Source organism: Achromobacter xylosoxidans A8 (genome assembly GCF_000165835.1).
Taxonomy (GTDB): domain Bacteria; phylum Pseudomonadota; class Gammaproteobacteria; order Burkholderiales; family Burkholderiaceae_B; genus Achromobacter; species Achromobacter xylosoxidans_B.
Window position 1 is genome coordinate 3429682 of sequence record NC_014640.1, and the last position, 56331, is coordinate 3486012.

A 56331-nucleotide genomic window follows, 5' to 3' on the forward strand; every position below is an offset into this window, starting at 1 on the left:
TAGGACTGCACATAGGTGAATTCGGCGTAGAAGTGATTTTCGTCCGTGTCGTCCAGCGTCAGCAGGCCAGCCAGCACCGCCTCGCCGCGGATGTCCACGTAGACATACAGCTCGCTTTCCACCGACTTGTGTTTTCGGGTCTGCACCATAGGCCGGCGCTACAGCTGGGTGGGATCGGCGCGGTGCGCGTTCGGCGCCTTGCCGCTGCCGCGGCTGGGCCGGCGCACCGCGTCCAGGCGCTTGCCCACGCCGTCGAGTTCGGGGTCGCCCAGGGCGTAGACCTGGTCGGCGTAGCCGTACTGCAGCAAGGCTTCGATGGCCAGCGCCAGGGACACGCCGCCGTCGCCGCGCTCCAGGCGCGTGATGGTGGCGCGCGACACGCCCATGCGGCTGGCCAGCGTGGACTCGGTTTCGGCGCGGCGCAATCTGGCGGTGCGGATGTTGGCGCCGATCCGGGCAAGCGCTTGGGCGCCATCGAAGCTGGGTTCGATCTTCTTTTTCATGACTCAATAATAGTGCTTGATTGAAGGAATTGCACTATTAATGAGTCATGGCAAAACCTGCTAAAGATCTATTAATGAGTCATATCTTAAATTTATGACTTATTAATAGTGCAAATTTTGCCTAAACGACTACCGCCTGCTCCAGGCGCAACCCGCCGCGCCGCGTGTCCAAAGTCACCTGCGCGCCCAGCGGCAAGGTCAGGTTCGGATCGCCGTGGCCGCTGGGCCATCCCGCCAGCACGGGAATGCCGCGGGAGCGGAATTGGTCCAGTATCAGCGGGTACAGCAGCCCCTGGGCCTGGGCATCGTCGCCCGACACGCCCAGGATCCGGGTGAAGTTGCCGACCAGCACGCCTTTGAGCTCGTCGAACTTGCCGGCGGCCGCCAGTTGGTTCAATAGCCGGTCGATGCGGGGCAAGGCTTCATTGACGTCCTCGATGAAGAGGATGGCGCCTCGAGTGTCGATTTCGCTGTCGGAGCCCATCAATGCGCCGATCAGCGCCAGGTTGCCGCCGATCAGCCGTCCGGTCGCCGTACCCGATATCAGTTCCGTGGCGGTCGCATACGGGGGCGGCATAATCCATGCCCCCTGCCCCAACTGGCCGGTGATCATCGACAGCAAATGCGATTCGGTGGGCTCGCGTTTGCCAGCCAGCAGGTCCTGCGCCAGCATCGGCCCATGGAATGTGACGAAGCCTGCGTGTCGCTGCATGGCCAGGTGCAATGCCGTGATATCGCTGTAACCGATGAACGGCTTGGGATGGCGGCGCAGCAGATCGAAATCCAGCTGGTCCAGCAGGCGCCAGGAGCCGAAGCCGCCCTGCAGGCACCAGACGGCACCGATCTCGGGCGAGGCGAAGGCGGCGTGCAGATCGGCCAGCCTGTCGGCGTCCGCGCCGGCCAGATAGTCATAGGGCGCGTCCAGCCGCGAGCGTGACGCCGGCATGACCTGCGGGTCGTAGCCGCGCGCCAGCAGCCATTCGGCGGCATCGTCCGCGGCATTCAGCGCGGCGGACGCCGGCGCCACGATGGCGATGCGCGCGCCGGGCTTGAGCGCGGGCACTGGCGCCACGCTGCCGTTGACTAGCAGGGGCGCCGCCGATCCGGGCTTGGCCGATTGCGGCATACGGCGCGGCGGCTTGGGCGCAGCGCAGCCGGCCAGGGCGGCGGACAGGCACAGCCCCCCTGCGTTGATCAGAAAACTCCTGCGTCCGGGACTAGGCTCCGGTCGCCAGCCTTGCGGCGCTTGTTCCATGGTCATTCCTGCTGCCGTCAGAAGCGTTCGTATTCCAGGCGGTAGCGCCACTGTCCGGGAACCAGCCCTGCCATGGGCAGACGGCCGATGCGGATGCGCCGCAGGGCCTGCAGGCGCAATCCGGCCGCGTCGCATACGTATTCGATGAATCCGGGCGCAGGCGTCTTCAAGGCGAAGCGCAGGTGGGTCTCGTTCTGCCAACTGACCTTCATGGGCGTGGCGGCGCGGCCGTCATAAGCCATCCCGCGCTGCAAGCGCGCCAGATCGGCAGCGCTGAGCTGGCCGGATACCTGCGCCACGTACTCCTGCTCGACGTAGCGCCCTTCCTCCACCAGCTTGCGCGCCACCGGATATTCCTGCGTGTAGACAACCAGGCCGCTGGCCGCGCGCTCCAGCGGCGTGACGAGCTTCAGGCCGTTGAACATGCGCTTCAGATAGCGTTGCCCGGATCGGTCGCCGGGCATCAGGTTCTCGGGCAGGATCAGGTCTCGCGCCGAGCCGGGCTCGTCGTTGGCGTAAATGCCCGCGGGCTTGTGCAGCAGGATGGTCACGGGCCGCACATCTTCCAGGCGCGCGCCGGGCAGGAGGCCGACGGACTGGCCGGGCTCGACGCGAAAGCCTGGTTCCTCGACCGGCTTGCCGTCCACCGCGGCCCATCCGCCTTCTATGTATCGTTCGGCGTCGCCGCGCGAGCACGACAGTTCCTCGGCCAGGCGCTTGGCCAGGCGTACGCTTGCGCTCATTGCGTCACCGCCTTGTGGGAGGAGGCTGCGGAATCGGTCCAGGTAGCGGACCAGAAAGGAAAGCCGTCTTGGAGCGGCGCCAGAGGGTGCATCGTCATGAAGTATTGCCGGGGTGTTGCCAGAAAAGCGGGCCATGGGCCCGCGACGTGAGGCAGATGTTACGCCCTTCCCTGGCCTGCTGCCCGGCGCGCCCGATTGATCTTGGAGGGCGCCTGCCGTTCTAGACCGGCGGGAATCCGGCCCGCTCCGCGGGCGTCTCGGCCGGCTGCGCTTCGGTGGCTAGCGCGCTAGGCGGCGGCACTTCGTCGATCCAGGCCTTGAGCAGCGTATGAGTGACCGCCAGGATCACCGGACCGATGAACAGGCCCACGATGCCGAACGCGAACAGCCCGCCCAGCACGCCCACCAGGATCAGCAGCAGCGACAGGTTGACCCCGCGCTTGATGAGCAACGGCCGCAGCAAGTTGTCCAGCATCGCCACCAGCACCGCCCAGACCAGCAGCACCGCGGCCGCCAGCTTCATGTCGTTCTGGAATAGCCAGACCACGCCGCCCAGCATGGGCAGAAAAGGCCCAAGCTGCGCCAGGCACAGCATCACCATCAGCGCGGTGAGGATGCCTGCCGCCGGCACGCCCGCGATCCACAGGCCGATGCCGCCCAGGCCGGACTGCACCACGGCGGTGACGACGATGCCCAGCGCCACGGCGCGTATCGCCTGCCCGGCCAGCTTGACCGCCGCCAGGCCGCGCTGGCCCGCCAGCCGGTTGAAGAAGCGCCGCACGAAGTCGACCGCCACCTCGCCCTTGGTATAGAGGATGCCGGCCACGACCACCGTGATCAGCATGTGCATCATGAAGGCGCCGACGATGGCGGCGTGCCCCAGCAGCCATGTCACGGCGCTGGTCAGGTAGGGTTCCAGCTTGGCCAGCAGGCCGCCGGCGCCGGCGTCGGAAAGCGTCTGCCATTCGTGCGCGATCTTGGGGCCGACCAAGGGAATCCCCTGGACCCAGGCGGGCGGCGCCAGCAGCGCGTAGTCGGGCAGGCTCTTGACCGCCGCCATGATCGTGCCGCTATGCAGCGCCAGCGTCGAGATCACCTCGTACAGCGGCAGCACGATGACGAACAGAAGGATGACCAGCATCGTCAGCGTGCCGATCCAGCGCCGCCCGCCGCAATAGCGCTGTATCGCCAGCATGACCGGCCAGGTGGCCACGACGATGGTGGTGGCCCAGACCAGCCCGGGCAGGAAGGGGCGCAGGATGTAGAGGCTGCCCGCCATGAGGCCGGCCAGGATCACGATGACGAGGATGATGCGGGCGAGATCGACCGTCTGGCGTGGAAGAGGATTCAACCGCTGCTCCTGACAGGGCCCGTGGCCCTGATCTGTGGCGCATCGATGCCGGCGGGGCGTCTGCCGGATGGGTGCATGCGGATGCGCCTGTGGCGAATTTATCCGAAATTCCCGCGGACATATACCGCGGACGCCCGCAAGCCGTGGGAACGCCCCGCCCTAGCCCGGCGCCGCGCCCGCGCCCTGGGCGCGGATCAACGTATAGGCGATGTAGTACTTGTAGATGTTGCTCACGTATTGCACCGTTTCGCGCCCGATGCGTTCGGCCGCCACACGCTCGACGTTGTCGAACCAGACATTCGGGTCCAGTCCCTTGGCGGCGGCTTCCTTGCGCAGCTGGCTGATCCGGCCCGGTCCGGCGTTATAGGCCGCGAAGGCGAACAAGCCCTTGTTCAGATCGGTCATGGGTTCCTTGGCGTAGTACTGGTCGATCATGAAGCGGATGTATTTGACGCCGCCATGGATGTTGTATTCCTCGCGCCGGATATCGCCGACTTTCAGTTCCTTGCCGGTGGCCGGCATGATCTGCATGACGCCGATCGCCCCGACCGAGCTCTTGGCGTCCTGGTCCAGCCTGGACTCCTGGTAGCCCTGCGCCATCATGAGCAGCCAGTCGATGTTGTATTGGTCGCCGTACTTGCGGAAGAAGTCCGCCAGGCGGTGGAATTTCTCGATTTCCTCGGGGTCGGTGGCGGCCTTTACCCACTTTACGGATTTCAGGTACTTGGTCAGCTGCTGATTGCCGAACGACGTGCCGATGCGGTTCTTCTCCATGAAGGGGTTCAGCACCGCCGCGAGCTTGGGGGAGTTCTTGCGGAAGGCGAAAGCGATATCGTTGCCGCTGTCGACCTCCAGGTTTTCATAGACCCGGATCTGCGGGAATATCTGCTTCCAGAAATTGGCCAGATAGCGGTCGGCGACGGTGTACTTCACCAGGTCCGCGCTGGCCATCTCCAGGATGTCATCGGTCTCGAAGGTGCCAGGCGCGTCGCGGATGATGGCAGGCTTGAGCCCGCGGGACTGGAGGTCCGCGTTCAATTGCTTGACGCTGCCGTAGTAGCTGCTGACCGGGCTGATGAAGATCTCCTGCCCGGCCAGATCGTCCAGCGACTTCAGCTCGGGCGCCCCGGGCGAGGCGACTATGAGTTCCCGCACGCCACTCGCCAGGGGCGTGGAGAAGTCCACCAGCTTCTGGCGCTCATCGGTGATCGTCAAATTGGCCGCAATGATGTCGCCCTTGCCCGCCAGCAGGTCGGGAATGAGGCGTTCGCGCGAGGTCGGCAGAAACACCACGTACACGCGGATGTTCTTGGTCTTGAGCTGCTTGTTCAGGTCGTTCTCGAACGCAGTCATCATGTCCGCGATGATGCCGCGCTGGGTGCCGCCCTTGTCCAGGAAGTACAGCGTCTTGTTGTAGGGCACCAGCACCCGGACCTGGCGCCGCTTGACCATGCCGTCGAAATCGCCGGTCCAGGGTTTGACGTTGTAGGCCAGCGCCAGCGGGTCGCCCTTGCCCTTCGCTGGCTGGGCATACCCGGCCGTTGGAGGCAACCATTGCAACAGCGCGCAAAGCATCAAGGCAATCACGCGAAATGACATAGTTCCTCCGGCAGGCCCGGTCGTGCTGCTACGCTTTTCGTACGCCGCGCGGCGAGGCGCTTTGCGCGGCCCGCCGTCTACAACAATAATCCGAATCGAGGCGCTAGGGATGGGAATTATCGGGCGGGGCAAGCGCCGCATCCTGCCGCTGGACTTGCGCCATCAGATGCCGGGTCAATTCGCCCAACTGCGCGTCCTTTCCTTTCAGTTGCGCCAGGTACTCGGACGAGCGCTGCTCGGCGGCCGCGAGCCTGGCTTCGAGCGATTGTTCGCGTTCGCGGGCCGCTGCCAGGGCTGCGTTTGCCGCTGTCTGTTCAGTCTGCTGGCGCATTTGCAGGGCCTGGACGTCGGCGCGCAAGCCCTGCGCGTCCTGCTCTGCCTGCCGGCGCTGGTCTTGCTCCTGCTCCAATCCCTTGCGGGCCTGGGCCGCCTGTTGTTGGCTGGCCGCTTGCGCTTCGTCCAGCCGCGCCTGCAGCCGCTTGACGGCGCCGCGCTCGCCGTCCAGCTCGTTCAGCCAGCGGCGCTCATGGGCGGCGTGACGGGTTTCGGTTGCTGCTAGCGCCTGGGCATGTTGCGCACGGATATTCTCGTTTTCCGCCAGCGCAGCCTGGGTGGCGCTGCGGGCGTCTTCCAATTGCAGCTGGTTCCGCTTGAGCAATTCGTCACGCTGCCGCAGCTGCTGTTCGGCTGCTTGCAGCCGGTCTTCGGCGGCGGCCAATTGGGCAGTGGCTACCCTGAGCGCTTCCTGCAAATCCTGTTCGCGATGCGCAAGCTGGGTTTCGCGTTGTTGTAGCTGTTCGGCGTTGGACGCCAACTGCTCCCCTTCCCGCGCCAGTTCTTCCCAGCGTCCGCGATAAGCCTGTTCCTGTTGTGCGCGGGCCTCGGCCAAGGCGGCTTCCCAGAAGTGGGCCGCCGCCTGGGCCACTGGGTCCGGCACCGCTGCGGGCGCCGCGAACGCGCCCGGGTCCTTGATGCGCGCGCCTAACGAGCGAAACCAGGTTTCCAGGTAAGGACTGACGGTATTGGGCGATCCGCGGCCTATCTTTTGCCGCACTCGCTCGATGGTGGGTCGCGCGCCCTCCAGCAGCAAGGCGTCGGCGGCGGTCCAGACGTCAGTTTCGGTAATTCCGGTGGCCATGCGCTTGCTCCGTGCCCGGTTCAGCATCTGTAGGATATTTACTCACGATAATGGAAACTTATCGCGAGTAATCTCATATTTATGTTAGATATCATACAGCATACATAATAAAATGTATGAAATATGATTTCCTACAGATTTCCGACCCGGGCGGCCCTGCTGTCACGCACTTCGCGCCGCCCATCCAATGAACACGCGCGGTAGGGAGTCCAGCCCTCGCCGAGCGCGGCCGCACCCTATTCGTCCGGGAACGCGAGCTACTGGGGGCGGCGGTGGCGCGTTTTGGCGCCCTACCGCTGCGTGCCGGAGCCGGCGACGAGCGGCGGGACGGAGGCATGGCGCAATGCGATTCCCTGTTGCCGCTTGTGCTTTTTGTCAGACGGATGCGGGCGACTGCAGATGCGCTTCTTTGCCAGCGTCCTGATCCAGCGCTTTGCGTGTTTTCTCGGGATCCAGCACCATCAAGGCGAGGATGCTCACCCCTACCGCCACCGCCCCGCACACCGTGAAGAACTGTCCGAAGCCGGCGAGGACGTCTCCGCCGGTGGCGGAGATCATGTAGCCGATCAAGGCGGGGGCCAGGATCCCGCCAGTGGTAATAATGCCGTTGTAGATCGCCAGCATGGAGGCTCGTTGCGAATCCGGCGACAGGTACGCAACGATTGCGAACCCGAACGCGGGCATGATGTTTATGGCGATCGAGCCGGCGAAGAACAACGCCAAGGTCGCCGGCATGCTTCCGCCTACGTACTGCAGTCCAAGGTATATCGCGCCCCCCACCATGCAGGCAAAGAGTGCAGGCCGGACCATTGCCTTCCTGAACGAGGCGCCTCTCTGCAATGCCCTCTTGCTGCGCGCCGACGCAATCAGATTGGTGAGAATGACCGCCAGGGTCGTCGATATGAGGTAGGCAGACATCTGCGCAGGGCTTAGCCCCACTCCTTTCTGCAGAAAGACGGGCAGCCAACTGACGGCCAGGACGTTCGGTATGTATCCGATGAAACCCATCACCGCAATCATCAGGAACGACCTGCTCAGCAACATCCGGCGGTACGACACCCTTGAGTGTGCTTCGCCCGCCGCCTGCTCGCCAATCGAGCCTTCCCGGCCAAATGGCAGCCAGAGCGCGACCCAAACCACGCTGACCACGCCTAGCAACAGATAGGAGAGCCGCCAGCCTAGGTGCTGGATGGACAACGGCATGACTGCGCTGGCAAGCAATCCGCCCAACAGCATGCTGACCTGTATCAGCGTCGAGACGCCGATACGCTCATTGGCTGGATACCACTTGAAGCCGGCATGCTGAGTGGTGGCGGTTGCAGGCCCCGTTGCGGCTCCCAGCAACACTCGGCTGGCGACGAGCGCGGCGAAGCTGCTGACGAAACTGACGATGAACTGCGCAGCGGCCCACAGCAGCGACATGGCCAGCAAGATCCATTTGGTCTTGACTCTATTGGCGAGGAAGCCAACCGCCACGCCGGCAAAGGAGTAAACGAAGTAGAACGCACTGCCTGCGAATCCAAACTCCACGGGCGTCAAGCCCAAGTCGTGGATGATGGACGGACCGGCAAAGGCAAAAATCAGCTTATCCAGGGTGCAGATGACCGCAACGGCCATCACCATGGTCAGGGTGACGCGTCGATAAGGAGGGTTTTTCATGGCAGTCTCGATCCTTGCCCAGCACTGTTATATCGATTTCCATATTCGAAAAACATTACGAATATGGATAAATTGATTGATGGATTCTTGAAATCGCCATCGCTGAGAAAATTCTCGGTAAAAATCGGCAGCGATTGCCGATCGATCATGTCACCTTTGTTGGGCAGGTCTCGCGACTTTTTTTTGATCAAAAAACTTTTGGTTGTGGCCCAAGTCAGGTGCAAGGGAAAATTCCTCACAAGGGTGCGGTAGCCAGAAGTAGAATCCTCCCGCTTAGGAGCGCCACAGAATGAAGAAATCGGGGATTACGTATCGTTGGATCAGAGAGGCCAGCAGCCGCGCGAAACCCGGATCGACGCAACCCGTGCCCCAGGTTTCATGAAACTAAACCAATTGCGGGCCTTTCTGGCTGTTGTGGAGACACGCAACATCAACCGCGCAGCCGATCGATTACATCTCACTCAATCGGCCGTAAGTAAATCGCTGAGAGAACTGGAAGCAGATCTGGAAGTGCCGCTCCTGGTGCGGACCGCGCAAGGGATGCGGCTGACAGAGGCCGGCGCCGCGATTGCAGACCGGGCGCGCTTGATAAATGCGGAGGTCGCGCGCGCTCGCCAGGATATTGCGGCGCTAAAGGGACGCCTCACTGGCGCATTGACCATCGGCGTCGCGCCAGTGGCTGGCACTGCCGGTGTGGCGAAGGCGATTCTGGAATTCAGGAAACGGAACGCCGATGTCCAGATCACGATTGTCGAAGAGAGGCCAGGCAAACTGCTCACTTTGTTGCGGGATGGGACGCTTGATTTCGCCATATCGACCGAGATGCCTGCGGAGTCTGCCGCCTGCTCGGCGATTCCACTGTCGACGGTAAAGACGATGATTGGGGTCAGGCCCGGCCATCCCGCCCTGAACGCCACCACTCTTGAGGAAATCCTGCGCTATGAGTGGATTACACTCGACCCGATAAGCGACGAGACCTCGCCCTTGGTCAGATGTTTTCAGATGCTGGGCTGCGCATTGCCCGAACGGATTATTCATTGCGCGTCGATCGGACTGTATATAGAGCTGGCAAGGAATTCGGACGCAATCAGCATATGGTCGGCTACGCCATTCAACATGGCCGCATTTCGTCAGGTCCTCTCCCCGCTTGCTCTCACTGATAATCTCCCGGACCGAAACATCTGTTTATTGAGCAGGGATTTTCACCTCCTGAGCCAAGCCGCCAAGGGTCTTATGAAGGAAATAAAGGCTGCTTTTTTCCAGGCCTGACGGCAACGTCATAATGCTTTCCGGGGCAATCTATAATGCATCCGAAAGATCATGCCAAGTACACAATAATAGGCATGAAGGAAGATTGCCCCTACTCATCCGCCCATGACACAGCTGAAATCGCAGGCGCCGCTGCCCGCCTTGGACCCGCTCACCCTGGACGCCCAGGCCGATGCCGCGGCAAGCGTCCTGCTGCGCGAAGGCAGCTCGGCCAACACGCTCGCCAGCTACCGCGCCGCCATCCGCTATTGGAGCGCGTGGTTCGAGCTGCGCTATTCCCGTCCCTTCGCCCTGCCCGTCCCGGAAGCCGCGGTGATTCAGTTCGTGGTCGACCATGCCCAGCGCTCGACCGAGCAAGGGCTCAAATGGGAGTTGCCTTTGGCGCTGGACCAGGAGCTGGTCCGGCTCAAGGCCAAAGGCAGGCTGGGCGCGCCTAGCCTCAACACGCTGTTGCAGCGCATATCGGTGCTGTCGAAGGCGCATGAACTGCACGGCCACCCCAACCCCTGCCGCGCCGCGGCGGTGCGCGAATTGCTTTCCAGGACGCGCCGCGCCTACGCCCGGCGCGGCGTGGCGCCGGCCAAGAAGGTGGCGCTGACGCGCGAGCCGCTGGAAGCCATGCTGGCGACCTGCGACGATTCCCTGCGCGGGGTGCGCGACCGCGCCCTGCTGCTGTTCGCCTGGGCCAGCGGCGGCCGCAGGCGCTCCGAGGTGGTGCGCGCGACGATGGAAAACACGCGGCGCACGGCCGAGGGCTTTCTGTTTGCGCTGGCGCATTCCAAGACCAATCAATCGGGCGCCGCCCACGCCAACGACCAGAAGCCCATCGCCGGCGTGGCGGCCCAGGCGCTCGATGCATGGCTGCGCGCCAGCGGCATCACGCAAGGCCCGCTGTTCCGGCGGGTGCGGCGCGGCGACGTGCTGGGCGAGCCGCTGGCCGCGGCCGCGGTGCGGGACATCGTGCTGGAACGCTGCAAGCTGGCCGGGCTGGAGGGCGACTATTCGGCGCACAGCCTGCGTTCCGGATTCGTGACCGAGGCGGGCCGCCGGAACGTGCCGCTGGGCGACACCATGGCCATGACCGGCCACGCCAGCGTGGCCACCGTGATGGGTTACTTCCGCGCCGGGGCGGCGGCCGAATCACCCGCGGCCCGCTTGCTGGACGAACCGGACGCTCCGCGCGGGTAAAATCGCGCGCACTCGCCGCAATCCGAATTCAGCCTGACACGATCCACATGCGAATCAACCTACGCGGGCTGGTGCTTGCGCTTACCGTATTCAGCGCCCTTGCCGCCACCGCCAACGCCCTGTACGCCAGCTATCGGGTGCAGCGCGAACAACTCATCGCCAACACGCTGGAAGCCAACCGGGTCTACGCCGCCAAGCTGGCCGCAAGCGCCGGCACCTTTCTGGATTCGGCCCTGCGGCAGCTGGAATACAGCGCCCGCTACGTGGCGGCGCGCTTCGATTCGCGGGAATTGCTGGCCGTGGAAGTTGAGCGCCTGCGCGAGCAGACCGACAGCTTCAACTCCGTGGGCATCGTGCGCGCTGACGGCATCATGCTGGCCGCCAGCCAGGGCATCCGCAACTTCGAGGGTTCGCGGGTCGACAATGCCAGCAGCCGCATGGCGCTGCAAACGCGCAAGCCGCTGATCAGCAAGCCCTATGTGTCCATCGCCGGCAATCTGCTGATCAACGTTTCCCATCCGATTCATTCGGAGAGCGGCGCCTACCTGGGTTATGTCTCAGGCACGATCTACCTGCGCGACGAGGGAGCCCTGCACAATCTGTTGGGCAAGCATCCCTACCAGGATGGCTCATATCTGTATGTGGTGGACAGCGATGGGCGGCTGATCTATCACCTCGACAGCAAACGCGTGGGCGAGGATGTGAGCAGCAACCCGGTGGTGGCAGCGGTGATGCGCGGCGAGGACGGCGCGCAGCGCCTGGTCAATACGCACGGCGTGGACATGCTGGCGGGATATGCCCACGTGTCGCGCAGCGGCTGGGGCGTGGTCGCGCAGCGTCCCGCGCAGGCCACGCTGGAACCCTTGAACGACCTCATCTGGGCGCTGATCCGCTACGCGGCGCCCTTCGCCCTGCTGTTCCTGCTGGCGATCTGGTGGTGCGCGCGCAAGATCTCGCAGCCCTTGTCGCAGTTGGCGACCAATGTGGAGCATCACGACATGGCGGTGGCGATGCAACGGGTGCGCTCGGTGCAAGCCTGGTATTTCGAGGCCGAACGCCTGAAGCGCGCAGTGATCAGGAGCTACACCAACCTGCAGGACAAGATCGGCAAGCTCAATCAAGCCAGCATCACCGATCCCCTGACCGGGCTGCGCAACCGCCGCGGTACGCTGCAGGCGGTGGAGACGTTGCAGGCAGCCGAAACGCCCTTTGCCGTGATCGCGCTGGACATCGACCACTTCAAGCGGGTCAACGATACCTACGGCCACACGGCTGGCGACGAAGTGATTCAGGGCATGGCGCAGCTGATGCGCGACTGTTCGCGCCCGACCGACATACTCTGTCGTAGCGGGGGCGAGGAATTCCTGATCCTGCTGCCCGGCGCGGGGGCCAAGGAGGCGGCGGGCATGGCCGAGCGCCTGCGCAGAAGGACGGAGACGCACCGCCTGAAGGGCGCGCTGGAGATCACGGTGTCGGCCGGCGTGGCGCAATGGCCGGCGGGCAGCGCGGATGTCGACACGGTGTTTCAAGCCGCCGATGCCGCGCTGTATGCGGCCAAACAGCAGGGGCGCAACCGCGTGGTGACACACGCGGCCTGACGCCCCTGCCCGCCGGGCGGCAAACTCAGGGGCTGATTTGGCGCCGGGTCAGGCGTCCTTGTCTTCGGCGGAGTCCGCGTCCACGGCAGCGACCTTGATGTCCGCTTCCTTGTTGGTCTCGGGCGCCTTCCAGTCCAGGGGCGGAATCTCGAATTGCCACTTCTTGCCGACGAGTTGATGAGACATGAACGTTCTCCTGTTCAGGGCGCATGGCTTTCCCCCGCACTAAGCGCAATGCATGAGATTCGTGCGTGCCATGGATGCTGTTCCAATGGATGCCATTGGGGCGCGGGGGGCATGCGCGCAGGCAACGCAAACGAAAATGGCGGCCGCAGCCGCCAGCGACTTTTTCGGCGCTTGGTTTTGTTGTGATTTTGCCGAAAGTTGTCGTATTTTAGCATCGTATTGCCTGAAAAAGCAATGCTGCCGCTGGCGGCCGCCCTGCCTAGGCGGCTGCCGGACGTTCGCTTTCGGACGGAAGGCCAGGCCCCGGACGCGTGCGCATGGGCCTCGGCCGCCGCGATATTGACGCAAATCCCCCGGCATCGTGACGCGATTGCCACTGCCCGCCCGCCTGCCGCCTCAATACACTGGCTGCACCCCTTCAAAGGAGACTCATCGTGACCCAAGCTCCCATCGAAGGCGGCTGCGATTGCGGCGCTGTGCGTTACCGCCTCGCCAGTCCGCCCATGTTCGTGCATTGCTGCCATTGCACCTTGTGCCAGCGCCATTCCGGCACCGCCTTCGCCATGAACGCGGTGATCGAATCCAACCGCGTGCGCAGCTTGCAGGGCGAGGTGTGCCGCCATCCCGCGGACCGGACCGCCGATGACGGCGAGACTGTCGTGATCGTGCGTTGCGCAGCCTGCGCAGGATTGTTGTGGAGCCATCATCCGGGCTATGGCGAAACGGTGGCGCTGATATACGCCGGCACGCTGGACCGCGCCGCCGATTTTCCGCCTGGCGCGCATTGCTTTGTGCGTTCCAAGCATCCGTGGGTGGGCATCCCGGACAATGTGCCGGCGGCCGACGAGTTCTATGACATGGACGCCTGCTGGCCCGAGGCAGCCAAGCAGCGCCTGGACGCCGCCTTGGCCGGCAGCCAGCGCAAGCCCTGGGTGCCCAAGGGCTGAACACGCGCCGCGACTCAATTCCTTCTTCTCATCGTTGTAGCCGTCTGCGCATTGCGCAAGGCATTGCCCTGCCCGCGGTTCCCACGCGGCCTAGGGATTTCCCCCGTTTTGGCCGGAAAAAGGCCTGTTTTGCACATTGCCCGTCCACCTGAAAGGTGAACGGAAGTTTGGATTCCTAGACTTCCGCGTTCAATCAAAAGTCAGCTTTTGTTCAGAACGTAGTCAGGCAAAAGCACAACAACGGGAGGACTACAGATGCAATCCAAACGCAGCGCCGCGCGGCGCGAGGCCTGGGCGGCCGGCACGATGATCGTGCTGGGCCTGGGCGCCATCGCGCAGGCATCCACCTACAACATCGGCAGCCTTGCGCGCATGGGGCCGGGCATGTTCCCCGCCATCCTGGGCGTGCTGCTGGTGCTGCTGGGCTTGATGATCGCGCGCATGGCCGCGGCTCCCGCGGCCGTGGAGGAAGAGGCCGAAGACGAGCCGCCGCCAGACTGGCGCGGCTGGGGCTGCATCATCGGCGGACTCATGACCTTCATCCTGTTGGGCAAGTACGGCGGTCTGGTGCCCGCGACCTTTGCGCTGGTCTTCATTTCCGCAATGGGCGACCGTCAGCACACGCCGCGCAGCGCGGCCTTGCTGGCCACGGGCGTGACCGTGCTGGGCGTGGCCGTGTTCTCCTGGGCGCTGCAGTTGCAGTTCCCGCTGTTCCGCTGGGGCTGATCGATGGAAATCCTCAACAACCTGATGCACGGGTTCTCCGTCGCCTTCGCGCTGGACAACCTGATGTGGGCCGCCTTCGGCGTGTTCATGGGCAACCTGATCGGCGTGCTGCCGGGCATGGGCGTGCTGGCCGCGATCTCCATCCTGCTGCCGCTTACCTACACCATGACGCCGACGGCGGCGCTGGTGATGCTGTCGGGCATCTACTACGGTTCGCAGTATGGCGGCGGCATTACCTCCATCATGCTGAACCTGCCCGGCACCGCCTCGCACGCGGTGGCCTGCCTGGACGGCAATCCGCTGGCGCGCAACGGCAAGGCAGGCTCGGCGCTGTTCATGCTGATGTTCTCGTCGTTCTGCGGCGCGTCGGTGGGCATTCTGGCGATGATCCTGTTTTCGCCGATGCTGGTGGACGTGGCCTTCAAGTTCGGTCCCGCCGAGTACTTCTCCATGATGATGCTGGGCCTGCTGGCTGGCGCGACCCTGGCCAAGGGGTCGGCGATCAAGGGCGTGGCGATGGTGGTGGTGGGACTGCTGCTGGGCGTGGTGGGCACCGACGTCAACACGGGCACGATGCGCTTTCACTTCGGCATTCTTGAACTGTCCGATGGCCTGCAGATCGTGGCGCTGGCCATGGGCCTGTTCGGCGTGGCGGACTTCCTGAAGAACATCAACCGCATCGGCGGCGACGCCAAGGTGACCACCGCCAAGATCAGCATGAAGTCGATGCGGCCCGAAGCCGGCGACATCAAGCAATCGCGCGGCGCGCTGGTGCGCGGCACGGCCATCGGCGCGGCTTTCGGCATCCTGCCTGGCACCGGCCCCACCATCGCCTCGTTCATTTCGTATGCGACGGAAAAGAAGGTGGCGCGCGAGCCGCGCCGCTTCGGGCGCGGCGCCATCGAGGGCATCGCGGGGCCGGAAGCGGCGACCAGCGCATCGACGCAGACCAGCTTCATTCCCACCATGAGCCTGGGCATCCCGGGCGACCCGGTGATGGCGCTGATGCTGGGCGCGCTGATCATCCACGGCATCCAGCCGGGACCGCAGATGATGGTGGAGCACGCCGACATGTTCTGGGGGCTGATCGCCAGTTTCTGGGTCGGCAACGTGCTGTTGCTGCTCTTGAACCTGCCATTGATCGGCATGTGGGTGCGGTTGTTGACGGTGCCATTCCGCTATCTGTTCCCGGCGGCGCTGTTCTTCGTCTGCGTCGGTGTCTACAGCACCAACAACAATCTGTTCGACGTGGCCATGGTGACCTTGTTCGGCGCGGCAGGCTATGCGCTGATCCGCCTGCGCTTCGAGCCCGCGCCGCTGTTGCTGGGTTTCGTGCTCGGCCCCATGGTGGAAGAGAACTTCCGCCGCGCCCTGCTGCTGTCGCGCGGCGATCTGGCGATCTTCGTGACGCGGCCCATCAGCCTGGGTTTCGTGGCGGCCTGCGTGGGATTGATCGCTTTGCTGGTGATGTCGGCGGTGCGCCAACGCAAGGGCCGCGAGGCTTTGAAGCAGGCGCAGTCTTCGGTGTAGCCGCGCGAGCCCGCACCTTACGTCGGCCGGCCTCGCGGGGCCGGCCGTTCACGGGCGCTGGAGCCTGTGTAAGGCTCCGCTGGATCAGAACAGGCTAGGCGTCAGGCGTGGCCAGCGGCCCGGCAGTGTGGCCGTCGATATGGCCCAGTGTGCGTCCAGGATCAAGACGGTCGCGCACGCGCTGCTTCAGCTCTTTGGCCGAGGGAAATCCGCCATCGCTCTTGCGGTCCCAGATCAGGTCGCCGTTGTAGGTGACCTGGAAAATCCCGCCGGTGCCGGGCTGCAGCACGACCTCGCCCAGGTCGGTGGAGAACGTCGACAGGAGTTCCTGAGCCATCCAGCCGGCGCGCAGCAGCCACTGGCACTGCGTGCAGTAATGGATGACGATGCGGGGTCGGAGGGCGGGTGCATTCATAGGAAGAAGATTCTACGCCGGTTCATGGATAATATCGGGTTTTCCCGGGTTCGCTACGGACCCCGAGCCTGCCATGAAGTCTGCATTATCCCCTCGCGGCCAACGCTGGCTGATCGGTCTCTTGATGGGACTGGTCACGCTCACGCCGATGGGCATCGATATCTATCTGCCCTCCCTGCCCACCATGGCGCAGGACTATGGCCAGCCCGTCACCGCGCTGCAAGCCAGCATCACTTTGTTCATCTTCGCCGTGGGCGTGGGCCAGATCCTGATCGGCCCGCTGGCCGACCGATATGGCCGCCGGCCCGTGGCGCTGGGCGGTGCGCTGGCCTATCTGCTGGGCTCGGCGCTGGGCGCCTCGGCCAGTTCGCTGGAGGTGTTCTACGTCGCGCGCGTGATCCAGGGGCTGGGCGCCTGCTCGGCCTCGCTGGTGGCCTTCGCGGCGGTGCGCGACTGCTTCAGCCCCGCGGTGGGCGCACGCGTCTACAGCTATCTCAATGGCGCGCTGTGCACCGTGCCCGCGCTGGCGCCCATGGTGGGCGGCGCATTGGCCGTCCACGCGGGTTGGCGCAGCACCTTTGTCTTCATGGTGCTGTTCGCGTTGACGCTGGCGGGTTTTCTGGCGATCCGTTTCGAGGAGACGCGGGCCAAGCCCGCCAAGCCGCAAGGCGCGCTCTACAGCCTGCGCCGCTATGCGCCGATCGCGGCCAGCGGCCGTTTTCTGTATTTCGCGGCGTTCGGCATGGCCGGCATGGCGATGATCCTGGTGTTCGTCTCCGCTGCGCCGGTGGTGCTGGTGCAGCAGCTGGGTTATTCCGAGCTGGGTTTTTCCGCCTGGTTCGGCGGCAACGCGGCGATCAACATTGGGGCCTTCTTCCTCGCGCCCGCCTTCATCTCGCGTTTTGGCCGCCATACCATGGTGCGCGTGGGTATGGCCGCTCTGCTTGCGGCGGCGGCCATGCATCTGGCCGCGTGGCTGTGGCTGCCCTTGTCGGCCTGGGTCTTCATGCTGCCGGTGGCCGTGCTGACCGTGGGCTTTTCATTGGCGCTGGGTTCGGGCCTTAGCCTGGCGCTGGAGCCGTTCGCCGAGCGCGCCGGCACCGCGGCCGCGGTGTATGGCCTTTTCCAGATGAGCGGATCGGCCGTCATCGCCACCGTCCTGCTGGATAGCGGCATGTCGCCGCAATTGGCCATGGCGCTGATCGGCGCCGTCATCGTCGGGCCGCTGTTGTGCCTGTCGCCCGGCATGGCGCGGCGCTTGGCCGCGGGCTGAGGGCCCAGCCCCGCTCCGCCAGGCGCCATATCCCTCTACTATCCAGGAATAGCCCATCCTGGAGACGACATGAATATCGAAGAAGCGGCGCAAGAGCCGGTCCTGGCGCGCCATGCCGAAGGCGGCGTGGTGACGCTGCGGCTGAACCGCCCCGGCCAGTTCAATGCGCTGTCCGAAAGCCTGCTGGCTGCGCTGCAGGCCGAACTTGACGCCCTGTCGCGCGATGCGAGCGTGCGCTGCGTGGTGCTGGAATCCAGCGGCCGCGCGTTCTGTGCAGGCCATGACCTGCGCGAAATGCGTAGCCAGCCCTCGCTGGATTACTACCGCGACCTCTTCAGGAAATGCAGCGCCGTGATGCAAGGCCTGCAGGCCCTGCCCGTGCCGGTGATCGCCAAGGTGCATGGCATTGCCACGGCCGCCGGCTGCCAATTGGTGGCCAGCTGCGACCTGGCCGTGGCTGCGGACACGGCGAAGTTCGCGGTATCCGGCATCAACGTCGGCCTGTTCTGCTCCACGCCCGCGGTCGCCTTGAGCCGCAACGTGTCCGCCAAGCGCGCCTTCGAAATGCTGGTGACGGCGCGCTTCATCGACGCCGGCCAGGCCAGGGACTGGGGCCTGGTCAATGACGCGGTGCCCGAGGCGCAGCTGGACCAGCGCGTGCGCGCGCTGGTGGACGACATCCTTGCCAAGAGCCCCGCCGCAATCCGCTACGGCAAGCGCATGTTCTACCAACAGCGGCAGATGGCGCTGGCGGACGCCTATGACTACGCCGGCGACGTGATGGCGCGCAACATGATGGAAGCCGACGCCTGCGAAGGCATAGACGCCTTCCTGCAGAAGCGCCAGCCGCGCTGGCAGTCCTAGCGCTGTCGGGCGGGGCCGTGCGCGCGGCCCCGCTACGCCAGCGCCCAGCCGCCGGCAGCGGCCGCCAGCACCACCCACACGGGCGACCAACGCGCGTAGACCAGCAGGCCGAACAGCAGCAAGGCCAGGCCAAAGTCGGCGCGGTCGCGGATGGCGCTGGTCCAGACCGGGTCGTAGAGGGCCGACAGCAATATGCCGACGACGCTGGCGTTCACGCCCGCGATCAGATTGCGCACGCCTGGACGCCGCCGCAGGCTTTCCCAGAACGGCAGCGCGGCGGCCACCAGCAAGGCGCCCGGCAGGAAGATGGCGACCAGCAGCATCAGGCCGCCAGCCCAGCCCGACAAGGGGCCGGACGACATTGCGCCCAGAAAGGCGGCGAAGGCGAACAGCGGCCCCGGCATGGCCTGCGCCGCGCCATAGCCCGCCAGGAAATCGGCGTTGGACACCATGCCGCCCGCCACCGCCGCGGAATCCAGCAAGGGCAGCACCACGTGGCCGCCGCCGAACACCAGGGCGCCCGCGCGGTAGAAACCGGATAGCTGCTGCGCCAGCGGCATACCGCTGATCGCGGCCCAGGCTGGCAAGCCCGCCAGCAGCAGCACGAACAGCGCCAAGGCCGTGTACCCGGCACGGCGCGACACCTTCAGCGGCTGCACCGCCAACGCCGGACGCGGCGGCACCTGCAGCGCGGCCATGCCGGCGATGGCGCCCAGCAAAATCGCGCTCAATTGCCCCAGCGTGGTCGGCATCAGGATGGTGATCAGCGCCGCCGCCACCGCCAGTCCGGCCCGCTCGCGGTCAGGACAGAGCGAGCGCCCCATGCCCCAGACCGCCTGCGCGATGATAGCCACCGCCGCGACCTTCAGGCCATGGATGGCGCCCGAGGCGGACAGCCAGCCGAACTGCGCCAGCCCCAGCGCGAAGAGGATCAGGGCGACGGCGGTGGGCAGTGTGAACGCCAGCCAGGCGGCCGCCATGCCGGCCCAGCCGGCGCGTTTCAAGCCTATCGCCATGCCGACCTGGCTGCTGGCCGGCCCCGGCAGGAACTGGCACAGGGCCACCAGGTCGGAATACGCGTAATCGTCCAGCCAGCGCCGGCGCTCCACGAATTCGCTGCGGAAATACGCCAGGTGCGCGACCGGCCCGCCGAAGGACGTCAGCCCCAGGCGCAGGAAAACCAGGAAGACTTCCAGACAGGAGCCCTGGCCAGACTGTTCGCGCGTGGGGGTGGCGGGCTTGCTGGCGACGTGTTCGTCTTGGTGGGGTGGCAGCGGCGGCATGGGATTCGGGCTTCATCGGCAGGCGGGGCATGAGGGTCCGGCCCCCGCCCCATGCTTATAGCCGGGCGGCGTGACGGATTCAACCGCCTGAACGGCCCGGGCCATATGGCCGGTTTACCTCGCCGCCCGGCCGCGCTTCAAACAACTTTACAAATACCGTACAAATATCGGCGGACTGCCCCTGGCGCGGCCCTATAGCATCCCAGGTCGCCATTTCCGGTTCAAATCCCCAATGCTCAAGTTCGCGATTCGCATCTTCGTGGTCGCCGCTATCGGTTACATCGCGGGATCGCAGCTGGTGCAGCGCAGCCTCGAGTATCTGCTGGACCCGCTGAGCGCGGACCTCTCATACCAATCGGTCCGGGGGCAGATACACGCCTTGCGCAAGGAACTGGATGGCCTGGCGCAAGGCGCGCGGGCGGATTACCTGCGCGACGAGATACAGCCGCACTACGGCCTGGGACTGAAGCTGCTCACGGACGCGCAAGCCCAGCCCACGCCAGCGGAACGGCAGCAGCTCGCCAGCGCCGGCTTCATCATGCGCGACGAGTACAACGTCTACGTCGCTCCCCTGCCGGGCGAACCCCGTCAGTGGCTGGAGTTGAGCCTGCCACGCGCGCCGCAAGCCGTTGAAAGATGGATCACGATAGCCGCCTGGGCCGCGCTCAGCCTGATCGTGGGCATCATCCTGCTGCTGCTCTGGGCCCTGCCTTTGTGGCGCGACCTGGACCGGCTGCGCAACGCCACGCTGCGCATGGGCCAGGGTGAACTCGGCGCGCGGGTGCGGCTGTCGCGCCTGGCGGGCATGCGGCACGTGGGCGAAAGCTTCAACCAAATGGCCGAACGCATTTCGGCGCTGATCGAAAACCAGCGCAGCCTGACCAATGCCGTCTCGCACGAATTGCGCACGCCGCTGGCGCGCCTGTCCTTCGAGGTCGCGCTGCTGGGCCACGACCAGCACCTGCCCCGGCGGCACCAGATATTGCGCGACATGCAGGCCGACATCTGCGAACTGGAAACGCTGGTGGCCGAACTGCTGGTCTACGCGCGCCTGGAGCGCCCCGCCGACGACACCGTCAGGCTGGAAACGGTGGACACCTGCGACTGGCTGGGCGAAGCCCTGGCCCAGGTCGCGCACCAGGCCGAGGCGCGCGCCATCCAGTGCCATGTGCACCGCGACTACCCGCCGCGCGTGCGGCTGCATCCGCGCTACATGAGCCGGGCCTTGCTGAATCTGGTGCAGAACGCGGTGCGCTACGCCAGCCGGCATGTGGAGATCAGGCTCAGCCAGTGCCCTGCGGGCGGCTTCGAGCTGATCGTGGACGACGACGGCGGCGGCATCGCCCCGGCCGACCGCGCGCGCGTGTTCGAACCCTTCATCCGGCTGGACGAAAGCCGCGACCGCGGCACTGGCGGCGCGGGCTTGGGCCTGGCCATCGTCTGGCGCGTGGCCGCGAACCACGGCGGCGGCATCGAGATACACGACAGCCCCCTGGGCGGCGCCCGCTTCGTGCTGCGCTGGCCGGCCTGAGCGTTGCCGCTGCGCAGCCGCGCTCATGGCACAGATGAAAACTCCATTTATGGCACTTCTGCCCTGGGCCAAGCTGCGTCATCCTGTCGGCACGAGATTCCGCTCGGCTACACGCATCGAAAAGGCAGCAACATGACGCAGCGTTTGAATTACTTCCAGGTATCCGAAGAACAATCCAGGAAGTACCTGGAATTCAGCATGTCGCTGAAAAAGACCCCCATCGTCCGGGAGGTCGGCGAACTGGTGGATATCCGCGCTTCGCAGATCAACGGCTGCGGCTTTTGCCTGGACATGCACATCAAGCAGGCCAGGATCGCGGGCGAACGCGAGCTGCGCTTGCATCACGTCGCCATCTGGCGCGAATCCACGCTGTTCTCGCCGCGCGAGCGCGCGGCGCTGGCCTGGACCGAGGCCGTCACCACCCTGTCCGCGCAGGGCGTGTCGGACGCCGTCTATGAAGAGGCGCGCGCGCAGTTGTCGGAGCAGGAAATTTCCGACCTGACGCTGCTGGTGGTCGGCATCAACGGCTGGAACCGGCTGAACGTGGCTTTCCGCACCGTGCCGGGCTCGGCCGATGCGGCTTACGGCCTGGACAAGGCCGGCCTGAACTAGGACTGCATCAGCTTCAGGATCCGCAGGCCCAGTTCATGGGCCTGGGCCTGCGTGGCGATATTAGTGAAGCTGAGCAGCAGCGCCGATTGCCGCTGCGGGGCGGCGTACCAGCGCGACAGCGCACCCGCGTACATGCCCTGCTCCTCCATCCGTCCGGCCAGTGCCACGTCGTTCTGGCCATCATCCAGGCGCGCCACCAGATGCATGCCGCCCGGCTGGGGTTCTATCCGCAGACGTTGCCCCAGCGCCGCGCTCAGGCCCGCCACGGTCGCGGCGCGGCGTTCCGCGTACAGCTTGCGCATGCGCTGGATGTGGCGGCCGAAATGCCCCTCGGCCATGAAGGCGCTCAGGATGGCCTGCGTCAGGCCCGGCGCCGCGCCCGCTTGCAGCCGCGCCGACTGCGCGAAGCGTCCGGCCAACGGCTCTGGCACCACCAGATAGGCCAGCCGCAAGCCGGGAAACAGCACCTTGCTGAAGGTACCGGCATACAGCACCCGGCCCTGCGTATCCAGGCTCTTGAGCGCCGGCAGCGGCCGGCCGACGTAGCGGTACTCGCCGTCGTAATCGTCTTCCACGATCCAGGCCCCGCGACGCTCGGCCCAGTCCAGCAGCGCCTGGCGCCGCGGCAATGACAGCGACATGCTCAAGGGGCTTTGATGGGCCGGCGTCACCACCGCGCCGCGCGCCTGCCCCGCCCGCTCGATGCCGGCGCCGACCATGATCCCATCTTGATCCACCGGCACGGGCGCCGGTTCCAGCCGGGCCTGCTCCAGCAGCGCCCGCGTCGGCGGATAGCCCGGATCTTCCATCCAGACCTGGTCGCCGGGCTCGAACAGCGTCTGCAGGATCAGCGCCATCGTGCTGTTGTAGCCCGAGGTGATGAACACCTGCGAAGGCTGGCAATGGATGCCGCGCGCCACTTGCAGATAGGCGGCTGTCACGCTGCGCAGCGCCGGCAGCCCGCCGCTGGGCGGATAGGCCAGATCCCCGGCCTGCAGGCCGCGCAGCTGGCGGGCGCCCAGCCTGGCCCAGAGCTTGCGCGGAAATTCGTCCAGCGCCGGCAAGCCCAGCTGGAACGGCCGCAGGCCCGATGGCTCGCGCCAGCCTGGGCCGTCTCCGGGCGCCTCCGGCGGGACGGCCGCGGCGGGCGGCGGCGCATGCTGCGGCTGCACGTCGGGCGCCACCACCGTGCCGGCCTGGCCGCGCGCCTGGATGTAGCCTTCCGATGCCAACAGCGAATACGCCACTTCCACCGTGCCGCGCGCCACGCCCAGCTCCTTGGCCAGCGCCCGCGCCGACGGAATGCGGTCGCCTGGCTTGAGCGTGCCTTGGGCGATGGCGCCGCGAAAGCGCTCATAGACCTGGCGGTACAGGGGCTCGGCGTCGCCTGATGATGCTGGCAGCGCCTGGGGTTGAGGGTTGATCATGGCATAGTTAAAAATGGATTTTATGGCCCTTCTAATTATGGCATGCGGCACCTAACATGGCTGCTCATGAACTCTCACACCGCTAGTGCATCCATGACAGAAGTCGCCATGCAACACCTCGAAAGCCCGCAGGATCTGCGGGCATGCCTGCCGCTCATGCGCGAGCTCAGGCCTCACCTGAAGGAAGACGCCGATTTCGTCGAGCGCGTCAGCCGCATGCGCGCGGATGGCTATCGTCTGCTGGCAGCCATGGCCGACGGCCAGCCCGTTGCGCTGGCCGGCTACCGCCTGCAGGAAAACCTGATCTACGGCCGCTTTCTGTACGTCGACGACCTGGTCGTGGCGCAAGGCCGCCGCGGCGAGCGCTGGGGCGCCCGGTTGCTGCAAGCGCTGGACGCTGTCGCGCGCGACAGCGGCTGCGCCCGCCTGGTGCTGGACACCGGCCTGGGCAACGCCCTGGCCCAGCGCTTCTATTTCCGCGCCGGTCTGCTGACCAGCGCCATCCGATTCAGCAAATCCCTGGAAACTCCCGCCTCATGAACATCCTGCGCATCATCTGCAGCCCGCGCGGCCGCGCCTCCGAAAGCTATCGCCTGTCGCAAACCATCGTCGACCAGCTCACCGCCGCCGCGCCGGACGCGGCCGTGGTCGACGTGGACGCAACCGCCCTGCCCCTGGTCGACACCGACTACGCCCTCACGCTGAGCGCGCGCCAGGATCCCGACGACGGCCGGCAGCACCGCGGCGCGCTGGGCCGCTCATCCGCATTGATCCAGTCCTTGCAGGATGCCACCCATGTCGTCATCGCGACGCCCATGCACAACTTCACCGTGTCGGCCTCGCTGAAGACCTGGATCGATCACGTGGTGCGGGTGCGCAGCACGTTCCAGATCTCGGAACGTGGCAAGGAAGGCAGCCTGCCGGACCGTCCGGTCTACGTGGCGATTTCGTCCGGCGGCGAGTTCGGCTGCGGCGAGCACAGCCAGCCGGACTTCCTCACGCCGTATCTCAGGCACGTGCTAGGCACGATAGGCCTGAAGAGCGTGACGTTCTTCTCGGTGCAAGGCACGGCGCGCGGCACGGATGCGCTGCACGAGGCGCGCGCGCAGGCGCAGTCCGAGATCGCCGCGCATCCGTTCGCAACTGGTCCGCATGCGGAACTTGCCGCGGCTTGAGTCCGACACTGCCTGGTGCCGTCGCATCATGGCGCGCGCACCAAGCCGGCTCATGCTTAGGGATAACGCCGGCGCCGGCCCGGCGTCCGCAAGAAGAACTAGGCAATCGGGCTGCGTTGACACCCCCAAACAGCCGGCACTACGCTCTTTGCAAAACCCTCTAGCCTGAGCAGACTACGCCGTATTTCCTCATTCGGGCATGGGTGCAGGAGGCGTGCAATGACCTTGACCAGATCCGGCATCTTGCTGGCCGCGGCCCTCGCGCTGTCTGCCCTGGCCGCGCCGCGCGTCGAGGCGGCCTGCGCCGACAAGAAGATACTGGCCATGGCCAACGACGGCCGCACGGTGAACGCGATCGCCAAGGCTTGCAACATGCCGTCCGCCAAGATCCGGGGCGTGATCGAGCGCGCCGACGCGGACGACGACGCGCCGGCGCCGCCCACAGCCAAGGCGGAACGCACCGCCGAGGCCGATCCAATCAAGAAGCTGCCGTCCGGCGCTGGGCTGGCGCAGTGCGATTGCCAAGGCATGGTGCCCTATGGCGAACGGGCGCCGGATCTGCGCTGTCAGAGCGGCATGTCGATGGCGACGCCCTGCGCCGGTTATTGCTCGCCCCATGGGGTCGCGCCGTGGCGGCGCATATGCAGCTGAGCCCTATTGCCTGGCGCTCGGCATGAACCAGCGGTAATAGGCGTTGTCGCCGTCGTCGCGCGCCAGCTTGTTCATTTCCCTGCCCCAGGTTTCACGATCGCCCACATAGGCCGCCAGCGAGGCTCGATAGAACGTGTCCAGCCGCGCCCGCTCCAGCAGCATGTCGGCGCGCAGCGCCTCGGAGGCGCCGACCAGCGGCGGCTCGCTGCGCAACGCCAGCAGCGCGGGCAGGACTCGCGCCACCTCGCGCGGACGGACCCAGGTCGCGTACTCGATGCCGGGGCGGTCGTCGGTCACGGCCTGCGTGCGGCCGGCAAAGCGCGCCAATCCGTCGCGGTCGGTCACCCAGGTGGACAGCAAGGCGGCGGCCGACGGCACGCCCACCGCCTTCAAGGCGGCGGCGACGTCCGGCTGCTTATAGCGCGCCTCGATGCGGGCGGCGTCCAGCGCCAGCGGCTGCATCGATCCCAGCAGCAGCATTTCATGCAGCTCGCTGGTCCACAGTTGGGCGTGCGGAAAGACCTCGATGAAACTGGCGACCAGCGCACGGGTGTCGTCCTCGTTCTGCGTGGGCAGCGGCAACCATTGCGCCACGATGCCCTGGGGCGCCAGCCGGTTCGCGGCAAGCTGGTAGAAATCGCGCGAATACAGATTGACCACGCCCGCGGCGGACGGCGGCGGCGGCTCCAGCGTGATCAGGTCCCAGCGTTCGGCGCTGGCCTGCAGTTCGCGGCGCCCGTCACGCAGGCGCTTGTCCAGGCCGGGGTCCGAGGCGGCCTGGAACGTGCCCTGGAAATGCGGCGCGGCGCGCAGCACGGCCGGCAGCAGCTCGGCCACCGCGCGCTTTTCCAGTCCGCGATACTGCGACAGCGCTCCCGCAGTGATGCCGGTGCCGTAGCCCACCACCAGCGCGGATTTGGGCTCGGCGTTGTGGACGATGAGCGGCAGCAGCGCCTGCAACCGCATGTAGCGCAGCGATGGCATGGCATCGCCGGAATTCGACACGCCCTGGATGTAGAGCCGGTGGAAACGGTTGCCGTTGCCGGCGCGTTCGACCACGGCCACCGTGCCGCCGTGGCTTTCTTCATAGAACACCAGGCCCGCGCCGCTGGCGCCGGGCAGCAGCCGCGCGAACTGATCCACCGGCAACATGGCAACCACGGCCAGCGTGGCGAGGCCCGCGATGCCGGTCGCCCAGCCGGTGGCGGCGCGGCCGTCGGAGCGTCCGCGCCAGGCCGCCACGGCCCCGACCGCGGCGGCGATGGCCGCCAGTACGCCCAAAGTCCGCACCAGCCCCAAGGCAGGCAGCAGCAGGAATCCCGTCAGCAAGGTGCCGGCGATACCGCCCAGGGTGTTGCAGGCCAGCACGGCGCCGGCCTCCCTCCCCACGCGCTGATCGCCCACCGCGATGCGCAGCACCGCGGGAAAGGCCGCGCCCAGCAGCAGCGTGGGCGCCAGCACCAGGCTGCCCGCCGCCACCGCGAAGCGTGCGCACATCCCGGCGAAGCCGCTGCCGGTCCATTGATAGACCGCCGCTTCCGCCTGGGTTTGGGCCACGATCAGCCATTTGCCCAGCAAGGCCACCTCCAGTACCGCGATCAGGCCCGCGCCGGCGATCAGAAAGCCAAACACCGGCCAGGGATTGCGCACGCGGTGGGCCCAGCGCGCATACAGCGCCGCGCCCAGGGCCAGGCCGGCCAGATAGGTGGCCAGCACGATGGCGAAGGCGAAAGCGCGCGTGCTCATGAAAGGCACGATCATCTGCGACCAGATCACTTCGTAGCCCAGCGCGACGGCGCCGGCCACCGCGTACAGCGCCACGGCCAGGCGCGCTTCGCCGGACAAGGGCGCGGCGGCGGCTTGCGCGCTGGCGGCGGGTGTCGCGCTGTCGCCTGCCTTGCGGTCCAGCGCCCAGGCGCCGGCCGCCGCCAGCAGGTTCAACGAGGCTGCGGCCAGGGCCGCGCCCTGCACGCCGAAGCGTGGAATCAACCAGAAAGCGGGCAGCAAGGCGCCCAGGATGGCGCCGCAGGTATTGGCGGCGTACATAGTCCCGCCACGGCGGCTGACGTCCGCGCCCTGCCGGCTGACGGCGCGCAGCAGCACCGGCAAGGTGCCGCCCATCAGGAATGCGGGCATGGCCAGTAGCAGTCCTATCGCCAGCCAGGCCGCCACGCTGCTATGGCTCTCGATCGCGACGAAGGCGGCGGCGCTGCGCGCCAGCAGCCATGTCACCGCGACGCAGGACAGCGCCACGGCCGCTTCCAGCATGGCGTAGAAGCGCACCGGCCGCCGCAAGCGGTCCGCCCGGCGGCCCAACAGCCAGCCGCCCAGCGCGAGCCCCAGGAAAAATGCGCTGACCGCGCCGGCGATGGCGCTGACCTCCACGCCCACCGCCAGCGACAGCTGCTTGATCCAGAGCACCTGGAACACCAGGGCCGCCGTTCCGGACAGGAACAGCAGCGCGGCCGGCCGGGTCGCCGTCAATGGCCGCCCCTCGGCGGCTTTGTTCTCCACGCCAGGTCCTTGCATCGCCTCGCTTGCCCCCACGCCCATCGTGCTGCTCCTGCTGCGTTGCCGGGCGGCGCGACAGGCGCCGCCCGGTCCTGCGCCGGCTCGCGCCGGAACCGGCTACTTCGACTTCTGCTTCTCGACCTCTTCGAAGTGTTTCTCCATGGCCTTGTTCACCCGTTCCTGCACCTGGTCCACACTGAAGCTGGCAGGCCGCTGGCTGGGCGGATAGGTGATGAAGGTTTCCAGGAACGCCGACGCCTTCATGGTCGCGATCGCGGTCAGATAGGAGTTCTTGGCCAGCCAGTCGTTGTACTGGTCCGAAGTGATATCGGCGCGTTCATACGGATCCATGCGCAGGTTGAAGATCTTCGGCACGCGCAGGCAGACAAAGGGATCCTGCCAGACGTTGAAGTTCCCAGGCGCGCGCTGTTCGCAGAACACCGCCTTCCAGTCGCCCCAGCGCATGCCTACCAGCAGCCCATCGTCGTTGAAGTAGAAGAACTCGTCGCGCGCGCTCTTGTCCTGCTTGCCGGTCAGGTAACCCAGCTGGTTGTAGCCGTCCAGGTGCACCTTGAACTTGTTGCCTCCGGACTGCGGCGCCCAGCCCTCCAGCAGCCGCTCTTTGACGTTGGCGTCGCCGGTGGCGGCCAGCAGGGTCGGGAACCAGTCCATGCCCGAGACCATGCCGCGCTTGATTTCCCCTGCGGGAATCTTGCCTGGCCAGCGCACCATGGCCGGCACGCGGAACGCGCCCTCCCAGTTGGAGTCCTTTTCGCTGCGGAACGGCGTGGTGGCGGCGTCCGGCCAGGTGAAGGCGTTCGGTCCATTGTCGGTGGTGTAGACGACGATGGTGTTGTCGGCGATGCCCATGTCATCCAGCTTCTTCAACAGCTTGCCGACGTCCTGGTCGTGCTCCCACATGCCGTCGGCATAATCATTGCCGGGCATCCCGCTCTTGCCCTTGTGCTCGGGCCGGATGTGCGTGTAGATGTGCATGCGCGTGGTGTTCATCCACACGAAGAACGGCTTGTCCGCTTTGCCGTGCTTGTCGATGTAATCGATCGCCGCGCCCACGGTTTCGTCGTCGATGGTCTCCATGCGCTTGGTGGTCAAGGCGCCGGTGTCCTGCACCTTGCCGTCGGCCGTGGCCTTGATCACGCCGCGCGGCGAGAAGTTCTTGACGTAAGGATCGTTGGGATCCTTGGGCCAGTACGGGCGCTCCGGTTCTTCCTCGGCGTTCAGGTGGTACAGGTTGCCGAAGAACTCGTCGAAGCCGTGGCGGGTAGGCAGATATTCGTCCCTGTCGCCCAGATGGTTCTTGCCGAATTGCGCGGTGTTGTAACCCTGCGCCTTCAGGGCCTCGGCGATGGTGATGTCGCCCTTCTGCAGCCCGACCGTCGCGCCGGGCGCGCCCACCTTGGACAGACCGGTGCGCAGCGGCGACTGGCCGGTGATGAACGACGAGCGGCCCGCCGTGCAGCTGTTCTCGGCGTAGTAGTCCGTGAACATCGCGCCTTCCTTGGCGATGCGGTCGATGTTGGGCGTTTGATAGCCCACCACGCCGTGCGCATAGGCGCTGATATTGGCCTGCCCGATATCGTCGCCGAAGATCACGAGGATGTTCGGCTTCTTGCCTGATGCCGCCGCCTGGCCCTCATTGGCCGGCGGCGCCTGGGTTTGCGCCTGCGCGCTTGCCAGTGCCATGAAGCCTGTTGCGGCGAAGAGCGCCGCGCTCAACAGTTTTCTTGCGTTCATCGCTTTCTCCTGACCCTTGCGGGCGGTTCCCAGTCACGTAAACGAATCACTGTGTTTCAAATGCGTATACCCTTCTCCACTCCTTTGCCATGTTCACGATTACCCAACCCTGTTGTTCCGCTTCATCCAACGCCTTGTCGAGACGGCCTATCCGGGACTCGCGGTCATAGGCCCATTCGCGCTTCGCGTCGGTGTGGTGCACCAGGCCGGCGAAGCGCTTGCCGCTGCCGGCCGCCGTCCATTGCAGCATCTGCAGATCGCCGTCCGAATTGCCGAAGGCAAAGATGGGCTGGCGGCCGATGAACTTGTTGATGGCCACGGGCTTGCCCGGGCCGTCGTCGTTGAAGTCGAGCTTGGGCGTGCGCATCAGCACGGGCTTGCCGTCCCGCATCTGGAACTCGGTGACGAAGGTGGTGCCTATCACCTGTTCGGGGGGTATGCCGTAGACGTCCTGCGCCCAGGCCCGCATGAATTCCACTTCGCCGCCGGACACGATGTAGGTCTTGAAGCCGTTGCCGCGCAGGTAGTCCAGCAGCTCCAGCATCGGCGCGTAGATCATGCTGGTGTATGGCTGCTTGAAGCGCGGATGGCGGGCGGTCTTGATCCATTGCCTGACCTCGGCGCTGAAGGCCTGCGTCGTCATATTGGTGTGCGTGGCGCCGACGATCTTCAGCAGTCCCTCCGTGCCCGCCGCGGCCAGCGCCTGGCGGTCGCCTTCGATCGCGGCCTTGTAGGGCTGCTCCGTCGTCCATTCAGGATGCTGGGGCGCCATGACCTTGAGCTGGTCCAGCGCGAAGATCAGCTGAAAGTACATGGGCTGCTCGCTCCATAGCGTGCCGTCGTTGTCGAACACGGCAATGCGGTCGGCTGGCGCCACGTAGTCCGGGGTGCCCTCGGCCGTGACGGCTTGCACAAAGCTGAGTATGGCCTGGCGCGAGGGGCCCTCGTTCCAGGAAGGCAACGGCGTCTGCGCGCGCGCCACGCTGGCCAGCAGCAACAGGATCAGCAGCGCAAACCAGCGCCGGACCAGCAAAGGCGTCGTCATGGGAGATCTCCTGGAGGTTCGCCGGACGCGATGCCTGCGCGTCCGCGTGAGGATTCCGTTGGCCGGGGATTCAGAGGCAGCAGACCATGCGCTTCGGCCGGCCTTGCCCGGGCGACCAAGGCGCGGCGCCACCGTGGAAACACCCCGCGCAAGCCGCGCCAGCCCAGCGTCGCGTCAGGATCGCGGCCATAGATGGCTCGCAGCGCGTCGGTCCCGGTCTGCCGCAGCGCAGATTCCAGGCCAGCCGTCGCCTGTGCAACCGTGGCTGCCCCAGCAGCGCGCCGCAGCCAGACGTAAAGCGCGTCCAGGCGCGGCCGCGGTTGCGCCAACAGGCGGCGCAGCGTCATCGCGGCATAGGGTTCGGACGCGCGCCACTGTGCGCGCCGCGCCCGCAAGCCGGCGCGCAGCCGGGCAATTGCCCGCCGCAGCCAGGGCGCGCCCAGCCACCAGGCCAGCGCCGCGAGCGCCGCCCCGGCGGCCAGCGCCAGCCACCCTCCCGGGATACGCACCTGCACCTGCCGGCCCATGTCCCGCAGGTCCTGTTCGACCGAGAATGGCGTCTGGTAGGCGGCGCCGGCCTTCGCCTCGAAGCGTTGCGCCGGCAGCGCCACGCGCTCTTCCTTATTGGCCGCGATGTTCCACCAACGGATTTCCACCGCGGGCAGCTCGAAGGCGCCACCACGTTCGATCACATAATCCAGACGATCCACCCGTCGTCCGCCCAGGAAGCCGCCGCGGTTGTCGGAAAGCTGTGTCAACTCGGGCTCCGACGGGTACAGCTTGAGGCCCGGTACGGCCGCCATGGCCGGCGGCGGAATCAGCATGGCCTGCGCGCCCTGCGCCTCTATGGTGATGACGCGGCTGACGTGGTCGCCCACGGCGGGAGGCTCGGCCGAATAGCGGATCTGCTGGGTGGCCTGGACCGCGCTTGCCGCCAGGGCGCGCCCGGCGATGCCGCCCGGCGGCCCCGCGGCGCGTACCTCCAGCGGGCGCGTCTGCGCGGCCAGCGGCGCGGACGCCTGCCCCACCTGCGCGCTGACGTGGATGGCCGGCACCTGCAGGATACCCGCCGTTTGCGGACTGATCAGATACGAAAAGCGCAGTCCGCTGTACGCGACGCCGCCAATCGAGGTCCGGATGATGCTGGCCTGTCCCGACGGCCCCGAGACCAGCGCGCCCGGCATATCCAGGGCGGGAAGCTGCGGCGGCTGGGTGAACCAGGTCGAAGTCAGCACGTCGACCTGCAGGATGGACGTGGCGCCCGCCGTCAGGTCGCCGGACACCGCCATGCGGGCTTCGGCGCGCAATTGCGGCCCCTCATCGGTGGACTGGGCACGCGCCATGTTGGCGTACAGTCCCAGCTGCAACAACAGCAGCAGGCCCAGATGGCGCAACAGCGCGGCATGGCAGCGGATCATGGCAGCTTCCCCTGCGAGGGCGCGGCCTTGCGCGCGTCTTCGATGGCGAACTTCTGCTTCAGGAAGCCGGCAGGCGACAGGCTCAGGCTGCGCAGCCAGACCTCGTCGGACGCGGCTTCGGGCACCGTGGTCCGCATCATCTTGCCCGCGCTCTTGTTGCTGTCCACGCGGGTTTCGTCGGGCTTCTCCGAGTCGTCGTCCTGTTGCTCGCTTTCGGCGGCGGCGATCAGCCTGGCGACCAGCTCGCGATTGTCGCGCGCCGCGCTGAAGTCCGGCCGCAGGCGCAGGGCCTGGTCATACGCGGCGAGCGCCGCGTCGTAGCTGCGCAGCCGGACCTGTGTATTACCCAGATAGAAGTAGCCCTCGGGCGTATCCAGTTTCGCGAACGCCGCCAACGCTGCCTGGTACTCGCCCGCGTCGTAGGCGGCGCGGCCCTTCCAGTAAGGATCTGCGTACAAGGCCGCGGCTTCGGCATAGCGTTTGTGCTCATAGGCCCAGCGGCCTTGCTGATCGGGCGTGAAGAAGGCGTCGGCCAGCGGGCCGGCGTCCACCCGAGGCGTGTACAGCGCGGCCATGACGGTCAGCAGCAGGCAGGCCGTCCAGTTGATGTTCCAGCCGCGCCGCAGCGACAGCAGCGCCAATAGCGCCAGCGGCCAGCACAGCCAATAGCCCGCGTCCTTCCAATGCAGCAGCTTGTCCGCGTCCTGGACCTCCTGGTAGTGGCGCTCGGCGTGCAGCGTCACCCAGTCCAGGTCGTCATCGTTCAAGGTCAGGCTGCCCAGCGGTGCGCGGGCGGCCTGCGCCAGCTGTTTCAGGGCGTCCTCGTCGAAATGCCCCAGCACCGGCCTGCCCTGTGCATCGATGCGAGGCTGGCCGCGGGCGTCGCGCACCACGCCGCCGTCGCGGGTGCCCACCGCCCACACCAGTATCTGGAAGGAACTGGCTCGGGCCAGGCGCTCGATCTCGGCCAACTGTCCGGTGTCTGCGCCGTCCGTCACCAGCAGCAAGGTGCCGCCCGCCTCGCCGGACTGCAGCAGACTCGCCGCCAGGGCGATGGCGCCGGCAGCGTCCTTGCCCGGCGCGGCTATGAGTCCGGTGGACAGGGCCTGCACGAACATGTCGGGTAGCGCGGGATCGTCGGTGGGCGGCAGCACCAGGTGCGCGGAGCCCGCGTAGGCGATCAGGCCCGTCTTGGCGCCGGCGCGCCGTTTCAGCAGATCGCGCAGCTTGCGTTTGGCGGCCTCCAGCCGGCTGGGCGGCAGATCGGCCGCGTCCATCGATGGCGACAGGTCCACCGCCGCGATCAGGGGCGCGAGATTGTCCAGGAAGGCCGGGCGGTCCTGCTGCCACGTCGGCCCCGCCGCGGCGATGCCCCCCAGCGCCAGCAAGGCGGCCAGCATCTGCGCGGGACGCGGCCCGCGGCTGCCTTGCGTGCGCAGGGTCAGGTACGGCAGCAGCGCTGGCGCGATATTGCTGCGCCATCCGAGCTGGCCGTCCTCGTCCCGCCGCCGCCATAGCAGCAAGGACGCGGCCGGAATCGCCAGCAGCCACCAGGGGCGCAGGAAATGGAAGGCGCTCAGGTCGACTTCCATCGGCCCTCCTCCACGCTTGCATCGCCTTGCGGCTTGGCGCCGTGGCGCCAGCCGCGCAGCGCGGCCGCGAGATGCCAACCCGCCAGCAGCAACAGCGCCAGGCCCAGCGGCACCCAGAAGAAATCCTGCTTGGGCTGATGGCGCAGCTCGCGGACCTCGTGCGGCGTGATGCGGTCCAGCTCGGCGTAGACCTGCCGCAGCGAGGCCTGGTCCTGCGCCGGAAAGAAACGGCCCCCGGTCTTGGCGGCGATCGCACGCAAGGCATCGAAATCGACCTTTTCCTCGCCTTCCGCCTGCGGATCGCCGATGCCGACGGTGTGCACCACGATATGGCGCGCGGCCGCCATGGACGCCGCGCGGTCGGGCGGCACGGCGCTGCCGGTGTCGTTGCCATCCGTCAGCAGGATCAGCACCTGGTCATGTTCGCCGGCGTGCTCGAATTGCTTGATCGCCACGCCGATGGCATCGCCGATGGCGGTGTTGGGTCCGGCCATGCGCGTGCTGACCTGCCCCAGCAGCAGCTTGAGCGTGGCATGGTCCTGGGTCAGGGGCGCCTGCGGATAGGCGGCCGTGCCGAACACGATCAGGCCGAGCCGGTCGTCCTGGCGGCGGTCGATGAAATCGGCCACCACCGCTTTCACGCCGCTCAAGCGGTCCTCGCGGCGGCCGTCCGGCGCCACGAAATCCTCGGTCTCCATGGATTGCGAGATGTCGATGGCCAGCAGCAGGTCGCGCACCGGCTGGCGATGTTCCAGCGGCGGTTCGACCCGCTCGGGCCGTGCCAGGGCAAGGATCAGCAGCAGCCAAACCAGCGCGTTCAAGGCCAGTTGCCAGCGGTCGCCGCGCACGCCGGGGCGCTGCGGCGTCTGGCCGGTGCTGCGCGCCACCGATTCGAAGAACGGAATGCGCACGGCGCTGCGGCGCTGCACATATGGCGGCAGATACCGGTACGCCAGCCAGCCCAGCGGCAGCAGCGCCAACAGCCAGGGATACTCAAGCCGCCACATGGTGACGCTCCATCCATTGCCGGCTGGCGGTGAACAAGTTCCGCACGAGCGCGGGGTCGATGGCCCGCAAGGTGTGCGGCGGCGCATAGGCCAACGCTCTTAGCAAGACGCCGGCGTCGGGAGGAAACACGGCCATGCCGTCGTCCATGAAGGCCACCCACTCCGCGCCCTGCAAGGCGCCCACCCTGGCCCTGTCGGTTTCTGCCACTGACGACAATCCGACGCGCTTGAGCAGTTCCGGCAGCGCACGCGCGGCCAGCGGGTCCGACTGCGTTTCCCGCCGCAGGGCCTCCAGCATGCGCAGGCCCTCGCGGCGGTAGCGATTGCGCCTGCGGCGGCGCGCAATCCGCCATGCAGCCCATCCGGCCAGCGCCAGCACCGCGGCCAGCAGGACCAGCCAGCCCCAGGTCTGCGGCCAATAGCTGACCGGCGCGGGCAGCGGAAGCTGCCGCAGCTGTTCGATGGACGGTGCGGCGTCAGCGCTCATGCCCTGCCCCTGGCTTGCGCACGGTTCGCCTGCCGACCCAGTTCGCGGCGCAACTGCGCCACGGTGTCGTCCGCCGTGTCGATGGACAGCAGCGGCACGCGGCTGCGTCGCAGCAACTCGGCCACGTCATGCAGTCGTCCCGAAAAGAAGTCCGACAGCGGCTCGCGCACCTGCTTGCGATCCGCCGCCACCTCGACCTGCAGCTCGCCTTGCGTCACCACCAACCGGCCGCGCAAAGGCAGACGCAGCGCCAGCGGGTCATACACCAGCGTGGCCACCACGTCGTTGTGCGCGGCCAAGCTGCGCAACAACCGCAAGCTCATATCGTCGGCGCCAGCGAAGTCGCTGACCACGCACACCAGGCAATCGTGCGGCGCATGCGCCAGCGCGCCTTGCAGAGCTTCATTCAGCCGGCCAGACGCGTCCACATCAGGCCGATCGGCGCCCATCGACTGGCTGCGCCGCGCGATGGCGGCGAACAGCGCCTGGATGCGTTCTCGGCTGCGCAGCGGGCGCACGCTGTCGATGCCCGCGTCGCTGAACACCAAGCCACCCACGCGGTCGCCCGCCTGATAGGCCATCCAGGCAGACAGCGCCGCGACGCGCGCGGCCACCACCGACTTGAAGCTGCGCACCGAACCGAAATACATGCCCATGCGCTGGTCCACCACCAGCAGCACCGGACGGTCGCGCTCCTCGCTGTAGGTGCGCACATAGGGCTTGCCCAGGCGCTGCGAGGCGCGCCAATCCAGCTGGCGCAGGTCGTCTCCCGGTAGGTAGCGCCGCAACTCTTCGAAGTCCAGCCCGCGCCCGCGCAGGCGCGAACCATGTTGGCCGGCCAGTATGCTGCGCACGGGCTGGCGGCTGAAGAACCCCAGGCCGCGCGCGGCGGGTTCCAGCGCCATCAGGTCCGTGATGCGGACCTGGACTTCGGGGGAAGGAGCGGCTGAGGGCATGGCGGATTCAGGCCGGCACCGCGACGGTGTCCAGCAGTTTGTCTATCACCTGGTCCGCCGACACGCCGTCGGCCACCGCGTCATAGGACAGATGCAGACGATGCCGCAGCACCGGCCTGGCCACGCTGCGCACGTCATCGGGCGAGGCGTAATCCTGTCCCGACAGCCAGGCGTGGGCGCGCGCCACCTTGTCCAGCGCGATCGCGCCGCGCGGGCTGGCGCCGACCTGGATCCAGCGCGCGAGATCGGCGTCCTGCCCGGCCGGATGGCGCGTGGCATTGACCAGGTCCACCAGGTACTGGTCCAGCGCCTCGGACACATGTACCCGATCGATATCGGCGCGGCAGGCGAACAAGGCCTCCTGCGTCAGCGGCGCGGAATCGGCGCCCGCGTCCTGGCGCGACTCGCCTCGCAACATGGCCAGCATCTGCCTTTCGCTGTCGGGGTCGGGATAGTCCAGCACGACCTTCATGATGAAGCGGTCCATCTGCGCCTCGGGCAAGGGATAGGTGCCCTCCTGTTCTATCGGATTCTGGGTGGCCAGCACCATGAAGAGGCGCGGCATGCGGTGGGTGGTGCCCGCCACGGTGATCTGCCGCTCTTCCATGGCCTCCAGCAGCGCGGCCTGCACCTTGGCCGGCGCGCGGTTGATCTCGTCGGCCAGGATCAGGTTGCCGAACAGCGGCCCCTGCTGGAACTGGATGCGGCTATTGCCTTGCACATCCTGCTGCAGCACCTCGGCGCCGGTAATGTCCGAAGGCAGCAGATCGGGCGTGAACTGGATGCGGCTCATGGCAGCGGCCAGATGTTGAGCCAGGGTCTTGACGGTGCGCGTCTTGGCCAGCCCGGGCAGGCTTTCCAGCAGCAGATGGCCGTCGGCCAACAGGCCCAGCAATACTTCACGTATGACGGCGCCCTGGCCCAGCACTGAGCGCGCGATGGCGCGCTCCAGTTCCAGGATGCTGTCGCGGTTGCTCGTGGTCATTCCCCCTCCTGAGTGACGGATGGCATTTCGCGCTAGCGGCTGGCGACGCCGTTCCTGGCGGTCTGGGCCAGCTTCCATTGTTCAGGCGTCATGACGGTGCGGAATCCCAGGTGCGACATGCCGTTCATCGGGTCCGTGCCGCGCCGGGCGCTGGTGCGGTAGCTGATGCAATAGGTGTCGCTGCACAGGAAGGAGCCGCCGCGCGTCACGCGCTTGGGCGCGCCCGGCGGGACGATGCCGTCGTCCGGGTCGTAGCTGTCGGCCGGCCCTGCGGGGTTGGCGGGCGGCTGGCGGTATTGCGCCTGGATCTTGAAGGCGTCGGCGCGATACCAGTCGGCGGTCCATTGCCACACATTGCCCGCCATGTCGTACAGCCCATAGCCGTTGGGCGAGAAGCTGCCCACCGGCATGGTGCCGACCTGCACCTTCTCATCCTTCACCACCGGGAATGGCTGCGGTTGCTGCGTGTCCCAGATATTGGCCATGGGCTTGCCCTGCGGCAGCAGTTCCTCGCCCCATGCATAGGTGGCCTGCTCCAGCCCGCCGCGCGCGGCCATCTCCCATTCCGATTCCGTGGGCAGGCGCTTGCCGGCCCATTTGGCATAGGCTGCCGCGTCCTGATACGACACCTGCACGACCGGATGGTCGTCCTTGCCGGCGATGGAGCTGCCCGGCCCTTGCGGATGACGCCAATTGGCGCCAGGCACATAGCGCCACCAGCGCGAATAGTCGCGCAACGACACTTCGCTCTCGGTGCCGACGAACACCATGGCGCCGGGCACTAGCAGGCGCTCGTCGGGACGCGGCGTACCGGGCGGCAGTTGGACCTGCAGGTCCTCCCATTTGGGCTTTTGCTCGGCGGTCGTGACGTAGCCCGTGGCTTCGACGAAGCGGCGGAACTGCGCGTTGGTCACATCGTTGACGTCCATCCAGAAGCCGCTGACCGATACCTTGTGCGCCGGCATCTCGTTGGGCTGCGCCAGCTTGTGGCTGCTGCCCATCAGGAATTCGCGCCCCGGCACCCAAGCCATGCCGGCTGGGCCGCTCTTGCCGTCGCCCAGCACCACCTTGACGGCTGCCGGCGGGCCGTCCTTGCCCATGACCACATAAGCGGTGCTCGCGCCCGCGCCCAACACCACGCCGGCCAGCAGCAATGCTCCGGCGTAGCGTGTTTTCCCTTGTGTTTGCTTTGCCATTTCAATCACCCGAAAGCTAGCGGTTCAGGAGCGGCGGGGCCGCGCCCGGGGCTGACAGCCCCCTTGAAATCGTGCTGACGTTCAGAACACCAGCGTCGCGGTCGCCATGACCGTGTCGTTGCTGTCCAGACGGTTTGTGCTGCTGATCGTGGGCACCCAGCGCAGGCTGAGGGACAGGGAGCGCTTGTCCGCCAGCTTCCTGTCATAGGTCACGATCGGACCCAGCGCCCAATCGTGTCCCTTGAAACCGTTGAGCCGGTCCGCGGTCGGGCCGGAATCGTTGCCCAGCTGCTGAATGGTGCCCAGGATCAAACCCGCGCTGACGCCATTGCTGAATACCTTGCGACCCATCAGGTCCATGCTGAACAGCGGCGCGTTGCGGTAATCGGTGGCGTTGTTGCGGGTATAGAACTGGATGCCCGCCACGGTATCGAACTGAAAGCCCGAGTCCGGGAATATCTTGGTGTACGCCACCTGCGGAATGAAGGTCCAGTTGTTCAGGCTGGGGTTGGCCATATCGTCGGCGTTGTATTTGCCGGTGGGCGCCCAGATATTCAGGCTGAGCGCCATGTGCGAGGTTTCGGAAAAGTGGTAGCCCGCGATGATGGGCGAGAAATACAGGTCGAACAGGTTCGACGCGGTATCGCTTTGGCCGGCGCTCCGTCCTCCGGAGCCCGTCACGGTGGAGTTCACCTTGGTCCAGACGTAGGGCAAGGTGAAACTGGAGGCGAAGTTCCAACGTCCGGGCCCGGTGTCCCAGGTCTTGAGAACAGTGGCCAGCGTGAACGCGACTTTGGCGTCCAGGCCCAGCGAGGTGCGTCCTCCTATGGGCACTTCCCGGCTGCCGCCTATGTTTCCGTCCAGGTAGATCTGCGACAGGTTGACGGCCCAGATCGGTTCCGGCGACACGATGCCTGCGTTGGGCTGCACGTTGGTGCCGGTGATCTGACGTCCCAGCGCGCCTTCGGTGGCCCAGGCCGCCGTGGGCGACGACAGTGCGGCGCAGAGCACGACTGCGCGCGCCAACAGCACGCTGCTGGCCGCGGTTACTGCTGCGCTGATTCTCTTGAATGCCGAACTCGTACTGCCCATGCGATGTACCCCGGCTGGAGATAACAAGATGCAAAGACACGCCGTACGGAAACGCTGATTTCAGCAATGAGCGCCGAAATCAAAAGTCGAGAAATCCTTCGCAATATTCGCACAGAGTTTTACTTTCACCAAGCCGGGTTTCCGAGGCGCGCGATGCCTTTTCAGCCCGGCGAAAGCTGTTGCGCCGCCATATGACGGCCAAATGAAAAAGGGATGCCTCGCGGCATCCCCAGGGACAGCGATTACCGGCGGCGTGTCGTCAGCCCGCCTGCTCAGCCTCCTGCCGCAGCGGGCTGGCGTGCACCTGATCGATGCGCAGCCCATCGCGCCGGGTGACCTCGAAGCGCCAGTCGCGCCACGCGATCGAGTCTCCCGTCTCGGGAATCCGTCCGCCCGCGCGCAGCAGGCAGCCCGCCAAGGTTGCGTCCGGATACTCATCGGCCAACGCCGGCGCGTCCAGCAGGCGCGCGGCTTCCGCCACCGCCAGCCGGCCCTCCAGCAGCCAGGATCCATCGGCCAGTTGCAAGGCTTCGGGCTGGTCTTCCTGGTGCTCGGGCAGATCGCCCGCGACGGCGGTCAGCACGTCCATGGGCGTGATCAGGCCCTCGCACACGCCATGCTCGTCGACCACGATCAGCATGTGGTCGCGCGAGGCGCGCAATTCGTCCAGCACCTTTAGCACCGGCGTGGTTTCCATGACGTAGCGCGGTTCGCGCGCCAGCTCCACCAGATCGATCGGGCCAGGATTCTGCAACAGCGGCAGCAGGTCCTTGAAGTGCAGCACGCCCAGTACATTGGCCGGATCGCCGGCGCACAGCGGCAGACGCGAGTGGCCGCTGGCGAACTTGCGCACGATGGCCTCGGGGGTATCGGCCACGTCCAGCCAGACCATGTCGCCGCGCGCCACCATGATGGAGCGCACGTCCCGCCCGCCGATGGAAAGCACGCGCTCGATCATGGTGCTTTCCTCAGGCGCAAAGGCAGGTTCGCCCTCCGCGCCGTCGACCAGCGCGGCCACCTCGTCGGCCTGCGCGCCCGCCTGTCCGGCGCGGCCGGCGCGCAGCAGGCGCAGCACGGCCTGCGCCGTGCGCTGGCGGCGGCCCAGGGCGTGCGTGCCCTTGGCGCGGTTGCGGCGCGCCAGCTGGTTGCATAGCTCGATCAGGATCGAGAAACCGATGGCGGCGTACAGATAACCCTTGGGCACGTGGAAGCCCAAGCCTTCGGCCACCAGGCTGAAGCCGATCATCAGCAACAGGCCCAGGCACAGGATCACCACCGTGGGGTGGCGGCCGACGAAGGCCATCAACGGACGGCTGGCCAGCATCATCACGGCCATGGCCACCACCACCGCGATCATCATGATGCTCAGGTCTTGCACCATGCCCACGGCGGTAATCACCGAGTCCAGCGAGAACACCGCGTCCAGCACCACGATCTGCAGGATCACCTGCCAGAACACCGCATGCTGCGGCTTCTGGCCCTGGTCGTGGCTGGCGCTGCCCTCCACGCGTTCATGCAATTCCATGGTGCCCTTGAACAGCAGGAACAGGCCGCCCAGGATCAGGATCAGGTCGCGGCCTGAGATCTCGGCGCCCAGCAGCGTGAACATGGGTTCGGTCAGCGTGACCACCCACGCGATACTCGCCAGCAGGCCCAGGCGCATGACCATCGCCAGCGTCAGGCCGATCAGGCGCGCGCGGTTGCGCTGCGCGGGCGGCAGCTTGTCCGCCAGGATGGCGATGAACACCAGGTTGTCGATACCCAGCACAATTTCAAGCACGACCAAGGTCGCCAGGCCTAGCCAGGCGGTGGGGTCGGACATCCAATCGAAAATCATCGAGATTCCATGCAAATCGGGACCGCGCGCCAAGTGACGCCGGACAGGATCAAGGGAAATGCGCCGCGGACGCGGGCGGAAGGCTCAGTGTGGGCGCGAATGCGTCTGGAGGCTGGCGGCGGAGCGCGGCAACCCAGGCGCGGCGTGGCCGCGGCGGCGAGGATGGAATCGGCGTGCGGGCTGCTTGCCCTGGCCGTGGCAGGAAGATGGGGCATGGGGCGCCGGCTTGCTTGCGGCGCCCTGCTAGAAGGTGGGTCTTCAGTCATAAATGGCGGACGGCTCTGGCTGCCGGGGCAGCAAACGTATAGAACGCCCGCCTTGCTCTCGTTCTTACAGGAAACTGAATACTACCTGAATCTAGTTTCCGGCGCATTCGGGCAAGTCCGGTTCCTGGATGGCGCGGGACCGCAACTTTGCAGGATTTTTACTGGTGTTTACCCTAGGGCGGCGATATACTGCGGGCACTTTCAACTCACCCGAGATCAATGTGGACAACGACGGATGTAGTCGACACACGACTGCAAGCGCCGCTTGACGCAGGATCCGCGGCTATAGCCCGCGCCGGTCCTGCCTGAAGCCAGGACCCGGCTCTCCGGCCCCCTCCCAAGGGCCGACAGCCCTATCCCTTACTGCTTGCCGACACGCGATGCGTTGCGCCGGGTTGCGCGCGCCCGCGGCCGGCCAGGCGGCGCATGCATGTGGACCTTCCACCGTACTCCCCGCTAAGGAGACGATCATGCGTATCAAACAATTCCTGCCCTTCCTGGATCGGAGCGGCGCCGCACAGATGGCGGCGGCCGGACATAAGCCGGCCGCGCCTAAGGCGGCCCCGCCCATCTACCAATTCACTATCGTGAGCCTGGGCGACACGCTCAACGCGCTGCGCAAGCAGCTCTATTACGAACTGCGCGACCTGGACTTGCGCGTGCTGGCGGTGCGCATTTCGCGCAGCGAATCGGATCAACTGGCGTCGACCATCGTCACGCTGCATTGCCCGCCGCACCTGCGCAATCTGCTGGGCGCCGTTGCGCTGCGGCTGGGCCAGAGCCCGGACGTGCGCCGGGTGCATTGGGAATGCGAGTCGGGCGCGGCCATTGCCGTGCTGCCCGCCTGACACAAGCGCGGCCGCGGCCGCAGCCGGGAGGCTGTCATGAAAGATCCGTACAAAACCCTGATGATTGCGCGCGTCGTCGCGCTGGCGCTGATCTGGCTGGCGGGGCTGCTGCTGGTCCTGGCCTCGGTCTGGCGCCTGCCCTGAGCGCCCTGCGCTCCCCTCACAACATGCTGAAGCATCGAGAAGAAGATGAAGAACTTCGAAAATATCCAGTTCATCACGTTGGCCAATACCCTGGTCAGCCTGCTGACCGCGTTCGTGCTGGGTTCCGTGGTCGGCTTTGAACGCCAATTCCGCCAACGTACCGCCGGCCTGCGCACCAATGTGCTGGTGGCGGTAGGCGCCGCCATCTTCGTGGACCTGGCGTTCCGGGTGGGTGGCGCCGACGGCGGCTCGCGCGTGATTTCCTATGTGGTCTCGGGCGTGGGCTTCCTGGGCGCCGGCGCCATCATGCGCGAAGGCGGCAGCATCCGCGGCCTGAACACCGCCGCCACGCTATGGGGCTCGGCTGCCATCGGCGCCTGCGCGGGCGCATCGTTGATCCTGGAAGCGGTTGCCGCCACGGCCTTCGTGCTGGCGGCGAACACCTTGCTGCGGCCGGTGGTCAGCTACGTCAATCGCCAGCCGGTGGATCCGCAGACCACGGAAGTCACGACCGTGATACACGTCATCGCAAACGTGGAGCAGCGGCAGGCGGCGATGACGGTGCTGGAAGACGTACTCGAAACCGAGCAGCTGCCCCTGTCCGAACTGAAGATCGACCAGTTCGGCGAGAACGAGGTCGAGATCGAGGCCGCGCTCAGCGAGGCGTCGGTGGACGAACTGGACCTGGACCGGGTCACGGCCAGCATCGCCGCCTCGCCCGCCGTGCGTACGGCGTTCTGGGCGGCCCGCACGGTGTAGCGCAGCCCGGATCAGGCCGCCTGGCGCAATGCCGCGCAAGCCGGATCCCAGCGCCGCCCCGGCACGGCGGCCAGCAAGGCTTGGGTGTACGGATGCGCGGGCTGGCCGAAGACCTGGGCGCAGACGCCCGCTTCGACCACTCTGCCGTTCTGCATGACCGCGATGTCGTCGCAGACCTGCGCGGCCACGCGCAGGTCATGCGTGATGAAGAGGATGGACAGCCCCAATTGCTCGCGCAGCCGCGCCAGCAGATCCAGCACCTGCGCCTGCACCGACACATCCAGCGCCGATACCGGTTCGTCCGCGATCAACACCTGCGGCCGCATCGCCAGCGCCCGCGCCAGCCCGATCCGCTGGCGCTGGCCGCCCGAGAACTCGTGCGGATAGCGCCGCAGGGCGTCGGGCGACAAACCCACCAATTCAAACAGCTCCTGCGCGCGCGCCAGCGCTTCGCTCCTGGGCGTGCCATGTACGATGGGGCCGCGCGCCACGATCTCGCCCACGCGCTGGCGCGGATTCAAGGAACCGTAGGGATCCTGGAACACCATCTGCACTCGCCGCGCATGCTCGCGCCGCGCGATGGTCCCCTTGAGCGCCAGCGGTTCGCCGGCCAGGCTTATACCGCCCGCGTCCGGCGGCGCGAGTCCCAGCAAGGCGCGCGCCAAGGTCGATTTGCCGGACCCGCTTTCGCCCACGATGCCCAGCGTGCCGCCCTCCTTCAGGCTGAGCGTCACGTCGTCCAGCGCCCGCGTCTCGCGGCCCGGACGGCCGAACCACCCGCGCTTGCGATAGGTCTTGGACACGCCCTGCGCGCGCAGGATGACTGGCGCGTCGGCCGGCAACGCCGGCCGGGCCGCGGCCGGCGCCAAGGGCGGCACCGCCGCGATCAGGGCGCGCGTGTACGAGTGCCGGGGGTGTTCCAGCACCTGCTGCGCCGCGCCGCTTTCCACCAGTACGCCGCGCTGCATGACCGCTACGCGGTCGGCGATTTCGGCGACCACGCCGAAGTCATGCGTGATGAACAGCACGGCCGTGCCCTTGCGGCGCTGCAGGTCGTGGATCAGGTGCAGGATCTGCGCCTGCGTGGTCACGTCCAGCGCGGTGGTCGGTTCGTCCGCGATCAGCAGGGCTGGCTCCAGTGCCAGGGCCATGGCGATCATGGCGCGCTGGCGCTGGCCGCCGGACAGTTCGTGCGGATACGCGTCCAGCGCCCGCGCCGGGTCCGGCAATCGCACGGCGTCCAGCAGTTCCAGCGTGCGGCGCCGGATCTCGGTCCGTCCCAGGCGGGTATGGGTGCGGAAGACTTCCGCGATCTGGTCGCCGATGGTGCGCAACGGATTGAGCGCCGTCATCGGTTCCTGGAAGATCATGCCGATGCGCTGGCCCCGCAGGCGGCGCAGCGCCTCGGGCGCCAGCCGCAGCAGGTCCTGCCCTTCCCACAGCACCTGGCCACCGCTTGCGCGCACGTCCGGCGGCAGCAGCCCCAGGATCGCGCCGGCGGTCAGCGACTTGCCCGAGCCGCTTTCCCCCACCACGCACACGATCTCGCCCGCGCTGATGCTTAGCGACAAGTCTTTCAGCGCGTGCGGACGGTCGGCCCCCGGCGGCAGGTTCACGGTCAGATTCTGGATGCGCAGCAATTCGGTCATGAGTGGTCCACCACGAAGTAGCCCTGGATCGTAGGCTTGCCCGGATCGCGTGGGAACTGCGCATTTCTCATTTGCTCATTCGGTTTGTGGCGCACAGCTTCTGTGGCGCACAGCTTTTGTGGCGCACGGCTATCGTGACGCTGCGTCAGTTACGCCTGTTTACGTTTTGGGAACGCGGATTGCTCCGCACTGCGGATCGACCCTTACCGGAGCGTCCATGCCCTCCTCGCACTACATCGATGCCACCACGCTGACCGTGCTCACCGTGAACACGCACAAGGGTTTCACCAGCTTCAACCGCCGCTTCATGCTGCATGAACTGCGTGAAGCCTTGAGGCTGGCGAGCCCCGACATCGTGTTCCTGCAGGAAGTGCTGGGAGAACACCAAGGGCACGCGGAACGGCACCAGGCCTGGCCCGCCCTGTCCCAGTATGAATTCCTGGCCGACTCGCTATGGACCGATTTCGCCTATGGCCGCAATGCGGTCTATCCGGCCGGGCACCATGGCAATGCGCTGCTGTCCAGGTATCCCATCGAACGCCATGAAAACCACGACGTCACCGTGCATGGGCATGAGGGGCGCGGATTGCTGCACTGCGTCCTGCGGGTGCCCTCGCTACCTTCCCCGGTCCATGCAATATGCGTGCACCTGGGTTTGCTGGAGGGGCATCGGGGCAAGCAGCTGCGGCGCCTGTGCGAACTGGTGACGGACGGCGTGCCTGCCGACGAACCGCTGCTGATCGCGGGCGACTTCAACGATTGGCGCCTGCGCGCCGATGCCTTGATGACCGGCTGCGGCACGCGCGAGGTCTTTACTACGCGCCTGGGCCGCCCTGCCCGCACGTTTCCGGCACGTTGGCCCCTCTTGCGGCTGGACCGCATCTATGTGCGCAATGTCCGCGACTGGCAGCCGGTACCGCTGGCCTCGCGAGTCTGGTCGCGGCTGTCCGACCATGTGCCGATCTGCGCGGAGATCGCGCTATGAACCTGCGCTGGCGCGAGCACAACCGCTACACGCTGCTGGAAAACGGCACCGATTACTTTCCGGCGGTGCTGGAAGCGATCAGCGCGGCGCGCAGCGAAGTGCTGGTGGAGACCTTCATTCTCTTCGACGACGCCGTCGGCCAGGAATTCCAGCGCGCCCTGATCGCGGCAGCCCGCCGCGGCGTCAGCGTGGACCTGACGGTGGATGGCTATGGGTCCGATGAACTGAGCGATGTTTTCGTCGGCGCCATGACCGAAAGCGGCATCCGCGTCCATGTCTTCGACCCGCGTCCGCGCTTCCTGGGCGTGCGCACCAATGTGTTCAGGCGCATGCACCGCAAGATCGTGGCGGTGGACGGCCGGATCGCCTTCGTCGGCGGCATCAATTTTTCTGCCGACCATCTGCCTGATTACGGTCCTGAAGCCAAACAGGACTACGCATTGCGGCTGGAAGGCCCGCTGGCGGCGGACATTGCGGACTTTGCCCGCGCCGCGCTGGCCGTGGACGCCTGGGCGCGCCCGCGGCGGCGCCGGCCGTCGCGCCTGGATCCCATGCCGGCGGGCGATGGCGGCGGACGCCTGGTGGTGCGCGACAACGTCGAGCATCAGACCGACATTGAACGCTACTACCGCGCGGGCGTACGCGCCGCGCGCGAAGACGTGCTGATCGCCAACGCCTACTTCTTCCCCGGCTATCAGTTGCTGCATGACCTGGCCAACGCCGCCCGCCGCGGCGTGCGCGTGCGGCTGCTGCTGCAGGGCGAGCCCGACGTGCTGGTGGCGCGGCTGGCGGCGTCCATGTTGTATGACTACCTGATCGACGCCGGCGTGGAGATTTACGAATACTGCAAGCGCCCGCTGCACGGAAAGGTGGCTTGCGTGGACCAGGACTGGAGCACGGTAGGCTCCAGCAATCTGGATCCGCTCAGCCTGGCGCTGAATCTGGAGGCCAATGTGGTGGCGCGCGACGCCGGATTGAACACTGCGCTGCGCGGCAGCCTGGACCGGCTAATCGAACAGGATTGCCGACGCATCGAGCTGCCCGAGGGTTCGAAGCGGCGCTTGCGGCGGCTGTGGATCGGGGTGGTCGTGTTCCACTTCCTGCGGCGCTTTCCCGCCTGGGCCGGCAGCTTGCCTGCGCACAAGCCCCGCCTGAAATCCATAGCCATGGAACCGCAGCGGGAGTCGGCATGAGAGTGTTCCGCTCAACGTTGACGCGTGCATGGCGGCATCGCTGGCCCCGCCTCAAGCGCGTGCTGCCGGCACTGGTGCTGGCCTTGGTCGCAGCGCTGCTGTACTACTTTGGCCGTTCGGTCGACTGGGCCCAGGTCTGGATCGCCATGCGCAGGATTCCGCCAGGCACCATTGCCGCCGCAGCCGTACTCGTCGTGGCGGGCTACCTGAGCTATGGCGCGCTGGATCTACTGAGCAAACGCTACACCCGCCATACCCTACCCTGGCCGAAAGTGCTGGGCGTGGCCATGATGAGCTACGCCCTGAACCTCAGTCTGGGCGTGCTGTTGGGAGGCCTGGGCGCGCGACTCAGGCTGTACGCCCGCCTGGGCTGCCGCAAGTCCTTGGCGACGCGCGTCGCCCTGTTTTCGGCGGCCTCCAACTGGATAGGCTACGCATGGGTCGCGGGCGCGCTGTTCGTCGCGGGCGCGGTGCCCGTGCCGCAGGGCTGGGCCATAGGCTCGAATCTGTTGCGCGCGCTCGGCGTGGCGCTGCTGGTACTGGCGGCGGGCTATGTGGCGGTGTGCGCGCGGGCGCGGCAGCGCACCTGGACCTGGATGGGACAGCACGCCGTCCTGCCCGGCGCCTGGATGGCGGCGGCCCAAAGCCTGGTGGCCGTGCTGTCATGGGCCATCATGGGCGCCATCATCTATCTGCTGTTGCAGGGCAAGGCCAGCTACCCCGCCGTGCTGGGCATACTGCTGTGCGCCAGCTTCGCCGCCCTCATCATCCGCGTGCCGGGCGGGCTGGGTACCACCGAAGCGATCTTCGTGGCCACGCTCGCGCCCGGGATTCCAGCCACCGAGGTGTTGGGCGCGGTACTGACGTACCGCGCGCTTTATGCCTTCACTCCGCTGTTCCTGGCCCTGACGGCGTTTGCCGTGATGGAAGTGAAGCTGAGACACAGGCGGGCGCACGCGGTCGTGCCCGCGGATGGTAGCGGCAAGAATGCGCACGGGTCGTTCAAGGTTTAGGCGTGAGCAGATCCGACAAGGCATTGCCCAGCTCCTTCACGGCGCCAGTGACGCCCTCCGCCGCGCCCTCGGCGCCCACCCCTATCGCATGACCGAAGCCCCGCGCAACCTGCGCGGTAAAGCCGCGCGTGACCGAGAACTTGGGATTGTCCAGGTCGCCTGCCAGGGCGAAGTCGAAGCGCAGCGTGCCGCTCTGGTCCTTCAGCGCCGCCAGCACCGCCTTGCGCGGCAATGAAAACAGGCTGCCGTCGCCGCTGAAGCGCAAGCCGCGCAACGCCACCGTGCCCGTGGCCTGAAGCTGGCGCTTGGCGATGGCGGTGCGCATATCCAGGTCCATGGCGCCCGCTGCCAGCGAGGTGGCGCCATTGTCGGCCAGGTATGGGGCGGCATGCTTGATGTCCATATTGCGCACCGCGACCTTGATGTCCGCATCCGTGCCGCCGACCACCAGCCAGCCCTCCGCGCGCACTGTCGCCGCGCCGTTGCGGTTGCCTTCGATATTGCCAGTGAACTCCATGTCGCTGCGACTGCCGTCGCCGGGTATGGCCAGCGGCCGCAGATGCGCCTGGACGTCCGAAAACGGGATCCGGTGCGCAGGCCTGGAGATCGCCGCGTCCTCGAAATCCAGGCGGCCGTCGCGCAAGATCAATTCCGCGATGCGGATCGGCGTCCTGGGCCGGGACTGGCTGTCGCCGCCTTCGCCGGCCCGCAAGGAGGATTGCAGGGCGGGCGCGATGTCCATGTCCCCATTGGTCCTGCGCACCACGGTGAAGTCGAAGCCTTCGATGGTGACAGTCTTGAAGACCGCCTCGTGCCGCAGGAAGGCGGACCATTCAGGCTCCAGGATCACTTGGCGCGCCGTGGCGCCCGCCTGGCCGGTGCCGCCGGAGATCGTCACGTCCTTGAGGATCACCTGCCGGTATCCGACCTCGACGTGGCCTACCTGGCCGCGCGGGCCCAGCATGTTCGCGATGCGCTGTTCCGCAATGCGCAAGGCAGCAAACGCCAGCACGACGGCCACGGCCAAAATCAGGGTCAAGACCGCGAAGGCGTTCCCCCATGGCGACTTGCGGCGTGGCGCGGCTGGGTCGAGGTTCATCGTGGGTTCCGGAGGTGCGGCGCAATCCGTGCATGGTCCTGGAAACGCCCCGTCTCATCAATGGGCAAAAAGGATTAGGCGCTCAGCGGCGTTTATGGTCTGACATGAGGCACACGCCCGCCAGCACGCCGATGAGCGCGGCGCCGGCCAGGCTTTTCCATGCGTTCTCGTGAACGTATTCATCGGCGGCATGGGAGGCCTGCCTGGCCCGGTCCCAGGCCGCCTGCTCCCAGCCTTTGGCGTGTTCGCGCGCGGCTTCCAGTTGCTGCTTGAGGCCGTCGCGCGCCGCTTCGATCTCCGAGCCGCCGTAGCTGGCCGTACTGCGCAGCAAGGCTTCGGTTCCGGAGATCAGCTCGCGTATCGTGCGCGCGGAGTTGTCAGCCGGTTGAAAAAAGTCCCGCAATCCATGGTGCTTGTTCATACGTGCTCCTCGTGAAAAAAGCGTGCGCTCTGAACCGTCGCAAGACGCGGTCCGTCGAGCCGGTCGATGCCGGGCGTCTGCTGGGGATCCAGCCCGGGCATGGGGTTTGGCAGACTGTCGGGCGGCCAGCGGCCGCGCTGGTCTTTTTCCTGTCCGGCCGGATCGGGCCCTGGCTGTTCCGCCGGGTGCTGCGCCGGGTCCGGTTGCTGCCGGTCCCGGGGCTGGGCAGGCTTTGAAGGCGTGGTCTTGGTCATGTCAGGCTCCTGCAGAGGCAAATGTGATCGATGCGGCAGAGCGGCTTGCGGCCTCACCCTGCCCACCATTGCTTGATGGTCGCGCGCAGGGCCGCTCCGCCCGCGGAGGCGTCTTCCTTGCGCAGCGCCTGGAAGTACGCCGCCACCTGCTTGAGCGGAACGTGCGGCGGCAGAGGCGGCATCTCGGGGTCGGTCACCATTTCCAGCACTACCGGACGGGTCGCCGCCAGGGCCTGGTCCCAGGCCTCCCCGACGGCATCGGGGTCATCGACGCGTATGCCTTCCAGGCCTAGCAGGCGGCCGTACTCCGCATAGGAAAACGCCGGCAACCATTGCGAATCCGCAAACCGCGGATCGCCGCCCATGACGCGCTGCTCCCAGGTGACCAGATTGAGGTCGCCGTTGTTCAAGACCATGACGATCAAGGTGGGATTGGCCCAGTCCTTCCACCGATGGGCGACGGTAATCAGTTCATTCATGCCCAGCATCTGCATGGCACCGTCGCCCACCAGCGCGATGACGGGCCGGGCCGGGTGGGCCAGCTTGGCGGCCAGGGCATAAGGCACGCCGCAGCCCATGGTGGCCAGGCCGCCCGATACCGAGCCCATCATCCCTTCGCGCATGGCGATGTCGCGCGCATACCAGTTGGCGGCCGAGCCCGAGTCGCAGGTGAGAATGCTGCTCGGCGGCAGCCGTTTGGATAGTTCCAGAAAGGGGCGCTGCGGATTCAACGGCCTGGCCTGGACCATCGCGCGCGCTTCGACGGTCTCATGCCACTGCGCGACCTTGCTCTCGATGCGCTCGCGCCAGCGGCGCGCGGTCTTGGGCTGCAGCAAGGGAATCAGGGCCTGCAGGGTCAGCCGGCTGTCTCCGACCAGTCCGAGCTCGACGGGATAGCGCAGGTTGAGCTTGCGGCCGTCCAGGTCGATCTGCACCGCCCTCGCCTGCCCCTCGGCCGGCAGGAACTCCGAGTACGGAAACGACGTGCCCACCATCAGCAAGGTGTCGCACTCGTTCATCATGTCCCAACTGGGCTGCGTGCCCAAAAGGCCGATGCAGCCCGTGACGTACGGCAGGCTGTCCGGCACGACCGCCTTGCCCAGCAGCGCCTTGGCAACGCCCGCACCCAGCAGTTCGGCGACCTGGCGCACTTGCTCGCCCGCGTCCAGCGCACCGGCGCCGACCAGCATGGCGACACGTTCGCCGCGGTTCAGGATGTCGGCTGCGTTGCGCAATGCGGCATCGCCGGGCACGCCGGCGTGCGAGGTCATGCCTATGCCGGTGGGCACGGTGCCATGTTCGCGGGCAGGCTTTTCCACCGCCGGCAAATCCTGCACATCGTTTGGAAAAATGACGCAGGTCACGCTGCGCCGCTCCATGGCGATGCGCATGGCCCGGTCGATCATGTGCCGCGCCTGCTCGGCGGTCGCCGCCATCTGCACGTAATCGTGCGCCACGTCCTTGAACAGGCTGATCAGGTCGACCTCTTGCTGGTAGTCACCGCCCAGCGCGCTGCGCGCTTGCTGGCCCACCAGCGCCACGACAGGCTGATGGTCCAGTTTGGCGTCATAGAGGCCGTTCAGGAGGTGGATCGCCCCGGGGCCTGAAGTCGCCAGGCATACACCGGCTTGCCCGGTGAATTTGGCGTGGGCGCAAGCCATGAACGCGGCGGCTTCTTCGTGGCGGGCTTGGATGAACTCCAACGGTTCCTCAGTGCGCCCGAAAGCGCCGATCAACCCATTGATGCCGTCCCCCGGATAGCCATAGATTCTTCTGACACCCCATTGGGACAGCCGCTCCAGCACAAAGTCCGCCACAGTCTTCATTCGAGTCTCCCGCGGTCGCCCGCCATTCGACAGAACGCCGGGATCAGCAATTGCCATTCCCGGCGTCCTGGCGCCTGCGGCGGGCACGGCGCTTGCGGATGAAAGCCTTGCGGCGGACGCGTTGGACGATCCGCCACACAAAGGGAGTTGGCATGGCGAAGATTCGAACCCTGGTAGTAGCGGGTGAAGCATTTCCCCTGGCGAAGACGGGTGGCCTGGGCGATGCCATCACGGGCATGGCGCGCGCGCTGCGCGAAGCCGGATTTCCCTTGATGGTGTTGCTGCCGGCGTACCGCGGCGTGCGGCAGCGCCTGGAGCGGGTCCGGGTAGTGGCCCCCCTCCACAACTTGCCGGGAGGCGAGGCGCGGCTGCTCGCCGGACATTGCGCCCAGTCCGGGCTGGACTTCCTGCTGCTCGAGAACGATGCGCTCTATGACCGGCCGGGCCTTTACCTGGACGAGAACGGTTGCGAGCACACCGACAATGCGCTGCGCTACGCGGCGCTGGCCCATGCGGCGGTGCGCGTGGCGGGTGGCCTGCCCGGCATTGCGCGCCCGACCCTGCTGCACGTGCACGACTGGCACGCCGGACTGGTACCGCTGCTGCTGCGGGAATACGGGCCGCGCGATGTCAAAAGCATCATGACCATACACAACCTGGCCTTCCAGGGACAGTTCCCGATGGAATGCGCCGAGTCCCTGGGCATCCCCGAGCGCTACCGCAACGACGAGGGCGCGGGCGCCTGGGGCCGGCTGAATTTCCTCAAGACCGGAATCCGTTATGCCGACCGCGTCACCACGGTCAGCCATACCTACGCTCGGGAGATCCTGACGCCGGCCTTTGGCTGCGGCCTGGACGCGCTGCTGCGGCGACGTGCCGCCGACCTGGTTCCCATCCCCAACGGCATCGACAACATGCTGTGGAATCCGGTCCGCGATCCGCACCTCGGTTCCTTGCGCTACTCGGCGCGCGACCTCGGCAGGAAGGCGCGCTGCAAGGCGGCCCTGCAACGCGAGTTCGGGTTATGCGAAGACAGCGATGCGGTGCTCGTGGCCATGGGCAGCAGGCTGACCGAACAGAAGATGGCGGACGTTGCCGCGCAGGCCCTGCCCCAGGCCCTGGAGCGCCACCCGCGCTTGCAGGTCGCCATCCTTGGCCAAGGCGAACGCCGGCTGGAAGAGGCGTTGAAAGCGCTGAGCGCGCGCTACCCGGGACGCTGCGCCACCCATATCGGTTATGACGAGGCGGTGGCCCACCGGCTGCATGCGGGCTCCGATGTGCTGCTGCATGGCAGCCGCTTCGAGCCCTTCGGCCTGACGCCGCTGTATGCGATGCGCTATGGCTCGATCCCGATAGGTTCACGGGTGGGCGGCATGGCCGACACGATAGACGATCCAGGGCCGCGCGCACCGCTGTCGGCGATGGCCGGCGCCAACGGCCTGCTGTTCGACGGCGACGATCCGGCGGCCATGGCCGCTGCGATCACGCGCGCCCTGAGCCTGCGCGAGGATGCCATGCTCTGGCGCACCATGCAGCGCAACGCCATGAGCGCGGATTTCAGCTGGCGCTCGGCGGCGGGCCCCTACGCCGAACTTTACCGCTCGCTGGCCGAGGCCGATCGGCGGACGCGAGTCCCGGCGCAGGCCGAGGCAGCGGCGAGCGCCGCCGCCCTGCGCGCGGGGCAACGTTCCAGCGGCCGGCTGCCCGCACCCGCCGTATAGGCACGCCCACAGGAGGAACCGCAGGTGCCCACAGCCCACGCCGCCCACGCTCCATTGCGCTTCTACCATGCCCGAGGCGGCGCGCCCGGGCCTTCCTCCGCCCCTGGCGGCGAATCGGGACCGGCCCTGTATGCGCGCCTGCGGCAACGCGGCTTCAACGCGCTGCTGCTGCCCGCGCCTTGGCTATTGGGCCCTGACAGCCTTTCCGCCGCGCCGCTGGACGCCGACAGCGCCTTGCTAGCAGGCAGGCGCGTGCCCATGGCCGAATGGATCGGACATGTGGCGGATCAGCTAGCGCCGCATGGGCTGGCGCTGTACCTGGATATTGTCCTGGACCGCTGCGCCGTCGGCGCCGTGTCCGGTACGGCGGGCCCGGGCTGGTACCAGCCACCTCCCGAGAACCCCGCTCGCGATCCGCGCATGAGCGCCGAGGCGCGCGGCGTACTGCATTTGCGGCCGGGCCCTCTGCCCCCCGGTTTTCTCCAGGCTTGGCGCGAGCGGCTGGAGCGTTGGACGGAACGCGGCGCCGCGGGCTATGCCTTTCAAGCGCCGGAATGTCTCCCGGCCCCGGATTGGGCCGAATTGGCGGCGGCCCTGCACGGCGGGCGAGCGGCCCCGCAACTGCTCGCCTGGGCCCAGGGACTCACGCCCGAATCGCTGGCGGCCCTGCGCGGAGCGGGATTCGACGGCCTGTTCTCATCCTTGCCGTGGTGGGACTTCAAGTCCGCATGGCTGGCGGAAGAAGATGGCAGACTGCGCGCCCTCGCACCCGTGATCGCCTCGCCGCCGCATGCGGATACGCCGCGCGGCGCGGCCGACAAACGGGCTGCCTGGACTGCAGCGCTATGTGCCGACTTCCTGATGTTCGACGACCAGGATGAAGCCCGCCTGCCCGACGTCGCCGCCGCCAACCACTGGTTTGCGCAGGCCGGCTTACGCGGGCCGCTGCGCCTGGCGGGCGGACGCGATGGCCATTGCACCATGCTGCTGCGCGCATGCGCCGCCGGCACCGCCGTGCTGGCGCTCAATCCATCGGACACGGCCGAGGCAAGCGTGGATTGGGATGCGCTGGCCCCTCTATTGCCCCCGGCCGATTTCCTGTCCGAAGGCGTGCCGGACGGCCTGGCGCCACAAACCGACCACCTCGCGCCCGCGGGCTGCGCCATGTTCCTGCTCGAACCCACGCATCCGGTGCGCGAACCCTCGCGGCACGCTGCAAGACGCATGGACGGCGCCGCCAGCCAGCGCATCGTCGTCGAACAGGTCAGCCCCGCCGTGGATGGCGGCGCCTTTCCCGTCAAGTGCATTCCGCATGAGCGGATACCGGTGTGCGCCGACATCTACATGGACGGCCACGAACTGCTGGCGGCCGAACTGCGTTGGCGTGCGGCCGACGAGACCTCATGGCGCGCCACGCCCTTCGCGCGCGGTTTGAACGACCGCTGGGAGGCCGCGTTTCGTCCGCGCCGCATCGGGCCGCATGAGTTCGCCATCCACGCCTGGTTCGACGCCTGGCAGACGTTCCGCCATGACCTGGAAGTCAAGCGCCAGGCCGGCGTGGACCTGCGCCTGGAGGTGGAGGAAGGCCTGCTGATGCTGCGCGCGGCCCTGGCGCGCGCCCGCAACGCCTCCCATCCCGGCGCCATGACGCTGCGCAACATCTTGCAGCGGTTCAGCAAGTCCGCCGAAGGCGAGACGGTTCCGCCCACGCCGGAGCAGCTGTCCGCCCTGTTGGACGAGGACCTGGCCAGCACCATGCGGGAACTGGACGACCGCCCCTTCGAATACGTCAGCCCCGCGCCCTATCCGGTCTGGGTGGACCGCAGCCAGGCCTGCCACGCCAGCTGGTATGAACTGTTTCCACGGTCCCAGTCCGCGCAATCCGGCCAGCACGGCACCTTCGACGACGTCATCGGCCGGCTGCCCGACGTGCGCGAGATGGGGTTCGACGTGCTCTATCTGCCGCCCATCCATCCCATCGGGCAGCGCAACCGCAAGGGACGCAACAACAGCCTGGACGCGGCGCCGGGCGATGTGGGCAGTCCGTACGCCATCGGCTCGGCCGAGGGCGGACACGACGCCATCGAACCCCTGCTGGGCGGGTTGGACGGCTTCCTCAGACTGGTGGAGGCTGCGCGCGCGCACGGCATGGAGGTCGCGCTGGATTTCGCGATCCAGTGTTCGCCGGACCATCCCTGGCTGGCGCGCCACGCCGACTGGTTCTCCTGGCGGCCGGACGGTACGCTGCGCTACGCCGAGAATCCGCCCAAGAAGTACCAGGACATCGTCAATGTGGCCTTCTACGGCGCCGCCGCCCGCCGCGCCCGCAAGCTGGCTTTATGGCGCGCGCTGCGCGACGTGGTGCTGTTCTGGGTGCATCATGGCGTGCGCACCTTCCGGGTCGACAACCCGCATACCAAGCCCCTGCCGTTCTGGCAGTGGCTGATCGCCGAGGTCCATGGCCAGCATCCCGACGTGATCTTCCTGTCCGAAGCCTTCACCCGCCCCAAGATGATGTACCGGCTGGCGAAGATCGGCTTTACCCAGTCCTATACCTACTTCACCTGGCGCAACGACAAGGCGGAACTGGAGGCATACCTGGAAGAAGTGTCCACGCCGCCTGCCGCGGACTTTTTCCGGCCGCACTTCTTCGTCAACACGCCGGACATCAACCCCTATTTCCTGCAGTCCTCCGGCCGCCCGGGCTTTCTGATACGGGCCGCGCTGGCCGCGCTGGGGTCCGGTCTGTGGGGCATGTACAGCGGCTTCGAACTGTGCGAGTCGGCTGCCCTGCCCGGCAAGGAGGAATACCTGGATTCGGAGAAGTATGAACTGCGCCAGCGCGACTGGTTCGCGCCCGGCAACATCCGCGCGGAGATCACCCGCCTGAACCAGATCCGGCGCGCCAACCCCGCCTTGCAGAGCCATCGGGGCCTGACCCTGGCGCGCAGCGGCAACGACCGCGTGCTGGCGTTCTGCAAGTCCACGCCCGGCCGCGGCAATTTCATTCTGGCGGCGATCAGTCTCGATCCCTTCCAGCCGCAGGCGGCGCGCATCGAAGCGCCCTTCTGGCTGTTCGGCCAGGCCGACACCGGGCGGCTGGTCGCCGAAGACCTGCTGGCCGAACGCAGCGAGCCATGGCAGGGCCAGACCCGTGAACTGACGCTGCATCCCGATCAACCCTATCGCGTGTGGCGCCTGTCGCTGCATGGCTGACGCCGCACGCCCATTGCCATGATCAGTGAAACCCAGCCCCTCCAGGACGACGGCCTTTGGTACAAGGACGCGGTCATCTACCAGCTGCACGTCAAGTCCTTCTTCGACTCGAATGGCGATGGCGTGGGCGACC

The 56331-nt window shown here is 66.8% G+C and carries 50 protein-coding genes (2 of these 50 cut by a window edge); 21 read left to right on the top strand and 29 right to left on the bottom strand.

The features are described from left to right. The 8 genes from AXYL_RS15855 to AXYL_RS15890 form a co-directional block, all read right to left on the bottom strand. Positions 1 to 149, bottom strand: partial view of a type II toxin-antitoxin system HipA family toxin gene (locus AXYL_RS15855; protein ID WP_013393826.1) — the 5' portion only. 1168 nt of this gene lie to the left of the window's left edge; the window shows 149 of its 1317 coding nt (coding positions 1-149); the start codon lies at positions 147 to 149; its stop codon lies off the left edge, out of view. Between the two features lie 9 nt (positions 150 to 158). Next, complete coding sequence (locus AXYL_RS15860) at positions 159 to 503, bottom strand: helix-turn-helix transcriptional regulator (protein WP_013393827.1); 345 nt, start codon at positions 501 to 503, stop codon at positions 159 to 161. A gap of 121 nt (positions 504 to 624) precedes the next feature. Beyond that, a complete protein-coding gene (locus AXYL_RS15865; RefSeq protein ID WP_041655624.1) occupies positions 625 to 1566 on the bottom strand; it encodes a S66 peptidase family protein in 942 nt (313 codons plus the stop codon). Between the two features lie 209 nt (positions 1567 to 1775). Beyond that, positions 1776 to 2501, bottom strand: a complete 726-nt coding sequence (locus AXYL_RS15870; RefSeq protein ID WP_013393829.1) for an RNA pseudouridine synthase — start codon at positions 2499 to 2501, stop codon at positions 1776 to 1778. A gap of 220 nt (positions 2502 to 2721) precedes the next feature. Next, the gene (gene ydiK / locus AXYL_RS15875; protein ID WP_013393830.1) at positions 2722 to 3852 is read right to left on the bottom strand and encodes an AI-2E family transporter YdiK; all 1131 of its coding nucleotides are present in this window, start codon (positions 3850 to 3852) and stop codon (positions 2722 to 2724) included. A gap of 159 nt (positions 3853 to 4011) precedes the next feature. Next, positions 4012 to 5451, bottom strand: a complete 1440-nt coding sequence (locus AXYL_RS15880; RefSeq protein WP_013393831.1) for a transglycosylase SLT domain-containing protein — start codon at positions 5449 to 5451, stop codon at positions 4012 to 4014. 103 nt (positions 5452 to 5554) lie between these two features. Next, positions 5555 to 6589, bottom strand: a complete 1035-nt coding sequence (locus AXYL_RS15885) for a DNA-binding protein (RefSeq protein WP_013393832.1) — start codon at positions 6587 to 6589, stop codon at positions 5555 to 5557. Between the two features lie 375 nt (positions 6590 to 6964). Then, a complete protein-coding gene (locus tag AXYL_RS15890; RefSeq protein WP_013393833.1) occupies positions 6965 to 8248 on the bottom strand; it encodes an MFS transporter in 1284 nt (427 codons plus the stop codon). Positions 8249 to 8626: 378 nt separating this feature from the next. Between AXYL_RS15890 and AXYL_RS15895 the strand changes: the two genes are divergently transcribed. The 3 genes from AXYL_RS15895 (at position 8627) to AXYL_RS15905 (ending at position 12303) form a co-directional block, all read left to right on the top strand. Beyond that, positions 8627 to 9517, top strand: coding sequence for a LysR family transcriptional regulator (locus tag AXYL_RS15895; RefSeq protein WP_013393834.1), 891 nt, complete (start codon positions 8627 to 8629; stop codon positions 9515 to 9517). 105 nt (positions 9518 to 9622) lie between these two features. After that, on the top strand, positions 9623 to 10705 hold the full coding sequence (locus AXYL_RS15900; RefSeq protein WP_013393835.1) for a tyrosine-type recombinase/integrase: 1083 nt from the start codon (positions 9623 to 9625) through the stop codon (positions 10703 to 10705). 47 nt (positions 10706 to 10752) lie between these two features. Next, positions 10753 to 12303 carry a sensor domain-containing diguanylate cyclase gene (locus tag AXYL_RS15905; protein ID WP_013393836.1) on the top strand — a complete coding sequence of 517 codons (1551 nt, stop codon included), beginning with the start codon at positions 10753 to 10755 and terminating at the stop codon, positions 12301 to 12303. A 48-nt stretch (positions 12304 to 12351) separates the two neighbouring features. On the opposite strand, the gene AXYL_RS35180 is transcribed toward AXYL_RS15905, so the two are convergent. Further along, complete coding sequence (locus tag AXYL_RS35180) at positions 12352 to 12489, bottom strand: hypothetical protein (protein WP_013393837.1); 138 nt, start codon at positions 12487 to 12489, stop codon at positions 12352 to 12354. A gap of 434 nt (positions 12490 to 12923) precedes the next feature. Between AXYL_RS35180 and AXYL_RS15915 the strand changes: the two genes are divergently transcribed. From AXYL_RS15915 to AXYL_RS15925, 3 genes are all read left to right on the top strand, one after another. After that, complete coding sequence (locus tag AXYL_RS15915) at positions 12924 to 13436, top strand: GFA family protein (protein WP_013393838.1); 513 nt, start codon at positions 12924 to 12926, stop codon at positions 13434 to 13436. 255 nt (positions 13437 to 13691) lie between these two features. Then, positions 13692 to 14162 carry a tripartite tricarboxylate transporter TctB family protein gene (locus AXYL_RS15920; protein ID WP_013393839.1) on the top strand — a complete coding sequence of 157 codons (471 nt, stop codon included), beginning with the start codon at positions 13692 to 13694 and terminating at the stop codon, positions 14160 to 14162. A gap of 3 nt (positions 14163 to 14165) precedes the next feature. Continuing rightward, positions 14166 to 15692, top strand: coding sequence for a tripartite tricarboxylate transporter permease (locus tag AXYL_RS15925; protein WP_013393840.1), 1527 nt, complete (start codon positions 14166 to 14168; stop codon positions 15690 to 15692). Positions 15693 to 15786: 94 nt separating this feature from the next. Here the strand turns inward: AXYL_RS15925 and AXYL_RS15930 are convergent, their stop codons facing one another. Continuing rightward, entirely contained in the window at positions 15787 to 16107 is a 321-nt protein-coding gene (locus tag AXYL_RS15930) for a SelT/SelW/SelH family protein (RefSeq protein ID WP_013393841.1), read from the bottom strand. A 73-nt stretch (positions 16108 to 16180) separates the two neighbouring features. On the opposite strand from AXYL_RS15930, the gene AXYL_RS15935 reads away from it, so the two are divergent. Together AXYL_RS15935 and AXYL_RS15940 are read left to right on the top strand one after the other, a co-directional pair. Next, positions 16181 to 17380 carry a multidrug effflux MFS transporter gene (locus AXYL_RS15935; RefSeq protein WP_013393842.1) on the top strand — a complete coding sequence of 400 codons (1200 nt, stop codon included), beginning with the start codon at positions 16181 to 16183 and terminating at the stop codon, positions 17378 to 17380. Between the two features lie 69 nt (positions 17381 to 17449). Further along, positions 17450 to 18244, top strand: coding sequence for an enoyl-CoA hydratase (locus AXYL_RS15940; RefSeq protein WP_013393843.1), 795 nt, complete (start codon positions 17450 to 17452; stop codon positions 18242 to 18244). 32 nt (positions 18245 to 18276) lie between these two features. On the opposite strand, the gene chrA is transcribed toward AXYL_RS15940, so the two are convergent. Beyond that, entirely contained in the window at positions 18277 to 19527 is a 1251-nt protein-coding gene (gene chrA, locus AXYL_RS15945) for a chromate efflux transporter (protein WP_013393844.1), read from the bottom strand. Positions 19528 to 19759: 232 nt separating this feature from the next. Between chrA and AXYL_RS15950 the strand changes: the two genes are divergently transcribed. Further along, positions 19760 to 21058: an ATP-binding protein gene (locus AXYL_RS15950; RefSeq protein ID WP_013393845.1), complete on the top strand. Its 1299-nt coding sequence runs from the start codon at positions 19760 to 19762 to the stop codon at positions 21056 to 21058. 132 nt (positions 21059 to 21190) lie between these two features. After that, positions 21191 to 21670 carry a carboxymuconolactone decarboxylase family protein gene (locus AXYL_RS15955; RefSeq protein WP_013393846.1) on the top strand — a complete coding sequence of 160 codons (480 nt, stop codon included), beginning with the start codon at positions 21191 to 21193 and terminating at the stop codon, positions 21668 to 21670. On the opposite strand, the gene AXYL_RS15960 is transcribed toward AXYL_RS15955, so the two are convergent. After that, positions 21667 to 23097 (bottom strand): PLP-dependent aminotransferase family protein, encoded by a 1431-nt coding sequence (locus AXYL_RS15960; protein ID WP_013393847.1) that lies wholly within the window; start codon positions 23095 to 23097, stop codon positions 21667 to 21669. The two genes, AXYL_RS15955 and AXYL_RS15960, sit on opposite strands and share 4 nt — an antisense overlap. 108 nt (positions 23098 to 23205) lie before the next feature. On the opposite strand from AXYL_RS15960, the gene AXYL_RS15965 reads away from it, so the two are divergent. The 3 genes from AXYL_RS15965 to AXYL_RS15975 all read left to right on the top strand — a co-directional run bounded on the left by AXYL_RS15965 (position 23206) and on the right by AXYL_RS15975 (position 24923). Beyond that, positions 23206 to 23637: a GNAT family N-acetyltransferase gene (locus AXYL_RS15965; protein ID WP_013393848.1), complete on the top strand. Its 432-nt coding sequence runs from the start codon at positions 23206 to 23208 to the stop codon at positions 23635 to 23637. Beyond that, positions 23634 to 24272 (top strand): FMN-dependent NADH-azoreductase, encoded by a 639-nt coding sequence (locus AXYL_RS15970; protein ID WP_013393849.1) that lies wholly within the window; start codon positions 23634 to 23636, stop codon positions 24270 to 24272. The genes AXYL_RS15965 and AXYL_RS15970 overlap by 4 nt, the downstream gene beginning before the upstream one ends. A gap of 219 nt (positions 24273 to 24491) precedes the next feature. Next, the gene (locus AXYL_RS15975; protein ID WP_013393850.1) at positions 24492 to 24923 is read left to right on the top strand and encodes a hypothetical protein; all 432 of its coding nucleotides are present in this window, start codon (positions 24492 to 24494) and stop codon (positions 24921 to 24923) included. Between the two features lie 3 nt (positions 24924 to 24926). On the opposite strand, the gene AXYL_RS15980 is transcribed toward AXYL_RS15975, so the two are convergent. The 12 genes from AXYL_RS15980 to AXYL_RS16035 form a co-directional block, all read right to left on the bottom strand. Beyond that, entirely contained in the window at positions 24927 to 27476 is a 2550-nt protein-coding gene (locus AXYL_RS15980; RefSeq protein WP_013393851.1) for a fused MFS/spermidine synthase, read from the bottom strand. A gap of 75 nt (positions 27477 to 27551) precedes the next feature. Continuing rightward, positions 27552 to 29189 carry an arylsulfatase gene (locus tag AXYL_RS15985; protein ID WP_013393852.1) on the bottom strand — a complete coding sequence of 546 codons (1638 nt, stop codon included), beginning with the start codon at positions 29187 to 29189 and terminating at the stop codon, positions 27552 to 27554. Between the two features lie 46 nt (positions 29190 to 29235). Then, positions 29236 to 30234, bottom strand: coding sequence for an HAD family hydrolase (locus tag AXYL_RS15990; protein ID WP_013393853.1), 999 nt, complete (start codon positions 30232 to 30234; stop codon positions 29236 to 29238). Next, entirely contained in the window at positions 30231 to 31652 is a 1422-nt protein-coding gene (locus AXYL_RS15995) for a BatD family protein (protein ID WP_013393854.1), read from the bottom strand. Before AXYL_RS15995 ends, AXYL_RS15990 begins: the two co-directional genes overlap by 4 nt. Continuing rightward, on the bottom strand, positions 31649 to 33244 hold the full coding sequence (locus AXYL_RS16000) for a VWA domain-containing protein (protein ID WP_013393855.1): 1596 nt from the start codon (positions 33242 to 33244) through the stop codon (positions 31649 to 31651). The genes AXYL_RS15995 and AXYL_RS16000 overlap by 4 nt, the downstream gene beginning before the upstream one ends. Next, complete coding sequence (locus AXYL_RS16005) at positions 33229 to 34251, bottom strand: vWA domain-containing protein (protein WP_013393856.1); 1023 nt, start codon at positions 34249 to 34251, stop codon at positions 33229 to 33231. The genes AXYL_RS16000 and AXYL_RS16005 overlap by 16 nt, the downstream gene beginning before the upstream one ends. Continuing rightward, the gene (locus AXYL_RS16010; RefSeq protein WP_013393857.1) at positions 34238 to 34738 is read right to left on the bottom strand and encodes a DUF4381 domain-containing protein; all 501 of its coding nucleotides are present in this window, start codon (positions 34736 to 34738) and stop codon (positions 34238 to 34240) included. The genes AXYL_RS16005 and AXYL_RS16010 overlap by 14 nt, the downstream gene beginning before the upstream one ends. Then, positions 34735 to 35694 carry a DUF58 domain-containing protein gene (locus AXYL_RS16015; RefSeq protein WP_013393858.1) on the bottom strand — a complete coding sequence of 320 codons (960 nt, stop codon included), beginning with the start codon at positions 35692 to 35694 and terminating at the stop codon, positions 34735 to 34737. The genes AXYL_RS16010 and AXYL_RS16015 overlap by 4 nt, the downstream gene beginning before the upstream one ends. Before the next feature lie 7 nt (positions 35695 to 35701). Then, a complete protein-coding gene (locus AXYL_RS16020) occupies positions 35702 to 36679 on the bottom strand; it encodes an AAA family ATPase (RefSeq protein ID WP_013393859.1) in 978 nt (325 codons plus the stop codon). A 32-nt stretch (positions 36680 to 36711) separates the two neighbouring features. Next, positions 36712 to 37875: a formylglycine-generating enzyme family protein gene (locus AXYL_RS16025; protein ID WP_013393860.1), complete on the bottom strand. Its 1164-nt coding sequence runs from the start codon at positions 37873 to 37875 to the stop codon at positions 36712 to 36714. 81 nt (positions 37876 to 37956) lie between these two features. Beyond that, complete coding sequence (locus tag AXYL_RS16030; protein ID WP_013393861.1) at positions 37957 to 38967, bottom strand: transporter; 1011 nt, start codon at positions 38965 to 38967, stop codon at positions 37957 to 37959. Between the two features lie 259 nt (positions 38968 to 39226). Next, the gene (locus AXYL_RS16035) at positions 39227 to 40804 is read right to left on the bottom strand and encodes a TerC family protein (RefSeq protein WP_013393862.1); all 1578 of its coding nucleotides are present in this window, start codon (positions 40802 to 40804) and stop codon (positions 39227 to 39229) included. Between the two features lie 736 nt (positions 40805 to 41540). On the opposite strand from AXYL_RS16035, the gene AXYL_RS16040 reads away from it, so the two are divergent. Continuing rightward, positions 41541 to 41918, top strand: coding sequence for a hypothetical protein (locus AXYL_RS16040; RefSeq protein WP_013393863.1), 378 nt, complete (start codon positions 41541 to 41543; stop codon positions 41916 to 41918). 189 nt (positions 41919 to 42107) lie between these two features. Further along, positions 42108 to 42821: an MgtC/SapB family protein gene (locus AXYL_RS16045; RefSeq protein ID WP_013393865.1), complete on the top strand. Its 714-nt coding sequence runs from the start codon at positions 42108 to 42110 to the stop codon at positions 42819 to 42821. Positions 42822 to 42832: 11 nt separating this feature from the next. Here AXYL_RS16045 and AXYL_RS16050 read toward each other — a convergent pair whose 3' ends face one another. Beyond that, positions 42833 to 44470, bottom strand: coding sequence for an ABC transporter ATP-binding protein (locus tag AXYL_RS16050; RefSeq protein WP_013393866.1), 1638 nt, complete (start codon positions 44468 to 44470; stop codon positions 42833 to 42835). 217 nt (positions 44471 to 44687) lie between these two features. On the opposite strand from AXYL_RS16050, the gene AXYL_RS16055 reads away from it, so the two are divergent. Genes AXYL_RS16055 through AXYL_RS16065 form a run of 3 tightly spaced genes read left to right on the top strand, consistent with a single transcriptional unit; the run spans position 44688 to position 47661 of the window. Then, positions 44688 to 45455 carry an endonuclease/exonuclease/phosphatase family protein gene (locus tag AXYL_RS16055; protein WP_013393867.1) on the top strand — a complete coding sequence of 256 codons (768 nt, stop codon included), beginning with the start codon at positions 44688 to 44690 and terminating at the stop codon, positions 45453 to 45455. Next, positions 45452 to 46648: a cardiolipin synthase ClsB gene (clsB, locus tag AXYL_RS16060; RefSeq protein WP_013393868.1), complete on the top strand. Its 1197-nt coding sequence runs from the start codon at positions 45452 to 45454 to the stop codon at positions 46646 to 46648. The genes AXYL_RS16055 and clsB overlap by 4 nt, the downstream gene beginning before the upstream one ends. Then, a complete protein-coding gene (locus AXYL_RS16065; RefSeq protein ID WP_013393869.1) occupies positions 46645 to 47661 on the top strand; it encodes a lysylphosphatidylglycerol synthase transmembrane domain-containing protein in 1017 nt (338 codons plus the stop codon). Before clsB ends, AXYL_RS16065 begins: the two co-directional genes overlap by 4 nt. Here the strand turns inward: AXYL_RS16065 and AXYL_RS16070 are convergent. From AXYL_RS16070 to AXYL_RS16085, 4 genes are all read right to left on the bottom strand, one after another. Further along, positions 47651 to 48760 (bottom strand): DUF748 domain-containing protein, encoded by a 1110-nt coding sequence (locus AXYL_RS16070; protein WP_013393870.1) that lies wholly within the window; start codon positions 48758 to 48760, stop codon positions 47651 to 47653. The two genes, AXYL_RS16065 and AXYL_RS16070, sit on opposite strands and share 11 nt — an antisense overlap. An 82-nt stretch (positions 48761 to 48842) precedes the next feature. Then, on the bottom strand, positions 48843 to 49181 hold the full coding sequence (locus AXYL_RS16075; RefSeq protein WP_013393871.1) for a DUF883 family protein: 339 nt from the start codon (positions 49179 to 49181) through the stop codon (positions 48843 to 48845). Continuing rightward, on the bottom strand, positions 49178 to 49435 hold the full coding sequence (locus tag AXYL_RS34335) for a hypothetical protein (RefSeq protein WP_013393872.1): 258 nt from the start codon (positions 49433 to 49435) through the stop codon (positions 49178 to 49180). Before AXYL_RS34335 ends, AXYL_RS16075 begins: the two co-directional genes overlap by 4 nt. A gap of 53 nt (positions 49436 to 49488) precedes the next feature. Next, entirely contained in the window at positions 49489 to 51261 is a 1773-nt protein-coding gene (locus AXYL_RS16085; protein WP_013393873.1) for a thiamine pyrophosphate-requiring protein, read from the bottom strand. A gap of 152 nt (positions 51262 to 51413) precedes the next feature. Between AXYL_RS16085 and glgA the strand changes: the two genes are divergently transcribed. The 3 genes in view from glgA to treS are tightly spaced (at most 24 nt apart) and all read left to right on the top strand, a layout consistent with a single transcriptional unit that may run on beyond the window. Further along, on the top strand, positions 51414 to 52982 hold the full coding sequence (glgA, locus tag AXYL_RS16090) for a glycogen synthase GlgA (protein WP_013393874.1): 1569 nt from the start codon (positions 51414 to 51416) through the stop codon (positions 52980 to 52982). Positions 52983 to 53006: 24 nt separating this feature from the next. Beyond that, on the top strand, positions 53007 to 56198 hold the full coding sequence (locus tag AXYL_RS16095) for an alpha-1,4-glucan--maltose-1-phosphate maltosyltransferase (protein WP_013393875.1): 3192 nt from the start codon (positions 53007 to 53009) through the stop codon (positions 56196 to 56198). An 18-nt stretch (positions 56199 to 56216) separates the two neighbouring features. Beyond that, positions 56217 to 56331 carry the 5' end (the start) of a maltose alpha-D-glucosyltransferase gene (treS, locus tag AXYL_RS16100; protein WP_013393876.1) on the top strand. Its footprint extends 3239 nt past the window's final position, so the window shows 115 of its 3354 coding nt (coding positions 1-115); its start codon is at positions 56217 to 56219; its stop codon lies off the right edge, out of view.

What these genes read in the sequence shown, in the direction of transcription:
- AXYL_RS15860 (WP_013393827.1), bottom strand. Translation starts at nt 503, where the DNA reads ATGAAAAAGAAGATCGAACCCAGCTTCGATGGCGCCCAAGCGCTTGCC.
- AXYL_RS15870 (WP_013393829.1), bottom strand. Translation starts at nt 2,501, where the DNA reads ATGAGCGCAAGCGTACGCCTGGCCAAGCGCCTGGCCGAGGAACTGTCG.
- AXYL_RS15880 (WP_013393831.1), bottom strand. Translation starts at nt 5,451, where the DNA reads ATGTCATTTCGCGTGATTGCCTTGATGCTTTGCGCGCTGTTGCAATGG.
- AXYL_RS15885 (WP_013393832.1), bottom strand. Translation starts at nt 6,589, where the DNA reads ATGGCCACCGGAATTACCGAAACTGACGTCTGGACCGCCGCCGACGCC.
- AXYL_RS15890 (WP_013393833.1), bottom strand. Translation starts at nt 8,248, where the DNA reads ATGAAAAACCCTCCTTATCGACGCGTCACCCTGACCATGGTGATGGCC.
- AXYL_RS15895 (WP_013393834.1), top strand. Translation starts at nt 8,627, where the DNA reads ATGAAACTAAACCAATTGCGGGCCTTTCTGGCTGTTGTGGAGACACGC.
- AXYL_RS15900 (WP_013393835.1), top strand. Translation starts at nt 9,623, where the DNA reads ATGACACAGCTGAAATCGCAGGCGCCGCTGCCCGCCTTGGACCCGCTC.
- AXYL_RS15905 (WP_013393836.1), top strand. Translation starts at nt 10,753, where the DNA reads ATGCGAATCAACCTACGCGGGCTGGTGCTTGCGCTTACCGTATTCAGC.
- AXYL_RS35180 (WP_013393837.1), bottom strand. Translation starts at nt 12,489, where the DNA reads ATGTCTCATCAACTCGTCGGCAAGAAGTGGCAATTCGAGATTCCGCCC.
- AXYL_RS15920 (WP_013393839.1), top strand. Translation starts at nt 13,692, where the DNA reads ATGCAATCCAAACGCAGCGCCGCGCGGCGCGAGGCCTGGGCGGCCGGC.
- AXYL_RS15925 (WP_013393840.1), top strand. Translation starts at nt 14,166, where the DNA reads ATGGAAATCCTCAACAACCTGATGCACGGGTTCTCCGTCGCCTTCGCG.
- AXYL_RS15930 (WP_013393841.1), bottom strand. Translation starts at nt 16,107, where the DNA reads ATGAATGCACCCGCCCTCCGACCCCGCATCGTCATCCATTACTGCACG.
- AXYL_RS15935 (WP_013393842.1), top strand. Translation starts at nt 16,181, where the DNA reads ATGAAGTCTGCATTATCCCCTCGCGGCCAACGCTGGCTGATCGGTCTC.
- AXYL_RS15940 (WP_013393843.1), top strand. Translation starts at nt 17,450, where the DNA reads ATGAATATCGAAGAAGCGGCGCAAGAGCCGGTCCTGGCGCGCCATGCC.
- chrA (WP_013393844.1), bottom strand. Translation starts at nt 19,527, where the DNA reads ATGCCGCCGCTGCCACCCCACCAAGACGAACACGTCGCCAGCAAGCCC.
- AXYL_RS15950 (WP_013393845.1), top strand. Translation starts at nt 19,760, where the DNA reads ATGCTCAAGTTCGCGATTCGCATCTTCGTGGTCGCCGCTATCGGTTAC.
- AXYL_RS15955 (WP_013393846.1), top strand. Translation starts at nt 21,191, where the DNA reads ATGACGCAGCGTTTGAATTACTTCCAGGTATCCGAAGAACAATCCAGG.
- AXYL_RS15960 (WP_013393847.1), bottom strand. Translation starts at nt 23,097, where the DNA reads ATGATCAACCCTCAACCCCAGGCGCTGCCAGCATCATCAGGCGACGCC.
- AXYL_RS15965 (WP_013393848.1), top strand. Translation starts at nt 23,206, where the DNA reads ATGCAACACCTCGAAAGCCCGCAGGATCTGCGGGCATGCCTGCCGCTC.
- AXYL_RS15970 (WP_013393849.1), top strand. Translation starts at nt 23,634, where the DNA reads ATGAACATCCTGCGCATCATCTGCAGCCCGCGCGGCCGCGCCTCCGAA.
- AXYL_RS15975 (WP_013393850.1), top strand. Translation starts at nt 24,492, where the DNA reads ATGACCTTGACCAGATCCGGCATCTTGCTGGCCGCGGCCCTCGCGCTG.
- AXYL_RS15980 (WP_013393851.1), bottom strand. Translation starts at nt 27,476, where the DNA reads ATGGGCGTGGGGGCAAGCGAGGCGATGCAAGGACCTGGCGTGGAGAAC.
- AXYL_RS15985 (WP_013393852.1), bottom strand. Translation starts at nt 29,189, where the DNA reads ATGAACGCAAGAAAACTGTTGAGCGCGGCGCTCTTCGCCGCAACAGGC.
- AXYL_RS15990 (WP_013393853.1), bottom strand. Translation starts at nt 30,234, where the DNA reads ATGACGACGCCTTTGCTGGTCCGGCGCTGGTTTGCGCTGCTGATCCTG.
- AXYL_RS15995 (WP_013393854.1), bottom strand. Translation starts at nt 31,652, where the DNA reads ATGATCCGCTGCCATGCCGCGCTGTTGCGCCATCTGGGCCTGCTGCTG.
- AXYL_RS16000 (WP_013393855.1), bottom strand. Translation starts at nt 33,244, where the DNA reads ATGGAAGTCGACCTGAGCGCCTTCCATTTCCTGCGCCCCTGGTGGCTG.
- AXYL_RS16005 (WP_013393856.1), bottom strand. Translation starts at nt 34,251, where the DNA reads ATGTGGCGGCTTGAGTATCCCTGGCTGTTGGCGCTGCTGCCGCTGGGC.
- AXYL_RS16010 (WP_013393857.1), bottom strand. Translation starts at nt 34,738, where the DNA reads ATGAGCGCTGACGCCGCACCGTCCATCGAACAGCTGCGGCAGCTTCCG.
- AXYL_RS16015 (WP_013393858.1), bottom strand. Translation starts at nt 35,694, where the DNA reads ATGCCCTCAGCCGCTCCTTCCCCCGAAGTCCAGGTCCGCATCACGGAC.
- AXYL_RS16020 (WP_013393859.1), bottom strand. Translation starts at nt 36,679, where the DNA reads ATGACCACGAGCAACCGCGACAGCATCCTGGAACTGGAGCGCGCCATC.
- AXYL_RS16025 (WP_013393860.1), bottom strand. Translation starts at nt 37,875, where the DNA reads ATGGCAAAGCAAACACAAGGGAAAACACGCTACGCCGGAGCATTGCTG.
- AXYL_RS16030 (WP_013393861.1), bottom strand. Translation starts at nt 38,967, where the DNA reads ATGGGCAGTACGAGTTCGGCATTCAAGAGAATCAGCGCAGCAGTAACC.
- AXYL_RS16035 (WP_013393862.1), bottom strand. Translation starts at nt 40,804, where the DNA reads ATGATTTTCGATTGGATGTCCGACCCCACCGCCTGGCTAGGCCTGGCG.
- AXYL_RS16040 (WP_013393863.1), top strand. Translation starts at nt 41,541, where the DNA reads ATGCGTATCAAACAATTCCTGCCCTTCCTGGATCGGAGCGGCGCCGCA.
- AXYL_RS16045 (WP_013393865.1), top strand. Translation starts at nt 42,108, where the DNA reads ATGAAGAACTTCGAAAATATCCAGTTCATCACGTTGGCCAATACCCTG.
- AXYL_RS16050 (WP_013393866.1), bottom strand. Translation starts at nt 44,470, where the DNA reads ATGACCGAATTGCTGCGCATCCAGAATCTGACCGTGAACCTGCCGCCG.
- AXYL_RS16055 (WP_013393867.1), top strand. Translation starts at nt 44,688, where the DNA reads ATGCCCTCCTCGCACTACATCGATGCCACCACGCTGACCGTGCTCACC.
- clsB (WP_013393868.1), top strand. Translation starts at nt 45,452, where the DNA reads ATGAACCTGCGCTGGCGCGAGCACAACCGCTACACGCTGCTGGAAAAC.
- AXYL_RS16065 (WP_013393869.1), top strand. Translation starts at nt 46,645, where the DNA reads ATGAGAGTGTTCCGCTCAACGTTGACGCGTGCATGGCGGCATCGCTGG.
- AXYL_RS16070 (WP_013393870.1), bottom strand. Translation starts at nt 48,760, where the DNA reads ATGAACCTCGACCCAGCCGCGCCACGCCGCAAGTCGCCATGGGGGAAC.
- AXYL_RS16075 (WP_013393871.1), bottom strand. Translation starts at nt 49,181, where the DNA reads ATGAACAAGCACCATGGATTGCGGGACTTTTTTCAACCGGCTGACAAC.
- AXYL_RS34335 (WP_013393872.1), bottom strand. Translation starts at nt 49,435, where the DNA reads ATGACCAAGACCACGCCTTCAAAGCCTGCCCAGCCCCGGGACCGGCAG.
- AXYL_RS16085 (WP_013393873.1), bottom strand. Translation starts at nt 51,261, where the DNA reads ATGAAGACTGTGGCGGACTTTGTGCTGGAGCGGCTGTCCCAATGGGGT.
- glgA (WP_013393874.1), top strand. Translation starts at nt 51,414, where the DNA reads ATGGCGAAGATTCGAACCCTGGTAGTAGCGGGTGAAGCATTTCCCCTG.